General features: G+C 67.0%; 55 protein-coding genes and 3 pseudogenes (2 of these 58 only partly in view). 26 read left to right on the top strand and 32 right to left on the bottom strand.

The genetic code is table 11. The annotated features are described in order from the left end of the window. The 8 genes in view from alc to dctA are tightly spaced (at most 36 nt apart) and all read right to left on the bottom strand, a layout consistent with a single transcriptional unit that may run on beyond the window. Positions 1-147 carry the start of an allantoicase gene (alc, locus tag HGB39_RS09240; RefSeq protein WP_005571369.1) on the bottom strand. It extends 912 nt beyond the left edge of the window, so only the first 147 of its 1,059 coding nucleotides appear in the window; the start codon lies at positions 145-147; the stop codon falls past the left edge of the window. Further along, on the bottom strand, positions 144-1,295 hold the full coding sequence (locus HGB39_RS09235) for a glycerate kinase (protein ID WP_064080206.1): 1,152 nt from the start codon (positions 1,293-1,295) through the stop codon (positions 144-146). The genes alc and HGB39_RS09235 overlap by 4 nt, the downstream gene beginning before the upstream one ends. An 8-nt stretch (positions 1,296-1,303) precedes the next feature. Further along, positions 1,304-3,109: a glyoxylate carboligase gene (gene gcl, locus HGB39_RS09230; RefSeq protein ID WP_005260931.1), complete on the bottom strand. Its 1,806-nt coding sequence runs from the start codon at positions 3,107-3,109 to the stop codon at positions 1,304-1,306. 36 nt (positions 3,110-3,145) lie between these two features. Then, on the bottom strand, positions 3,146-4,030 hold the full coding sequence (locus tag HGB39_RS09225) for a 2-hydroxy-3-oxopropionate reductase (RefSeq protein WP_005565676.1): 885 nt from the start codon (positions 4,028-4,030) through the stop codon (positions 3,146-3,148). 33 nt (positions 4,031-4,063) lie between these two features. Further along, the gene (locus tag HGB39_RS09220) at positions 4,064-4,885 is read right to left on the bottom strand and encodes a hydroxypyruvate isomerase family protein (RefSeq protein ID WP_064080207.1); all 822 of its coding nucleotides are present in this window, start codon (positions 4,883-4,885) and stop codon (positions 4,064-4,066) included. Positions 4,886-4,911: 26 nt separating this feature from the next. Next, positions 4,912-5,319: an allophanate hydrolase-related protein gene (locus tag HGB39_RS09215; protein ID WP_005565678.1), complete on the bottom strand. Its 408-nt coding sequence runs from the start codon at positions 5,317-5,319 to the stop codon at positions 4,912-4,914. Positions 5,320-5,323: 4 nt separating this feature from the next. Then, on the bottom strand, positions 5,324-6,106 hold the full coding sequence (locus HGB39_RS09210) for an MTAP family purine nucleoside phosphorylase (RefSeq protein ID WP_005565679.1): 783 nt from the start codon (positions 6,104-6,106) through the stop codon (positions 5,324-5,326). After that, positions 6,099-7,532, bottom strand: a complete 1,434-nt coding sequence (gene dctA / locus HGB39_RS09205) for a C4-dicarboxylate transporter DctA (protein WP_005260936.1) — start codon at positions 7,530-7,532, stop codon at positions 6,099-6,101. Before dctA ends, HGB39_RS09210 begins: the two co-directional genes overlap by 8 nt. Before the next feature lie 213 nt (positions 7,533-7,745). Here dctA and HGB39_RS09200 point away from each other — a divergent pair, with 213 nt between their 5' ends. From HGB39_RS09200 to HGB39_RS09185, 4 genes are all read left to right on the top strand, one after another. After that, complete coding sequence (locus tag HGB39_RS09200) at positions 7,746-8,516, top strand: IclR family transcriptional regulator (RefSeq protein WP_005260937.1); 771 nt, start codon at positions 7,746-7,748, stop codon at positions 8,514-8,516. A 59-nt stretch (positions 8,517-8,575) separates the two neighbouring features. After that, positions 8,576-8,791: a hypothetical protein gene (locus HGB39_RS09195; RefSeq protein ID WP_005565680.1), complete on the top strand. Its 216-nt coding sequence runs from the start codon at positions 8,576-8,578 to the stop codon at positions 8,789-8,791. Next, a complete protein-coding gene (locus HGB39_RS09190; RefSeq protein WP_005565681.1) occupies positions 8,788-9,279 on the top strand; it encodes a Clp protease N-terminal domain-containing protein in 492 nt (163 codons plus the stop codon). Before HGB39_RS09195 ends, HGB39_RS09190 begins: the two co-directional genes overlap by 4 nt. A 101-nt stretch (positions 9,280-9,380) precedes the next feature. Continuing rightward, the gene (locus tag HGB39_RS09185; RefSeq protein WP_064080208.1) at positions 9,381-10,619 is read left to right on the top strand and encodes a helix-turn-helix transcriptional regulator; all 1,239 of its coding nucleotides are present in this window, start codon (positions 9,381-9,383) and stop codon (positions 10,617-10,619) included. Between the two features lie 79 nt (positions 10,620-10,698). Here HGB39_RS09185 and fdhD read toward each other — a convergent pair whose 3' ends face one another. The 4 genes from fdhD to HGB39_RS09165 are packed head-to-tail and all read right to left on the bottom strand — an operon-like array spanning position 10,699 to position 15,548. Next, the gene (gene fdhD / locus HGB39_RS09180; protein WP_064080209.1) at positions 10,699-11,520 is read right to left on the bottom strand and encodes a formate dehydrogenase accessory sulfurtransferase FdhD; all 822 of its coding nucleotides are present in this window, start codon (positions 11,518-11,520) and stop codon (positions 10,699-10,701) included. Then, entirely contained in the window at positions 11,520-13,829 is a 2,310-nt protein-coding gene (locus tag HGB39_RS09175; RefSeq protein ID WP_064080210.1) for an FdhF/YdeP family oxidoreductase, read from the bottom strand. Before HGB39_RS09175 ends, fdhD begins: the two co-directional genes overlap by 1 nt. A gap of 4 nt (positions 13,830-13,833) precedes the next feature. Beyond that, the gene (locus tag HGB39_RS09170) at positions 13,834-14,466 is read right to left on the bottom strand and encodes an MBL fold metallo-hydrolase (RefSeq protein ID WP_005571857.1); all 633 of its coding nucleotides are present in this window, start codon (positions 14,464-14,466) and stop codon (positions 13,834-13,836) included. After that, a complete protein-coding gene (locus HGB39_RS09165; RefSeq protein WP_005571858.1) occupies positions 14,463-15,548 on the bottom strand; it encodes an S-(hydroxymethyl)mycothiol dehydrogenase in 1,086 nt (361 codons plus the stop codon). The genes HGB39_RS09170 and HGB39_RS09165 overlap by 4 nt, the downstream gene beginning before the upstream one ends. A gap of 256 nt (positions 15,549-15,804) precedes the next feature. Between HGB39_RS09165 and HGB39_RS09160 the strand changes: the two genes are divergently transcribed. The 5 genes from HGB39_RS09160 to HGB39_RS09140 all read left to right on the top strand — a co-directional run bounded on the left by HGB39_RS09160 (position 15,805) and on the right by HGB39_RS09140 (position 20,801). Then, on the top strand, positions 15,805-17,301 hold the full coding sequence (locus HGB39_RS09160; protein ID WP_064080211.1) for an aromatic amino acid ammonia-lyase: 1,497 nt from the start codon (positions 15,805-15,807) through the stop codon (positions 17,299-17,301). 65 nt (positions 17,302-17,366) lie between these two features. Next, positions 17,367-18,482 (top strand): ABC transporter ATP-binding protein, encoded by a 1,116-nt coding sequence (locus HGB39_RS09155; RefSeq protein WP_064080212.1) that lies wholly within the window; start codon positions 17,367-17,369, stop codon positions 18,480-18,482. After that, positions 18,479-19,129: an ABC transporter permease gene (locus HGB39_RS09150; protein WP_005250988.1), complete on the top strand. Its 651-nt coding sequence runs from the start codon at positions 18,479-18,481 to the stop codon at positions 19,127-19,129. Before HGB39_RS09155 ends, HGB39_RS09150 begins: the two co-directional genes overlap by 4 nt. Next, on the top strand, positions 19,126-19,881 hold the full coding sequence (locus tag HGB39_RS09145; protein ID WP_064080213.1) for an ABC transporter permease: 756 nt from the start codon (positions 19,126-19,128) through the stop codon (positions 19,879-19,881). The genes HGB39_RS09150 and HGB39_RS09145 overlap by 4 nt, the downstream gene beginning before the upstream one ends. 11 nt (positions 19,882-19,892) lie before the next feature. After that, positions 19,893-20,801 carry an ABC transporter substrate-binding protein gene (locus HGB39_RS09140; RefSeq protein WP_054247941.1) on the top strand — a complete coding sequence of 303 codons (909 nt, stop codon included), beginning with the start codon at positions 19,893-19,895 and terminating at the stop codon, positions 20,799-20,801. A 20-nt stretch (positions 20,802-20,821) separates the two neighbouring features. Here the strand turns inward: HGB39_RS09140 and HGB39_RS09135 are convergent, their stop codons facing one another. Together HGB39_RS09135 and HGB39_RS09130 are read right to left on the bottom strand one after the other, a co-directional pair. Continuing rightward, positions 20,822-21,961, bottom strand: coding sequence for a serine hydrolase domain-containing protein (locus tag HGB39_RS09135; RefSeq protein WP_064080214.1), 1,140 nt, complete (start codon positions 21,959-21,961; stop codon positions 20,822-20,824). A 133-nt stretch (positions 21,962-22,094) separates the two neighbouring features. Then, positions 22,095-23,873, bottom strand: coding sequence for a CocE/NonD family hydrolase (locus HGB39_RS09130; RefSeq protein WP_081276512.1), 1,779 nt, complete (start codon positions 23,871-23,873; stop codon positions 22,095-22,097). 216 nt (positions 23,874-24,089) lie between these two features. Between HGB39_RS09130 and HGB39_RS40170 the strand changes: the two are divergent. Further along, positions 24,090-24,659 (top strand): annotated as a pseudogene (locus tag HGB39_RS40170) (GntR family transcriptional regulator). 51 nt (positions 24,660-24,710) lie between these two features. After that, a pseudogene (locus HGB39_RS38515) lies at positions 24,711-25,061 on the top strand (dihydrofolate reductase family protein); the annotation flags it as partial. 70 nt (positions 25,062-25,131) lie between these two features. On the opposite strand, the gene HGB39_RS09115 reads toward HGB39_RS38515, so the two are convergent. Continuing rightward, a complete protein-coding gene (locus HGB39_RS09115) occupies positions 25,132-26,319 on the bottom strand; it encodes a serine hydrolase domain-containing protein (protein ID WP_043789842.1) in 1,188 nt (395 codons plus the stop codon). Between the two features lie 225 nt (positions 26,320-26,544). Between HGB39_RS09115 and HGB39_RS09110 the strand changes: the two genes are divergently transcribed. The 5 genes from HGB39_RS09110 (at position 26,545) to HGB39_RS09090 (ending at position 31,091) form a co-directional block, all read left to right on the top strand. Then, positions 26,545-27,060 carry an Arc family DNA-binding protein gene (locus HGB39_RS09110; protein ID WP_064080216.1) on the top strand — a complete coding sequence of 172 codons (516 nt, stop codon included), beginning with the start codon at positions 26,545-26,547 and terminating at the stop codon, positions 27,058-27,060. A gap of 73 nt (positions 27,061-27,133) precedes the next feature. Next, positions 27,134-27,979 (top strand): DUF4097 family beta strand repeat-containing protein, encoded by an 846-nt coding sequence (locus tag HGB39_RS09105; RefSeq protein ID WP_064080217.1) that lies wholly within the window; start codon positions 27,134-27,136, stop codon positions 27,977-27,979. Between the two features lie 30 nt (positions 27,980-28,009). Beyond that, positions 28,010-28,966 (top strand): efflux ABC transporter ATPase subunit, DrrA-related, encoded by a 957-nt coding sequence (locus HGB39_RS09100; protein ID WP_064080218.1) that lies wholly within the window; start codon positions 28,010-28,012, stop codon positions 28,964-28,966. Beyond that, complete coding sequence (locus tag HGB39_RS09095; protein WP_005566633.1) at positions 28,963-29,793, top strand: ABC transporter permease; 831 nt, start codon at positions 28,963-28,965, stop codon at positions 29,791-29,793. The genes HGB39_RS09100 and HGB39_RS09095 overlap by 4 nt, the downstream gene beginning before the upstream one ends. Before the next feature lie 71 nt (positions 29,794-29,864). Then, positions 29,865-31,091, top strand: a complete 1,227-nt coding sequence (locus HGB39_RS09090) for a cytochrome P450 (RefSeq protein WP_064080219.1) — start codon at positions 29,865-29,867, stop codon at positions 31,089-31,091. Here HGB39_RS09090 and HGB39_RS09085 read toward each other — a convergent pair. After that, positions 31,066-31,884 carry an alpha/beta fold hydrolase gene (locus HGB39_RS09085; protein ID WP_005566630.1) on the bottom strand — a complete coding sequence of 273 codons (819 nt, stop codon included), beginning with the start codon at positions 31,882-31,884 and terminating at the stop codon, positions 31,066-31,068. The two genes, HGB39_RS09090 and HGB39_RS09085, sit on opposite strands and share 26 nt — an antisense overlap. A gap of 78 nt (positions 31,885-31,962) precedes the next feature. Between HGB39_RS09085 and HGB39_RS09080 the strand changes: the two genes are divergently transcribed. Next, the gene (locus HGB39_RS09080) at positions 31,963-32,874 is read left to right on the top strand and encodes an amidohydrolase family protein (protein WP_064080220.1); all 912 of its coding nucleotides are present in this window, start codon (positions 31,963-31,965) and stop codon (positions 32,872-32,874) included. A gap of 80 nt (positions 32,875-32,954) precedes the next feature. Further along, positions 32,955-33,845: an alpha/beta fold hydrolase gene (locus tag HGB39_RS09075; RefSeq protein WP_064080221.1), complete on the top strand. Its 891-nt coding sequence runs from the start codon at positions 32,955-32,957 to the stop codon at positions 33,843-33,845. A gap of 9 nt (positions 33,846-33,854) precedes the next feature. Here the strand turns inward: HGB39_RS09075 and HGB39_RS09070 are convergent, their stop codons facing one another. From HGB39_RS09070 to HGB39_RS09055, 4 genes are all read right to left on the bottom strand, one after another. Continuing rightward, positions 33,855-34,310: a hypothetical protein gene (locus tag HGB39_RS09070; protein WP_120660367.1), complete on the bottom strand. Its 456-nt coding sequence runs from the start codon at positions 34,308-34,310 to the stop codon at positions 33,855-33,857. A gap of 5 nt (positions 34,311-34,315) precedes the next feature. Then, positions 34,316-36,262, bottom strand: coding sequence for a primary-amine oxidase (locus HGB39_RS09065; protein WP_005260964.1), 1,947 nt, complete (start codon positions 36,260-36,262; stop codon positions 34,316-34,318). Beyond that, positions 36,259-37,749: an APC family permease gene (locus tag HGB39_RS09060; RefSeq protein WP_005260965.1), complete on the bottom strand. Its 1,491-nt coding sequence runs from the start codon at positions 37,747-37,749 to the stop codon at positions 36,259-36,261. The genes HGB39_RS09065 and HGB39_RS09060 overlap by 4 nt, the downstream gene beginning before the upstream one ends. A 169-nt stretch (positions 37,750-37,918) precedes the next feature. Beyond that, positions 37,919-39,424: an aldehyde dehydrogenase family protein gene (locus HGB39_RS09055; protein WP_064080437.1), complete on the bottom strand. Its 1,506-nt coding sequence runs from the start codon at positions 39,422-39,424 to the stop codon at positions 37,919-37,921. 422 nt (positions 39,425-39,846) lie between these two features. Here HGB39_RS09055 and HGB39_RS09050 point away from each other — a divergent pair, with 422 nt between their 5' ends. Then, positions 39,847-41,301, top strand: a complete 1,455-nt coding sequence (locus tag HGB39_RS09050) for an APC family permease (protein WP_211281130.1) — start codon at positions 39,847-39,849, stop codon at positions 41,299-41,301. Next, positions 41,298-42,053, top strand: coding sequence for an IclR family transcriptional regulator (locus HGB39_RS09045; protein ID WP_005260968.1), 756 nt, complete (start codon positions 41,298-41,300; stop codon positions 42,051-42,053). Before HGB39_RS09050 ends, HGB39_RS09045 begins: the two co-directional genes overlap by 4 nt. A gap of 2 nt (positions 42,054-42,055) precedes the next feature. Here HGB39_RS09045 and HGB39_RS09040 read toward each other — a convergent pair. Further along, positions 42,056-42,478: pseudogene (locus HGB39_RS09040) on the bottom strand (SDR family NAD(P)-dependent oxidoreductase); the annotation flags it as partial. A 204-nt stretch (positions 42,479-42,682) separates the two neighbouring features. Between HGB39_RS09040 and HGB39_RS09035 the strand changes: the two are divergent. The 3 genes from HGB39_RS09035 (at position 42,683) to HGB39_RS09025 (ending at position 44,465) form a co-directional block, all read left to right on the top strand. Then, positions 42,683-43,540 carry an SGNH/GDSL hydrolase family protein gene (locus tag HGB39_RS09035; protein WP_064080436.1) on the top strand — a complete coding sequence of 286 codons (858 nt, stop codon included), beginning with the start codon at positions 42,683-42,685 and terminating at the stop codon, positions 43,538-43,540. A gap of 76 nt (positions 43,541-43,616) precedes the next feature. Then, a complete protein-coding gene (locus HGB39_RS09030) occupies positions 43,617-43,916 on the top strand; it encodes a TroA family protein (RefSeq protein WP_054247699.1) in 300 nt (99 codons plus the stop codon). Positions 43,917-44,159: 243 nt separating this feature from the next. Continuing rightward, a complete protein-coding gene (locus tag HGB39_RS09025) occupies positions 44,160-44,465 on the top strand; it encodes a WhiB family transcriptional regulator (RefSeq protein ID WP_005260971.1) in 306 nt (101 codons plus the stop codon). A gap of 21 nt (positions 44,466-44,486) precedes the next feature. Here HGB39_RS09025 and HGB39_RS09020 read toward each other — a convergent pair whose 3' ends face one another. Beyond that, on the bottom strand, positions 44,487-44,999 hold the full coding sequence (locus HGB39_RS09020) for a PadR family transcriptional regulator (RefSeq protein WP_005260972.1): 513 nt from the start codon (positions 44,997-44,999) through the stop codon (positions 44,487-44,489). On the opposite strand from HGB39_RS09020, the gene HGB39_RS09015 reads away from it, so the two are divergent. After that, a complete protein-coding gene (locus HGB39_RS09015; RefSeq protein ID WP_005260973.1) occupies positions 44,989-45,501 on the top strand; it encodes a peptide deformylase in 513 nt (170 codons plus the stop codon). The genes HGB39_RS09020 and HGB39_RS09015 overlap by 11 nt on opposite strands. A gap of 398 nt (positions 45,502-45,899) precedes the next feature. Here HGB39_RS09015 and HGB39_RS38510 read toward each other — a convergent pair whose 3' ends face one another. Continuing rightward, on the bottom strand, positions 45,900-46,466 hold the full coding sequence (locus HGB39_RS38510; RefSeq protein WP_242322654.1) for a hypothetical protein: 567 nt from the start codon (positions 46,464-46,466) through the stop codon (positions 45,900-45,902). A gap of 52 nt (positions 46,467-46,518) precedes the next feature. Between HGB39_RS38510 and HGB39_RS40500 the strand changes: the two genes are divergently transcribed. After that, positions 46,519-48,153 carry a protein kinase domain-containing protein gene (locus tag HGB39_RS40500; protein WP_005260975.1) on the top strand — a complete coding sequence of 545 codons (1,635 nt, stop codon included), beginning with the start codon at positions 46,519-46,521 and terminating at the stop codon, positions 48,151-48,153. Here HGB39_RS40500 and HGB39_RS09000 read toward each other — a convergent pair. Together HGB39_RS09000 and HGB39_RS08995 are read right to left on the bottom strand one after the other, a co-directional pair. Further along, entirely contained in the window at positions 48,131-48,565 is a 435-nt protein-coding gene (locus HGB39_RS09000) for a LytR/AlgR family response regulator transcription factor (RefSeq protein WP_043787868.1), read from the bottom strand. The genes HGB39_RS40500 and HGB39_RS09000 overlap by 23 nt on opposite strands. A 55-nt stretch (positions 48,566-48,620) precedes the next feature. Continuing rightward, complete coding sequence (locus HGB39_RS08995) at positions 48,621-50,162, bottom strand: GAF domain-containing sensor histidine kinase (protein ID WP_005260977.1); 1,542 nt, start codon at positions 50,160-50,162, stop codon at positions 48,621-48,623. Between the two features lie 257 nt (positions 50,163-50,419). Here HGB39_RS08995 and HGB39_RS08990 point away from each other — a divergent pair, with 257 nt between their 5' ends. Further along, positions 50,420-50,653, top strand: a complete 234-nt coding sequence (locus HGB39_RS08990; RefSeq protein WP_005250954.1) for a hypothetical protein — start codon at positions 50,420-50,422, stop codon at positions 50,651-50,653. On the opposite strand, the gene HGB39_RS08985 is transcribed toward HGB39_RS08990, so the two are convergent. The 7 genes from HGB39_RS08985 to HGB39_RS08955 all read right to left on the bottom strand — a co-directional run. Continuing rightward, a complete protein-coding gene (locus HGB39_RS08985) occupies positions 50,650-51,249 on the bottom strand; it encodes a hypothetical protein (RefSeq protein ID WP_005562747.1) in 600 nt (199 codons plus the stop codon). The two genes, HGB39_RS08990 and HGB39_RS08985, sit on opposite strands and share 4 nt — an antisense overlap. Positions 51,250-51,268: 19 nt before the next feature. Further along, on the bottom strand, positions 51,269-51,931 hold the full coding sequence (locus HGB39_RS08980; protein WP_005562749.1) for a TetR/AcrR family transcriptional regulator: 663 nt from the start codon (positions 51,929-51,931) through the stop codon (positions 51,269-51,271). Between the two features lie 89 nt (positions 51,932-52,020). Beyond that, positions 52,021-53,163 (bottom strand): acyl-CoA dehydrogenase family protein, encoded by a 1,143-nt coding sequence (locus tag HGB39_RS08975; protein ID WP_005260981.1) that lies wholly within the window; start codon positions 53,161-53,163, stop codon positions 52,021-52,023. 11 nt (positions 53,164-53,174) lie between these two features. Beyond that, positions 53,175-54,854 (bottom strand): class I adenylate-forming enzyme family protein, encoded by a 1,680-nt coding sequence (locus tag HGB39_RS08970; RefSeq protein WP_005562751.1) that lies wholly within the window; start codon positions 54,852-54,854, stop codon positions 53,175-53,177. Positions 54,855-54,879: 25 nt separating this feature from the next. Then, positions 54,880-55,614, bottom strand: a complete 735-nt coding sequence (locus tag HGB39_RS08965; protein ID WP_005260983.1) for an SDR family NAD(P)-dependent oxidoreductase — start codon at positions 55,612-55,614, stop codon at positions 54,880-54,882. Positions 55,615-55,643: 29 nt separating this feature from the next. Then, the gene (locus tag HGB39_RS08960) at positions 55,644-56,438 is read right to left on the bottom strand and encodes an enoyl-CoA hydratase-related protein (protein ID WP_005250948.1); all 795 of its coding nucleotides are present in this window, start codon (positions 56,436-56,438) and stop codon (positions 55,644-55,646) included. A gap of 124 nt (positions 56,439-56,562) precedes the next feature. Next, on the bottom strand, positions 56,563-56,897 hold the 3' end of the coding sequence (locus HGB39_RS08955; RefSeq protein WP_005570194.1) for an acyl-CoA dehydrogenase family protein. It continues 817 nt past the right edge of the window; 335 of the gene's 1,152 nt are visible here — the last part of the coding sequence; its start codon lies beyond the right edge, outside the window; its stop codon occupies positions 56,563-56,565.

Genomic DNA, 56,897 nt, shown 5'->3' with positions numbered 1-56,897 from the left:
CCCGAAATCGGACGGGTCGAAGAACGGCGCCTCCGCCTTGATGAGGTTCTCACGCTGGGCGAACAGTTCGTCGTTGGCCGCGGATACGCTTCCGCCGAGGGCGCGTGAGGCGAGGTCGGGTAGTGCGGTGAAGTCGGGTGACGTCATGATTCTCCTCGTGTGCTGAGTGGTGCGAGTTCGGCAGTCGATGCCGCGATCGTGCAGCCGATCCGGCGCAGTAGTTCCGCCGCATCCCTAATCGATCGATGAAGGTCCGGTTCCAGGTCCGCGAGCGCGTATGCCGCGGAAATACCGGCGCTGTGCAATTGAATGTCGCTGAGCAGGTTTCGGCCACATACGGCGAGGACGGGGATTCCGGCCCTGCGCGCCTCGGTCGCGACGCCGATCGGCGCCTTGCCGTGGAGGCTCTGCTCGTCGAGTGACCCCTCACCGGTGATGACGAGGTCCGCCCCCGCGAGTCTTCCGGGAAAGTCGACGAGCCCGAGGACCGTGTCGATGCCGGGCCGGGTGTCGGCCCCCAGCACCGAGATCGCGCCGAACGCCGCGCCTCCCGCAGCGCCCGCCCCCGCGACCCGGCTGTCGTCGCGGCCGGTCGCGGCGCGCACGACCTGCGCCCACCGGGTCATGGCGTCCTCGAGCACGACCAGTTCTTCTGCGGCCGCGCCTTTCTGGCTTGCGTACACGGCGGTGGCCCCGGTCGGGCCGAGGAGCGGATTGTCGACGTCGCAGGCGAGCCGGAAGTGCGCCGCACGCGCCGCCGGGTGGAGACCGGTCAGGTCGACCCGGGCGGCCCGGCGCAGCGCCGCTCCCCCCCGCGCGACCTCGTTGCCGTCGGCGTCGAGGACTCGCACGCCGAGGGCCTGTAACAAGCCGGCACCGCCGTCGGTTGACGCGCTGCCCCCGAGACCGACGGTGATCTCGCGAGCTCCCCCCTCCAGCGCGTGCCTGACGACGGTGCCGAGTCCGAATGTACTGGCACCCAAGGGGTCCGCCACACCGTCCGGGAGCAGCACCAAGCCCACGGCCGAAGCCAGTTCGACGACAGCGGTCGAGCCGCGCACCGCGTAGGACGAGGTGACGGGCCGACCCGTCGGCCCTGTGGTGGCCACCGTGACCGGAGACCACCCTGCGGCGACGGCCGCAGCGACGGTGCCGTCGCCGCCGTCCGCGACCGGGACACGATCGATCACCCAGGACGGATCACCGGCCAGGAGTCCGTCGGCGAGGGCGTCCGCCACTTCCGCGGCCGTGAGAGACCCCTTGAACTTGTCGGGTGCGACCAGTACACGTGTCACGGTGCCCCCTAGTCCAGCAGCATGAGGGCTGTGGGAGCGTGCTCCCAGCTCTCCGCCAGATCCTCGAACTCGGCGACGTTGTCGAGTTCGGTTCCCATCGCGATGTTGGTGACCCGCTCGAGGAAGACCTCGACCACCACCGGCACCTTGTGCTCACCGGCGAGCTCACGGGCCTTCTCGAGGGCGCCGGCGATCTCGCCGGGCTCGGTGACCCGAAGCGCCTTGCAGCCCAGCCCCTCGGCGACCTTGACGTGATCGACGCCGTACCCCTTCGGGACCGCGGGCAGCACGTCGTGTTCGGTTGCTTCCTGGGTGTTGATGTTGTCGAAGCCCAGCTGCACGCAGAAGTCCATGTCGAAGGCGCGCTGCGCCTGACGGATCAGTCCCAGGTAGGAGTTGTTCACCACGACATGGATGTACGGCAGGTTGAACTGGGCGCCCACCGCCAGTTCCTCGATCATGAACTGGAAGTCGTAGTCACCGGACAGCGCCACGACGGGCGTCTCCGGCTCCGCGGCAACCACTCCGAGGGCGGCGGGGATGGTCCAGCCCAGCGGCCCGGCCTGCCCGCAGTTGATCCAGTTACGCGCCTTGTAGACGTGCAGGAACTGGCCGCCGGCGATCTGCGAGAGCCCGATCGTACTGACGTACCGGGTGTTGCGCCCGAAGACGCGGTTCATCTCCTCGTACACCCGCTGCGGTTTGACCGGGACGTCGTCGAAGTGGGTCTTGCGCTGCATGGTCCGCTTCCGGGTGGCACAGTCCTCGACCCAGGTGCTGCGGTCCGCGAGGGTTCCGGCGGCCTTCCGCTCCTTCGCGACGGCGACGAACAGTTCGAGCGCCGCCTTGGCGTCGGACACGATCCCGTAGTCCGGTGCGAACACGCGCCCGATCTGGGTGGGTTCGATGTCGACGTGAACGAACTTGCGCCCCTTGCGGTAGGTGTCGAGACCGCCCGTGTGCCGGTTGGCCCAGCGGTTGCCGATGCCGAGGACGAAGTCCGACGCCAGCATGGTGGCGTTGCCGTACCGGTGGGCGGTCTGCAGACCGACCATGCCCGCGGCGAGGCGGTGGTCGTCCGGGATGGTTCCCCAGCCCATCAGCGTCGGCACCACCGGAACGTCCAGCAGTTCCGCCAGTTCCACGAGCAGATCCGCGGCGTCGGCGTTGATGATGCCGCCCCCGGCGACGATCAGCGGGCGGTCGGCGGCCCCCAGCATGTCGAGGGCCTTCTCCGCCTGCGCCCGGGTCGCGGCCGGCTTGTACACGGGCAGCGGCTGGTAGGTGTCCGGGTCGAAGTCGATCTCCGCCAGTTGCACGTCGATCGGCAGGTCGATGAGAACAGGTCCGGGCCTGCCGGACCGCATCAGGTGAAATGCCTGCGCGAACGCTCCCGGAACCTGGGCGGGCTCGAGCACCGTCATCGCCATCTTCGTGACCGGCCCCGCGATCGCGGCGATGTCGACGGCCTGGAAGTCTTCCTTGTGCAGACGCGCGACCGGGGCCTGCCCGGTGATCGCGAGGATCGGGATCGAGTCCGCCATCGCCGAGTACAGACCGGTGATCATGTCGGTCCCGGCCGGCCCCGACGTCCCGATGCAGACGCCGATGTTCCCGGCCTTGGCGCGGGTGAATCCCTCGGCCATGTGGGATGCGCCCTCGACGTGGCGGGCGAGGACGTGCTTGATCCCACCGTGGTCGCGCATTGCTGCGTAGAACGGGTTGATCGCCGCACCGGGGAGGCCGAAGGCCTGGGTGGCACCTTCGAGTTCCAGAATCTTGACCGCTGCATCAGCGGCGCGCATACGAGGCATATCAGTTCTCCATCGAGGATTACGAGTTGAGGCGGGTCACTGGGAGGGGCGGCCGGACAGCCGCTCCACTCCGCGCAGCAGACCCGAATGATCCAGGCCACCATCACCGTTCGCACGGGCGGAGGCCATCAGCTGGGCGACGACGGCGCCGAGGGGTGTCACGACGCCGGCCTCACGGGCAGCGCTGGTCACGATGCCGAGATCCTTGTGGTGCAGGTCGATACGGAATCCGGGTTCGAACGACCGGTCCAGCATCTTCTGCGCCTTCTGGTTCAGGACGGCCGATCCGGCGAGCCCGCCGCCGAGTACCTCCACCGCGGCCGCGGTGTCGACACCGTAGGCCTCGAGGAAGATGATCGCCTCGGCGAGCAGCTGAATGTTGCCGGCGACGATCAGCTGGTTCGCTGCCTTCACCGTCTGCCCGGATCCGTTCGGGCCCACGTGGACCACCGTCTTCCCGACGACGTCGAGGATCGGCCTGGCCGACTCGAAGTCTTCCGAGGCGCCGCCGACCATGATCGACAGTGCGGCGTTGACCGCCCCGGCCTCGCCACCCGATACCGGGGCGTCGATCAGCCGGAATCCACGCTCGGCCGCCTGCGCGGCGAGTGCGGTGGTGACGTCGGGCCGGATGCTGGAGAAGTCGATGATCAGAGCGCCTGCCGGGGCGTGCTCGAAGACTCCGTCCTCACCGGCGAGTACGGCCTGCACGTCGGGCGAGTCGGGGACCATCACGGCCACGACGTCGGCGCCGGCGACTGCCTTGGCGATGGAGTCCGCTGCGGTGCCGCCGGCTTCGACGAGTGCCGCGGTGCGCTCGGGCGAGCGGTTGTATCCGACCACCCGGTGGCCGGCCTTGGCGAGATGAACGGCCATGGGGCTACCCATGATTCCGAGTCCGATGAATGCGATAGTGCTCACGAGTCTCCTCGATTCCGTCGAAAGTGGTGTGTGTCAGTGGGCGGCGCGGGACGCGCGCTGTTCGCGGGGCAACCAGTCGAAGGTGTCCGGCCGGGTGGACTTGTATTCGAGCCCGACATATCCGCGGTAGCCGTGTCCGGCGAGCCTCTTCAGGTAGCCGTCGATGTCGAGCGTTCCGGTGCCGGGTTCTCCGCGTCCCGGAGCATCCGCGATCTGGACGTGCCCGATGCGGTCGGCGTACGCGTCGATCGCGGCGCCGACGTCGTCGCCGTTGACCTCGAGGTGGTAGAGGTCCGCGAGGAGCCGGAGCGAGTCGACACCGTGCTCGGCCTTCACCCGGTCGATCACGGCGATCGCCTCGGCCGCGCTCTTCAACGGGTACGCCGGCGTGCCGCTGACCGGTTCGACGAGCACGACCGCACCGATGCGGTCCGCCGCCTTGCCCGCCTGGGCGAGGTTCTCGGCGGCCGTGTCGTCCTGAATCTTCGGATCCGTGCCGTCGATACGATTACCGTGCAGGGCGTTGAAAGCTTTGGTGCCCAGTCGTTCTCCGATTCCGATGGTGATGTCGATGTTGTCGCGGAACGCCGAGACCTGCGCCGGGTCGGACAGCAGTCCGCGGTCCCCCGCCGGCATGTCGCCCGCCGCGAAGTTCAACCCGGTGAGCTGCACTCCGGCGTTCCCGATCGCGGCCACGAACGCGTCGACGTCGCTGTCCCGCGGTACGGCGGTGTCGAAGGGCCACCAGAATTCGACGGCGTCGAACCCGGCGTCGCGGGCAGCCTGCGGGCGCTGCAGGAGTGGCACGTCGGTGAGCAGGATCGAGCAGTTCAAAGTGTAGGCCAAGGCATCCATCGGTTGTTCTTTCACTTTCCGGGTGTTCAGGAGACTGTGGTGTTGTCGGGCTCGGGCAGGCCGCGATAGCGTCGCCAGCCGCCGTGATCGGTGATCTCGGTGAGCTCGCCGGCTCTGCTCTCGAGGAGGCCCGGTCGCAGACCTACCGCCAGAACCGAACGGCCGTCGGACAGTTCGATCACGGTGAGCTCGAGTTCCTCGGGCTCCTCGGGGAGGAAGTCGGTGCGAATGTCGCCGATCGGCACGTCGTAGAGCTCGCCCTCGATCGAGGCTCCCCCGGCCTCCGCCAGCAGTAGCGCGGGGAATTCGTCACGTACGGAGAAGAATCGGTACTTCGGTGCGGTCCGGACCGTGCCGAGGAACGTGTGCGCGGACACGTTGTGATGCAGGTTTCCGCCACGCATCGCTCCCCCGTTGCAGAACAATTCGGCCATCGTGTCAGCTCCTTCTTCCGTGGGCAGGTGTCGCCGGTTCGGGCTTGCCTGCCAGTTCGATCGCTACCTGAAGCAGCGCTTCGCGTAGTCGTTTGGTGTTGGCGTCGAGTTCTTCGCGCACCAGGTCCTGGGTGACCGGCCACGGGGTGTCGCTGATGACGTCGTGATCGGTGACCAGGGCGATGCAGGTGTAGGACATGCCCAGTTCACGGGCCAGCGCCGCCTCCGGGTACGGGGTCATGCTGATCAGGTCCCATCCCTGGGCCGCGTACCAGCGTGATTCGGCGCGGGTCGAGTATCGGGGACCGCGGATCGCCACCATCACGCCGCCGTCGTTGACCACCCATCCGCTCCTGCGGAGCGTCGAGACCGCCGCCTGGCGTCCGCGGACGCAGAACGGCTCCGCGAAGGACACGTGGACGTCGTCGTCGTGGAAGGTGTCGTCGGTGCGGCAGGTGCGGTCGACGAGCTGGTCGGGCACGACGACCGAGCCGACGCCGATCGCCGGTCGCAGCGAGCCGGACGGGGTGGGCGCGAGGATCGTGCGCACGCCCAGGCTGTGCAGGGCCCAAATGTTCGCGCGAGCATTGATGCGGTGGGGCGGGATGTCGCGGTGCCGTCCGGTGCGGGTCAGGTAGGCGAGCCGGCGGCCCCCTGACGACCCGAGGACGATGCTGTCCGACGTCGGACCGTACGGGGTGTCGACCCGAACCTGCTCGGCGTCGTCGAGGAGTCCGTAGTAACCCCAGGTGCCGAGCACTGCGACGGTGGGCTGGGTGTCAGGCATGGTGGTTCACCGTTCCTTCCGAGGCCCCGTTCGTGGTCAGCGCTTCGCGCCTCTCGATCGCCGGCCGTGCCGGGCCGTCCTGGAGGTGTTCGTGCCCCGGGTGCGGGTGGATGGTGACGTCGTCCGGGTCGTCGGGTGTGACCTTCCCGTCGAGAACCGCTCGCATCTTGTCCTTGTCGAGCATGCCCTCCCAGTTCGCGACCACGAACGTGGCGAGGCAGTTACCGAGCAGGTTCGTGAATACGCGCATGGAGTCCATGAGCCGGTCGGCGCCGAGCAGCAACGCGACGGCGGCCACGGGGAACGCGCCGATCGCGGCAGCGGTCGCGGACAGGGCGACGAAGGCCGACCCCGGCACACCCGCCATACCTTTGGAGCTGAGAATGAGGATGCCCATGATCGCGAGCTGCTCGCCGAAGCCGAGGTCCACCCCGACCGCCTGCGCCAGGAACATCATCGCCAGCGACAGGTAGATCGCGGCTCCGTCGAGGTTGAACGAGTAGCCGGTAGGGATCACCAGACCGACGACGGCGCGGTCACATCCCGCGTTGTCCAACTTCTTGATGATGCGGGGCATGACCGCCTCGGACGATCCGGTGCCCAGGGCGAGCATGAATTCTTCGCGGCAGTACTTGATGAACTTCCACGCGTTCACTCCGGTGATCAGCTTGACCACGATCGACAGGACGACGATGAAGACCAGTGCAGCGCCGTAGCACGCCAGGATGAGTACTCCGAAGGACTTCAGCGAGCCGGCGCCGTAGTTGCCGACGGTGAAGGCCATCGCACCGAACGCACCGAGCGGTGCCAGGTACATGATGTAGCCGACGATGCGGAAGATGACGTGCAGCGTCTGGTCGATCACATCCATCAGGATCGGCGGAGCCGATTCGCTGAAGGACGCGAGCGCGACACCGAACAGGATCGCGAACAGCAGCACCTGCAGCAGGTTGTTCTGTGCGAACGCATCGAACACGCTGGTCGGGATGATGTGCATGACGAACTCGACGCCACCCGGCAGGTGGCCGCCCTGCGTCTTCTCGTCCAGGGCGCTGGTGTCCAGCGTGGCCGGGTCGATGTTGAGCCCGCTACCCGGCTTGACGAGGTTTCCGACGAGCAGGCCGAGCCCGAGCGCGAAGGTCGTCGCGGCCGTGAACCAGAGCAGCGCCTTGCCGCCGATCTTTCCGAGCGCTTTCATGCTGCCGACTTTGGCGATGCCGGTGACGATCACCAGGAAGATCAGCGGGGACACGACCATTTTGATCAGCTTGATGAAGCCCTCACCCAGCGGCGCCAGGTGATGGGAGAACTCCGGAAACAGGATTCCGGTGGCGATGCCCAGGGCAATTCCGATCAGGACCTGGACGAAAAGTGATCTGTACCAACGCTGCTTTGTGGGTTTCGCAGCGATTTCGACTTCAGACACGGGGCCCTCCCTCGGGGCTTGGTGTTTTCCATATTATGGAAGTTGTATTTCGTATCTCGATATAGTGAACGCCGTCACACCGAGGTTTGTCAACCGATGTAGCGAAGGAATCGTCGCGATCCGCCGCGCCCGCGCTATCGTCATACGGAGCGCCCTTTCCGTCTGACGGAAAGAATGTGGGGGCTCTCGGGCAGTCAGAGGATGGAGACAGACATGACGAACGGTCAGAGTCCGGCCGGCGGCGTGCAGTCGGTCGAGCGCGCATTCGACATACTCGAGATCATGGCGAGCGCCGGCGGGTCCATCGGGGTCAGCGAACTCGCCGACCTGGCCGGACTCCCCCTCCCGACCATCCACCGGCTCATCCGCACACTGATGAACCGCGGATACGTGCGGCAGCTACCGACCCGGCGGTACGCGCTCGGGCCCAAGCTCATTCGCCTCGGCGAGAGCGCCACCCAGCTGATCGGCGCTTGGTCACGGCCGCACCTGTCCGAACTGGTGCGAGGCACCGGCGAGACCGCGAACATGGCCGTCCTCGACGGCACCATGGCCGTCTACGTCGCACAGGTGCCGTCCGAGCACGCGATGCGCATGTTCACCGAGGTCGGCCGACGCGTCTACCCGCACTGCACCGGCGTCGGCAAGGCCATCCTCATGCAACTCTCGAATGACGCCGTGCGCTCACTGGTCGGCCGGACCGGCATGACGACGTACACCGAGAACTCCCTGACCGACCCCGACATGCTGATCGCCGATCTCGAATTGAGCAGAAACCGCGGGTTCGCGATCGACGAGGGCGAGCAGGAGATCGGTGTCCGCTGCTTCTCGGTGCCGGTGCCGAACGCTCCGACCCCCACTGCCATCTCCGTCTCCGGCCCCGCGGCCCGGGTCACCCTCGAGTCGGCCGACCACATCGTGCCGCTACTCAAGCGCGTGGCAAAGGAACTCGGCACCGAGTTCGACAAAAACGCCGCGCTCTGAAGCCGGACGACCCATCAACAAAGGTTGACGGATCCGGATCATCAACTTAAGTTGATAGTGTGAGTGACGATCCGAACCCGGCGACCGCTTTCGCTGCCGTCGTCGCGCTGCGGCGTCAGGCCGATCAGCTCGAGCGTGACGCCGTCGCACACGCACTGTCCGCCGGCTGGACCTGGGCGGACATCGGTCAGGCTCTCGGCGTCTCGGGTCAGGCGGCGCACAAACGCCTCGGCCCCGGACGATCCTCCGACACGAAGACGAGGGGCACACGATGAAGTTCACCCGGGCATGGCGCGACATGCGGACGATGAAGACGCTGTTCTCCGAAACGGAGGCCGAAGCCGACCGGCTGGGCGACCGGGAGCCGGGCCTCGAGCACCTGCTGCTCGCCTCGTTCGCGCTGCCGGACGGTACGGCACGCCGGGTGTTCGAGCATCTCGGATCGAACCGGGACGCACTGCGCGAGGAGGTCATTCGCGTACACGGGGAAGCCCTCGCGGCGGCAGGCATGACGGACGCGCGCGTCGCCACCAGCGCACTGAGCCGCCCCCGCACCGGGCCACTGCGGCTGACCGAACCGGCCCAGGCCGCGTTCCGAAATGCGGTGGCGCTCGCGAAGTCGGAACGGCGACCGATCGTCGGAGCCGACATCGTCGCAGCCGTCGCCACCATCACGCACGGCACCGCGGCGCGGGCACTGGAATCGCTGGGGCTCGTCCGGTCCGACGTCGTCGACGCCGCCCGGGCCGAACCGGCATCGTGAGCGGACGGCCCAGGCCCGGTGTTCGCCGCCTGCGCGGATAGGCTCGACACGTGGTTCTTCCCAGCTCGACTTCTGTGTCCCCTGCAGATGTTCTCGGTTCCATGCGGGACGTCATCGACGGTCCGCTGCCCGACATCGCCGTCCGCTTCTCCAAGTTCCTCGCCGACATCTGGCCGCACACCGCGCTGGTGATCTTCACCCGGGAATGCACGGGACGCCCCCGCAAGGTCAGCGGCGATCCGTCGGTGGTCGAACGCGTCACCATCGCCGAACTGGAGGCGTTGCGCACCCGCCTGACGGAAGGCACCCCGTTCGACGACCAGACCGTGATTGCCGGCGTGAAGCGGAAGGTGTGGGCGCTGCTGGACGCGACGGACACCCTTCTCCTCGTTCTCCCGAAGCCGCGGCAACGCATTCGTGAGGTCCCGCTGGTGGCCGGCGCCTTCGGCGTCGTCGCCGTGTCGATCCGGCATCAGGTGGCGCAGGCGAGCCCCGCGTACCTGGCGGAGTCACGGGCGGCGTCGAGCGAACGGGCCAGGACCATCGTGGAGCTGACGGACCTGCACGCGGCGACGCTCGAATCGATCCTGTCGACGCTGCGATCCAAGGACCTCGACGACCGCCGGTCGCGGATCACGGCGAGCGAGACGGCGTCCGCGGCGCTGGTGACCCTGCGTTCCGCGGGCGAGTCCGACCGCAACCTCGCGGAAGAAGCCGTCACCACCGCGTTCGCCCGGCTGCAGGGCGAACTGCGGCCGCTGCTCCAGCACCGGCCCGTGCGCGTCGACTACGTCGATCCGCCGGTGGACGGTCGCGCGCTGCCCGGCGAGGTCGCGAGCGCGGCGCGGGCCGTCGTGCGGAGCGCCGTCCTGGCGTTCGCGGCGCAGGCCGCCCTGGAGCGAATCCGCATCGCCTGGGACTGCGACGGCGCGAACCTCCTCGTCGAGGTCCGCGACGACGGCGACGGTGGTCTCGACACCGACGCGCTGGTGCGGCAACTCTCCGGCCGGGTGCACACACTCGGTGGCCGGATAGACGTCGAGTCGGTCGACGGGTGGGGCTCCCGGGTGGCCGTCGCGATCCCACTCGACCTACCGATGGCGCGACCGGACGAACAGCAACTCGGCGACCTCAACCCCCGCGAACTCGAGGTCCTGGGTCACCTCGCGACGGGAAAGCGGAACAAGGCGATCGCCGACAGTCTCGGTATCAGCGAGAGCACGGTCAAATTCCATGTCGCGGGTGTGCTGAAGAAGCTCGGGGTGGCGTCCCGAGGCGAGGCGGGCGCGATCGCCCTCGAGGCCGGCATCCGCGCCGACACCACCGGCAGGCACGCATGAGCGTCGAGGCGCTGCCGATCCGGTACTGACCCCCGCACGTGAGTGGCAAAGTGTGCGTGCGCACGATTTGCCACTCACGTCAGGTGATGCGGTCCGGGTGGGTGTAGATGTTCATGGTGGTGCCGCGGAGGAATCCGATGAGGGTGAGCCCGGTGTCGTGGGCGAGGTCGATCGCCAGCGAGGAGGGGGCGGACACGGCGGCGAGGACCGGGATCCCGGCCATCACCGCCTTCTGCGCCAGCTCGAACGACGCCCGGCCGGACACCAGCAGGATGCTGCCCCGCAGCGGGATCCGGTTCTGTTCGGTGGCCCAGCCGATCAGCTTGTCGACGGCGTTGTGCCGCCCCACATCCTCCTTGATCGCGAGCAGTTCCCCGGTCCGGGTGAACAATCCGGCCGCGTGCAAGCCCCCGGTGGTCTCGAACACCTTCTGTGCGGCCCGCAACCGGTCGGGCAACTCCGAGATCGTCGCGGCCGGCACCCGCACCGTGTCGGTGGCCGGGGAGTGCTTCGTCCGCTGCCGGATCGCGTCCAGCGACGCCTTCCCACACACCCCGCACGAGGAGGTGGTGTAGAAGTTGCGTTCGATTCCGGTGTCGGGCAGAAACACCCCGGCCGCGAGATCGACGTCGAGGACGTTGTAGGTGTTGACACCGTTGTCGTCGACGCTGTTGCAGTAGCGGATCGACGCGATGTCCGCGCGGTCGGCGATGATGCCCTCGGTCAGCAGGAAACCCTGCGCCAGTTCGACATCGGAACCGGGGGTGCGCATGGTGACCGCCAGCGGTGTCCCGTTCACCCGGATCTCGAGCGGCTCCTCCACCACCACGGTGTCCGGTCGGGTGGACTGCCGGGTGTCGGTGATCCGGGTGACCGGGGTCCGGGTGGTCACACGCCCCATCAGGGCCGCCGTTCGAGGCGGATGGTGATCGCCTTCGACACCGGGGTGTTCGATGTGCGGGCCACGTGATCGAGCGGGATCAGCGGATTCGTCTCCGGGTAGTAGGCGGCGACGTTCCCCCGCGGCGTCGGGTAGGGCACCAGCCGGAAATCATCGGCGCGGCGCTCCTGCACCGTCCCGTCGGGGGTGGTCCATTCGGAGATCAGGTCCACCCGGTCGCCGTCGGTGTACCCGAGGGCGGCGATGTCCTCGGCGGCGATGAACAGCACCCGGCGGCCGCCCTTGACGCCGCGGTAGCGGTCGTCGAGGCCGTAGATGGTGGTGTTGTACTGATCGTGGGAGCGCATCGTCTGCAGGATCAGCTTTCCCTGCGGGACGGGAAGCCAGTGCAGATCGTTGACGACGAAGTTGGCCTTGCCCGTGTCGGTGACGAACCGGCGTTCGTCCCGCGGTGGGTGCGGCAGTCCGAATCCGTCCGGCCCGCGGACTTTGGTGTTGAAGTCCTCGAACCCGGGAATGACCCGGGCGATGGAATCGCGGATGCGGTCGTAGTCGGCGGCGAAATCCGCCCAGGGCACTGAGTGGTCGGGTCCGAACAGGGCCTGCGCGAGCCCGCAGACGATGGCGACCTCGCTGCGCAGATGGTCGCCGGCGGGTGTGAGGCTGCCGCGGGACAGGTGCACCATCGACATCGAGTCCTCGACCGTGACCTGCTGTTTCTTCCCGGACTGCACGTCCTTGTCGGTGCGGCCGAGCGAGGGCAGGATCAGCGCGGTCCGCCCGGTGACCAGGTGGGAGCGGTTCAGTTTCGTCGACACCTGCACCGTCAGCGCACAGCCCCGCAGCGCGGCCTCGGTGGTGTCGGTGTCCGGGGTCGCCGAGACGAAGTTGCCGCCCATTCCGATGAACACCGACGCCGTCCCGTCCCGCATCGCCCGAATCGAGTCGACCGCGTCGAGGCCGTGCTCGCGCGGTGACCGGATACCGAATTCGGCGTCGAGCGCGGCCAGGAACGATTCGGGCATCTTCTCCCAGATGCCCATCGTCCGGTCGCCTTGGACGTTGGAGTGCCCGCGGACCGGGCACACCCCGGCCCCGGGTTTGCCGATCATCCCGCGCATCAGCAGCAGGGCGACGGCGTCCTGGATGGTCGCGACCCCGTGGGTCTGCTGGGTCAGGCCCATCGCCCAGCAGATGATGGTCTTTGTCGAGGCGATCAACGCCTCCGCGGTCTGCTGGATCTGGGCCAGGGTCAGTCCGGTGGCGGCGATGACGGTGTCCATGTCCACGCTCCGGCGGAGGTGGGCGGCGTAGTCGTCGAACCCGGCGCAGTGCTCGCGCAGGAAGTCGTGGTCGAGGACGGTGCCCGGGGCGGCGTCCTCGGCGTCGAGGACCAGTTTCGCCAGTCCCTGGAACAGGGCCTGGTCGCCGCCGATCCGGATCTGCAGGTACTCGTCCGCGATCTGCACACCGTCGCCGACCACCCCGTGCACCTTCTGCGGGTCCTTGAACCGCAACAGTCCGGCCTCGGGCAGCGGGTTGATCGCGATCACCTTCGCCCCGTTGGCCTTCGCCTTCTCCAGGGTCGAGAGCATCCGCGGGTGGTTGGTGCCGGGGTTCTGCCCGGCGATCAGGATCAGGTCGGCGTTCTCGAGGTCGGGAACCGACACCGACCCCTTCCCGATCCCGATCGTCTCCACCAACGCACTGCCCGACGATTCGTGGCACATGTTCGAGCAGTCCGGCAGGTTGTTCGTCCCGAACGCCCGGATCATCAACTGGTACACGAACGCCGCCTCATTGCTGGTGCGGCCGGACGTGTAGAACACCGCCTCGTGCGGTGACGTCAACGCCCGCAGCTCGCCGGCGATCATCGCGAACGCCGCGTCCCAGCCGATCGGCTCGTAATGCGAGGCCCCCGGCAGAAGCACCATCGGATGCGTCAACCGGCCCTGCTGACCCAACCAGAACTCGGTCCGACCCAGCAGATCCGACACCGAATGCGCGGCGAAGAACTCCGGCGTCACCGTTCGGGTGGTCGCCTCCTCCGCGACCGCCTTCGCCCCGTTCTCACAGAACTCCGCATGCTTGCGGTGCCCCGGAGTCTCCGGCCACGCACACCCCGGACAGTCGAACCCCTCCCGCTGGTTCAACTTCATCAACGTCCGGGCCGTGCGCACCGGACCCATCTGCTCGAGCCCACGACGCAACGACACCAACACCGCAGGAACACCTGCCGCATAGGATTTCTCGTGCGTGACGACGACATCGTCCTCGTCGAAGGTGTACCTGTCGGTGGTGTCGGTCATGGAGTCAGTTTCCTCGTGCAATCCATTCGGCGAGGTGCGGGGCCTCGGTGCCGATCGTGGTTCCGTCACCGTGACCGGTGTGGACGAGTGTTTCTTCGGGAAGAGCGAACAGCCGGTCCCGGATCGACCCGATGATGGTCGGGAAATCCGAGTACGACCGGCCCGTGGCGCCGGGGCCACCCGAGAACAGGGTGTCACCGGAGAACAGTGCCCCGGCCTCGGGCAGGTACAGGCACACCGACCCGGGCGAGTGACCCGGTGAGTGGATCACCTGGATCTCGGTGCCCGCGATCGCGATCCGCTGTTCGTCCTCGAGCTGCCAGTACTTGGCGTCGGGGTGGCTCATCTTCCACAGCACATCGTCCCCGGGGTGCAGCAACACCGGGGCGTGCAGACGCTCGGCCAGTTCGGGGGCGACGGTGACATGGTCGTTGTGACCGTGGGTGCAGATCACGGCGTTCACGTGCCGGCCTCCGACCGCGTCGATGATCGGCTGCGCGGCGTGGGCGGCGTCGACGATCACGACGTCGGTGTCGTCACCGATCAGCCAGATGTTGTTGTCGACGTTCCACTCTCCGCCGTCGAGGGCGAACGTTCCCTCGGTGACGACCCGCTCGATCCGCAGCGCCCCGCTCACAGGACGACCACCGAACGCAGCACCTCACCGGCGTGCATGCGGTGGAATGCCGCCTCCACCTCGTCGATCTTGATGCGCTCGGTGACGAACTTCTCCAGCGGCAGCCGTCCCTGCTGGTACAGGTCGACGAGCATCGGGAAGTCACGCTCGGGCAGGCAGTCGCCGTACCACGAGGACTTCAGGGATCCGCCGCGGGAGAAGAAGTCGATCAGCGGCATCTCGAGGGTCATGTCGGGGGTCGGGACACCGACCAGCACGACGGTGCCGGCGAGGTCGCGGGCGTAGAACGCCTGCTTCCACGTCTCGGGGCGGCCGACCGCATCGATCACGACGTCGGCGCCGAAACCGCCGGTGAGTTCCTGGACGGCCTCGACGGCGTCCACCTGGCCGCCGTTGATCGTGTGCGTCGCGCCCAGGTCCTTCGCCCATTCGAGCTTCTTGTCGTCCCGGTCGATCGCGATGATCTTCACGGCACCTGCCAGGCGGGCGCCCATGATCGCGGCGTCGCCGACACCACCGCAGCCGATGACGGCGACGGTGTCACCGCGGGAGACGTTGCCGGTGTTCACGGCGGCACCGAGGCCGGCCATCACGCCGCAGCCGAGCAGTCCGACGACTGCCGGGTCGGCGGAGGGATCCACCTTGGTGCACTGTCCGGCGTGGACGAGCGTCTTGTCGGCGAACGCGCCGATCCCCAGGGCGGGCGTGAGTTCGGTGCCGTCCTCGAGCGTCATCTTCTGCGCAGCGTTGTGTGTGTCGAAGCAGTACTGCGGGCGACCACGCTTACAGGCGCGGCACTGACCGCAGACGGCGCGCCAGTTCAGGACGACGAAATCACCGACCGCCACCGACGTCACACCCTCACCGACACTCTCGACGATCCCCGACGCCTCGTGGCCGAGCAGGAACGGGAACTCGTCGTTGATCCCGCCGTCGCGATAGGTGAGGTCCGTGTGGCACACACCGCACGCCGCGATATCGACCACCACCTCACCCGGACCGGGATCCGGAATGTTGACGGTCGCGATCTCGACGGGGGCACCCTTGGAGCGGGCGATGACGCCTCGTACCTGCTGCGGCATTGGACTCATTCCTTCGGTCGATCAGTCATAGCGGGATCGATGCATGGCCATATATGCACCTCTCCCGAGACCCTACGTTCTGGAACATCACGGAGGGACTGATCGAAGTGAGAGGTTGACCTAGCCGGAATGCCAGCCGCTCGCGGCGGTATTGCGATAGAGGTCATGGCGGGAAACTGACGGTTGACACGTCGCGGTATATACAGGACTATACATCTCGAAGAGTGAGGCACACCACATCGATCACGGAGTTCTGATGACCCGGAGAGATTCCAGCTCGACCGAGGAACCGCACCCGCCCCTTCCGGTGGTGCTCGACGGCGCCCAGCTCACCGTCGACCAACTCACGGCGCTCGCCCGGGAGCCCATCGTGATCGAGCCCGACCCCGCAGCGCTCGACCACACACGCCGTTCGTGGGAGACAGCCGTGCGCATCGCCGAACGGCAGCCCATCTACGGACGCACCACGGGCGTCGGGGGCAACCGGGACACCTCCGTCTCCGACGGCGTCGACCAGGACCTTCGACTTCTCCGCAGCCACGCCACCGGCTCGGGCCCCTCACTGCCGGATCACGTCGTCCGAGCCGCCATGATCATTCGCGTCAATCAGATTCTCAACGGCGGATCCGGTCTGCACCCCGACATCGTGACCGCGCTGATCGCTGCCGTCGCGGCGGACGAACAGCCCACCGTGCACGCTCGCGGGGCGATAGGCACCGGCGACCTCAGCGCGTTCTCCGAGATCGCGCTCGGGTTGATGGGCGAGGCACCTCTGCGGGACGGTCGATTCGTCAGCCGGTGGACCGCACACCAGGGTGACGCACTCCCGCTGATCTCGACCAACGCGATGACGGTCGCGCTCGCGGCCTCGGCCACCGACAGCGTCGCGAACTGGCTGGAGCACTCCCTGATCGTCGGTGTGCTGTCGCTGTTGGCGACGCGCAGTTCCGTCGAGCCGTTCGCGGCACGGGTGCAGGCTGCCCGCAGGCACCTCGGCCAGGAGGAGGTGGCCGGCCGGGTCCGGGAACTCCTCGCGGGCCACCGCTTACAGGCTGCCCGCGTGCAGGATTCCTACGGGTTCCGCGCCCTGCCGCAGATCCTCGGGGCGACCTGGCAGGCGCTGCAGCGGTTGCGAGGCACGCTCGCGATCGAGATGAACTCGTCCTCCGAGAACCCCCTCATCTCCGTCGAGGACGACGCCGTGTTCCACAACGGGAACTTCCACGGAATGCCGATCGCCCTCGCCGTGGACGAGGCGAAACTCGCGCTGTCGAGCGCAGCGCTGTTGTCGCAGTGCAGGCTTGCCAATCTCTCGGATCCGGTGGTCACCGGACTCCGGCCGTTCCTGGCCGACGGTCCGGCCGGCAGCAGCGGCACCATGCTGCTGGAGTACACGACGTCCGCGGCCATCGCCGAGATCCGGATGGCCGCGGCGCCGGGGTCTCTCGGACACACCGTGATCTCCCGCGGAACCGAGGACCACGCGAGCTTCGCCTCGCAGGCCGCCACCCAGCTCACCGACATCCTCGCCCAGTCCCGCATCGTGCTCGCGTGCGAACTGATCTCGGCGGTACGCGCCCTCGGCCAACAGAACCACGAACTCGACACCACAACCGAACTCGGCGCGTACCTGGACCGGGCGCGCAGGTGCCTGGACCCGCGGACGACCGACCGTCCTCTGAGCGACGACCTGAAAGCAGCGGTGAAGTTTCTGGAACAGATGCCGAATCCGGAGAAAGACGTTACTCGGTAAAGCAATCCCACGAGACCGAACTTCCGAGTGTGTCACCACTCGGATTACACGAAAGTAGCACGCGAATGATCACATTCGACAAAGTCACCAAGGCGTACCCGGACGGCACGACAGCGGTGAACGAACTGGACCTCGAGTGCCCGAGCGGGAAGATCACAGCACTCGTCGGGCCGTCGGGATGCGGCAAGACTACGTCGCTTCGCATGATCAACAGACTGATCGAACCGACGTCCGGAACCATCTCCCTCGACGGCGAATCCACGGCGGACATGGATCCCGCGCTGTTGCGCAGGCGGATCGGGTACGTCATCCAGCATGCCGGACTGTTCCCGCACCGCACCATCGTGGACAACGTCGCGACGATGCCGAAATTGCTGGGAAAGACGAAGAAGGAGGCCCGAACCCGGGCGATGGAGCTGCTCGAGACGGTCGGTCTCGCGGCGAACTTCGCGGACCGGTATCCCTGGCAGCTCTCGGGTGGCCAGCAGCAGCGAGTGGGCGTCGCGCGCGCCCTCGCCGCGGACCCGGCCTTCATGCTGATGGACGAACCCTTCAGCGCTGTCGACCCGGTGGTCCGGAGCCAGCTCCAGGACGAATTCCTGAGACTGCAGAAGGACATCGGCAAGACGATCATCATCGTCACGCACGACATCGACGAGGCACTCAAGCTCGGCGATCAGGTCGTCGTGTTGCGAACCGGCGGGATCCTGGCCCAGTCGGCGACGCCACTGGAGTTGCTGACCGAACCCGCCGACGAGTTCGTCGCCGACTTCGTCGGACGCGACCGCGGCTACCGTTCGCTGGGTTTCTCGAACCTCGACGGCCGCGTGGAGACGGTCGCCGAACCCGTTGCTCGTCTGGGTGATTCGTCATCCGACGCCCGCACGCGGACCACGGACGACTGGTTACTCGTCGTCGACCCGGCGAACAAGCCGATCGGCTGGGTGCAACCGGCGACGGTCGTCGACCGCATTCGCCCGGACGACGTGAATCTCAGTGGCACGGTCGCCGATGCGCACGGGACGATGCGGGCCCTGCTCGACGCCGCCCTGTCCGCACCCAGCAAACGCGGTGTCGTCGTCGACGGCGACGGTGTGCTCGTGGGAACCGTGACGGCACACGCGGCGGTGGCGGCGATCGAGTCGGCGGATCTCGTGGCCGCGGAGGCGATGGCCCGATGAACATCGAATGGCTCGGCCGCCAGTCCGATCGCATCGCCGAACTGGTCGGCTGGCACATCCTGCTCTCGCTCGTGCCGCTCGTCGTCGGCGTGATCGTCGCGTTGCCGATCGGCTGGCTGGCGCATCGCAGTCGCCGGATCAACCCCTATGTGGTGGGCACGGCCGGCCTGCTCTACACGATCCCGTCGCTGGCACTGTTCGTCCTGCTCCCGCCGATCCTCGGAACGAAGATCCTCGATCCGATGAACATCGTCGTCGCGCTGACGATCTACACCGTCGCCCTGCTCGTCCGCGTCATCGCCGACGCCCTGGATTCGGTGCCGCAGGAGACGGTGCTCGCCGCCACGGCGATGGGCTACCGGCCCTACCAGACTCTGCTGAAAGTCCAGCTGCCGGTGGGCGTTCCCGTCATCTGCGCCGGACTGCGCGTCGCGGTCGTGTCGAACGTCAGCCTCGTTTCTCTCGCCGCGCTGCTCGGGATCCCGCAGATCGGGTCACTGTTCACCCAGGGCTTCCAGTTGCGTTTCTACACACCCATCATCACCGGTATCGCGCTGTGCCTGCTGCTGGCGCTTGTTCTCGACCTGCTCATCGTGCTCGCCAATCGGTTACTCACACCGTGGACCCCGAAGGTGGTCGCATCATGATCGACTTTCTGCTCGACGGTGCTCATTGGACCGGGCCCGAAGGCATTCCCGCTCTCCTCCTCCAGCACCTGATGTACACGTTCCTCGCCCTGTTCGCGGCGGCGCTGATCGCGGTTCCGCTCGGTCTGTACATCGGGCACACCGGTCGCGGCGCGGTCGTCGTCGCGGGCCTGGCCAACTCGCTGCGCGCCCTTCCCACCATCGGCTTGCTGATCCTGCTGGTGCTCGTCCTCGCGCCGTCGTTCTCGACCAAGCTGGCCTACCTGATTCCGAGCCTGATCGTGCTGGTCTTGTTGGCCATCCCGCCGATTCTCACCAACACGTACGCGGGCATTCGCTCGGTCGACCCGGCCGCCGTGGACGCTGCGCGGGGCATGGGGTTCCGGTCGATGCGGATCCTCACCGAGGTGGAGATGCCGTGCGCGCTGCCGCTGATGCTGTCAGGTGTGCGCAGCGCCGTGCTGCAGATCGTCTCGACCGCGACCGTCGCCGCCTACATCTCGCTGGGCGGACTGGGACGTCTCCTCATCGACGGCAAGGCGCAGAGCGACTACGCGCAGATGGCCGCCGGAGCGGTCCTCGTGTCGCTCCTCGCGCTCGCATTCGACCTGGCGATCGGATTCCTCACGGTTCGGGTCGTCTCACCCGGTCTGACGCGACGCGTCCGGAGCGGCGCGACGAAGCGATCCGGTTCCGACGACACCGCAGTCGCGGCCCGACCCACATCCGCTCCCGAGCCCTCGCTGATCTGAAGGACATCATCATGAAGAAGGCATTGATCGTCGCGCTGACCGGCGCCACCCTGATGTCGTTGACGGCATGCGGGATCGGCAAGGACCCGTTGGCGTCCGACGACGGCGGAAGCAGTGACGGCGCCATCGTCGTCGGCTCCGCGGACTTCCCCGAAAGCCAGCTGATCGCGACGATCTACGCGGAGGCGCTGCGCGCGAACGGCATCGACGTCACCGAGAAGCTCAACATCGGGAGCCGGGAGGTGTACGTCCCGGCCATCCGGGACGGCTCCATCGACCTGCTGCCCGAATACTCGGGTGCGTTGCTCCAATACCTCGACAGCGCCACCACCGCGACCGCCTCGGACGAGGTGACCGCGGAGATCAAGGCCAAGCTGCCCGCCGGGCTCGTCGCACTGGAACCGTCCCCTGCCGAGGACAAGGACGTTCTCGCGGTGCGGCAGGAGACCGCGGACGAGTACTCGCTCGAGACGATCGAGGACCTCGTGCCCCACGCCGACGAACTGACCCTCGGCGGCCCGCCCGAGTGGAAGACCCGGGAGAACGGCGTCGCAGGCCTGAGGGACAAGTACGGCCTGACGTTCAAGGAGTTCCTGGCACTGGACGCGGGCGGTCCCCTGACGCTCAACGCTCTGCTGAGCGGTCAGATCGAAGTGGCGGACGTGTTCAGCACCGACCCGGCGATGCGTTCGGAGAACCTCGTGGCACTCGAGGACACCAAGCACCTGTTCCTGGCGGAGAACATCACCCCGATCATCAACGAGAACAAGGCAGGCGACGACGTCCGCGGCGTCCTGGCCGACGTGTCGGCCGCATTGACGACCGAGGATCTCATCGAGATGAACCAGCGGGTGGCCGACCTCGAGGACATGGGCGACATCGCCCGGGAATGGCTGGAGGACAAGGGGCTGGCGTCCTGATCACGCCCCGGGCGGGCACGTCAGCTCAGCGCATCGAACGTCGCCGTCGCATATTGGGCGGTCCGGTCGGAGCCGAGAAGTCCCGGACCCATCTTGTTCATCACGTACGTCATGGTCATCCGTCGTTCGGTGTCGACGACGACCTGCGAGCCGCCCCAGCCACCCCAGAAGCAGATGCGGCCCTCGGGGACGAACGGCACGGACACGGGCGTCGGCAGTCCGTAACCGATGCCGAATCGAATCGGTTGCCCGAGAGCCAGATCCACACCGTTCGACTGCTCGTCGAAGATCAGGGAGATGGTGTCCGGCGACAGCAGACGGACGCCGTCGAGCTCGCCCCCGCAGGCCACGACGGACTGGATCCGGGCGAGCGACCGGGCGTTGCCCTGGCCACCGGCCGCACCGTTCTCCGCCTTGCGCCACTCGTCGGACCACGACGCGGACGCGTCCGGTCCGGGGCCGGTGAACGTCCTGACGATGACACTGGCGGGGTCGAGGGAGGCCAGGTCGATCGGCAGCGGAGGCGGCGGGACCACGTTCGACACCCGGCCGAACTCCGACGGGTCCAGTCCGATGTGGAAGTCGGCACCCAGCGGTCCGGCGATCTCCTCCGCGACGAAACGGCCGAGCGTGCGCCCGTCGATTCGGCGGACGACCTCGCCGATCAAATGGCCGTAGTTCAGCGCGTGATATCCGGACGCCGTGCCCGGCTCCCACCACGGCGACTGTGCGGCAAGTCGTTTCGTCGACCCGGCGAGGTCGAACGTGTCCTCGACCGTGATCGGCTGATCCCATCCCGAGACACCCGACGTGTGCGAGAGGAGATGGCGGACCTCGACGCGTTCCTTGCCTGCCGCGGCGAATTCCGGCCAATACTTCGCGACGGGCGCGTAGACATCCAGCAGTCCGCGATCGACGAGCATCAGTGCGGCGAGCGCGGTGACCGTCTTGGTGCACGACCACACGTTGGTGATGGTGTCGCGCTCCCATTCGGTGGCGTGATCGGTGTCGGACCATCCGCCCCACATGTCGACCACCGGATCTCCGTCGAGGGTCACGACGATCGACGCGCCGAGTTCCTCACCGGAGTCGAGATTGTCCTTCAGGGCCTCCTGCAACGCCGTGAAGCGCTTGTCGCACACTCCTCCGAGCTTGGTCACCTGCGGTTCCTCTCCACCAGCCGATGCAATTGATCTTGACATCGGGTTCAATTGAGGGTTCCAGTGTGAGCCCGCTCCTCGTGTGATGTCAATCACTCGTTCGTGACGACTCGCGTCCGGACGGGGCCCGACCTCAGCCGGTCACGGGCAGCATCAGCGCCTGACCCGGATCACCCGAGGCGATGGTGACCTGGTGCGGCACGAGACTTCCACGGAAGCTCGGGTCTCCCCCGGATACCACGAGGCGTACGCGGTGGCCCTCATCGAAGCGGTGGACGATGGCCGGCATCGTGACGCGGACGGGCTCACCGGGTGCCACGATGCGCACCGGCGCGACCTGTCCGTTGATCAGCGTTTCCGTGCCGTCGGGAGCCACGTCGTACAGCTTCGCGAAGACCACGACCGAATCCTCGACACCGGCGACCGCGGGTGCGGCCGTGACGCGGACGTCGAGCGTCGGGGCTCCGACCACGTCCACCGGGGCGCCGAGGATGACGGACGACCATTCGGCCTGGGTGCCGGGGACCACGCCCTGCGGGACCTGATTCTCCGGCCGGGTGTCCGGCGCTTCCCGGTCGGTGGGGAGGCCGACCGGCAGCGTGTTCAGCGTCTGTGCACCGGGAACGATGCCGTCGAGGCGGTCGGTGAGTGCGCCGTCGCCGGAGAGGTAGAGCGAATAGTCCTGGCCCACCGAGACATCCGAGGATTCGGCGTACGCGGGTGCGGCGTTGCCGGTGTAGTCGACCCAGTTGCGGAAGTAGCTGAACACCGGCCCGGTGTCGACCTCGCTGTCCTTCAGATAGTGGTCGAACCAGTCGACCATCCGGCCCGTCTCGTACTGGGTGTCGGGGTTCGGATTCTTCATGCTGATCTCCCCCTCGGCGGGAGTGAGATCGGAATGACCCCAGCTGTGCCAGATCATCTTCACGTCGTTGCCCTGCGCCTGCAGGGTCTCGAACGTGGCCGTCGATTCGTTGAGGTCGAACAGGGTGTCCTGCTGTCCCTGCATGATCAACACCGGGATCTTCACCCGGTCCGCGTACGACACCACGGACGACTGGCGCAGGAACTCGACGGACCCCGGGTCCGGGTAGCCCTGCACCGCGGACTGCGCCAGTGCGGGGCACGCGGGGTCGGCGAAATTGGGGCAACCGAAGGCCCGCGCGGGGTCCTGCGCGTAGCCCTCCGCCCGGGGGTTGGTCGCGCCGATGGCCCCGAACATGAGCGACCACACCACCTTCGACGCCCCGGGAATCGACGTGCTGACCCCGGTCGTCTGGTCGGTGCCGTTGGGCGCGAGCGAGTAGCTGAGGTCGTTCCAGGTGATCATCGGGATGATCGTGTCGATCCGGGGGTCCACCGAGGCCGCGGCGAACTGCACGGCCCCACCGTAGGAGCCGCCGACCATGCCGACCCGCGGATCGTGCGCCTCGGCGGCGCCGTGGTGCGCGGTCGCGTCCTGCACCACGTAGTCGAGACCGGGGACGGGGACGGTGTGCGCGGTATCGACGAACGCCATCCCGTCGCGTCCACCGAGGAAGCTCACCAGTTCACTCGCCGCTCGCCCGTCGTGCTCGGGATTGTCCATGTGGATCTTGCAGCCGGAACCGCCGAAGCCCAGCCCGGAGTACGCGAGCACCGCGTAACCGCGGGACGCGAGGAACGAGGCGATACCGGCCTGGTCATTCTTGGAACCGCCGAAGCCGTTGGTGGTGAGGACGGCGGGCACCCGATTCGACGCCGACGCCGAATCGGGCTTGTACACGTCGCCGATCACGTCGCACGGCTCGTCTCGGTTCGGTCCGACGAGAACCTGGAAATGGAGCGTGGTCTTCGTGAAACCGAGCGGATCGGCTGTCGCCGGAGCCGCCGCCGCGATCGGTGTCAGTACCGCGGCCGCCGCCGTCACCACCGCCAGAGTCGATCTACGCGCCCTGTGTTTCACAGCCCACCCGCCGTCCGTCACTCCGCCCCGAGCACCTCTGACGAGCGTAAACGCTCTGGACGCACGACCAACTCAGGCTGCCGGTGTGTCGCGGGCATCGGTGTGGACCGCGGCTCGCAGACTCGCGCAGGTCGTCTGGCACACGGCTGCGCCCCTCGTGCGGTTTATATGTGAGCTGTGGTAGTGACCAAGCGCGCCGAAACGTCCCTGTTGACCGACCAGGTCTACGAGACGATCCGACGGCTCGAGGAAGCCGGTCTGGCCGAGCGTGTCCCCCACAAGGGCGCGGTCGTGAAAGGCCTGACCCTGGCCGAACTGGTGCATGTCTACGACGTCCGCCGGTTGCTCGAGGTGGAGGCCCACGATTGGGCGCCCAGCAGATCGGCCCCGCCGACGTCGACCGGATGCAGACCGAGTACGAACTCATGCGGGCCGCCATCGCCGAACGGCGGGTGGTGGCGCTTCTCGATCACGACGAGGCACTGTTGACCATTCTCTACGAGGCGGCAGCGAACCCCGTGCTCGTCGATTCCATCCGTTCCCTGTGGCAGCACTGCCGCGCCTACAAGATCGTCGGCGCGCAGGGCACCCTGGACACGGCGGGAGACGACTCGTTGTGGAGGTACCAGGAACGTCTCGTCGAGGCCGCCCGCAAGGGTGACGCCGACGCCGCGGTCGCCGTCAACAATGAATCGTTGATCGATGACGTCGCGGATCAGGATTCAACTCGCCGCTCAACAGGATGCCGGTTAGCGCCAGCGACAACGGATCTCACCGATCATCGAGAGCGCAGGAGGACACACCGACCCTGGGAAAATGTTCGCCTGGGCCGGTGCCACGGCGAGCTGGCCCATGCGAACCGACCCCGGCGGAAGCCGCGGCCTCGACGACTACTTCACGCGGGACTTCACCCGCAACATCGGCGCCGAGTTCATGGGCCGCAACAAATTCGGCCCGCAGCGCGGTCCCTGGCACGACCACGGCTGGCGCGGCTGGTGGGGTGACGAGCCTCCGTTCCACACTCCGGTGTTCGTGTTGACCCACCACACCCGTCCGTCGTTCACCCTCGGCGACACCACGTTCCACTTCGTCGACGCCGATCCCGCAACGGTCCTCGATCAGGCGCGGGATGCGGCCCAGGGCAAGGACGTCCGGCCACAATCTGTTCTGGCGAAAGTCGCACTAGACCACGAACGGTCCGGCGACCACGCCGGTGCCGGTTCGATCAGGGCACCTTCGGCGGGTTGTCAGGGAAGAGGAGTGCACCGATCTCCTTGCCGATCGGCACAGTGTTATTGGCGTTGGCATTGGCCGTCGGTCCGAGCGTGGCGTAGACGACGATCGTGGTCTTCGACTCCGTTTCGTAGAGGGCGATGCCGTTGTAGCCCCCGAATGCCGGGTTCATGAGCAGCCAACTGCCCAGGTGAACGGTTCCGAATGCGAAGTACTTGTCCGCAGTCAGCGGGCCCAGCCCGGCGGTCTTGTCCGCCATCATCTCCGTGAACGCCGTGTCGGACAGGAGTTCGCCGGTGCCGAGCGCACGAACCCACCGCGCGACTTCGGCCACCGTCGAGTTCATGTTGCCGCTGTTGAGGAACGCCGTGGGATTCCAGAACGTGGAGTCCTCGAAGACGCCACGTTCGTTGGTATAGCCGTGCAGGATCGGTTCACTCATCTGGGGTGTCAGCACCACGCTGCTCGCGTCCATCCCCAGCGGCGTGAAGATCCGCTCCTTCAGGAGGTCGCCCAACGGCTTTCCCGCCGCCTTCTCGAGTACCACACCGAGCAGGCACAGGTCGCTGTGCGCGTAGGCAAAGCTGGTTCCCGGTTCGAACAGCGGCGGGCGGGCGTTCGCCAAGTCGAAGATCTCCTGAGACGTAAAGCCTTTGATCGGATTTGCGTAGAAGATCTTCAGGAAATCGGGGTTGGTCACGTAGTCCGAAATGCCGGTGGTGCTGTTGGCGAGCATCCGCGGGGTGATCTTGTCGGCTCGCGGAAAGTCGGGCACCCACTTGGCGATCGGCTCGTCCAGGCTCAGCGTTCCGGCCTCGCCCAGCTGCAGCAGAATTGTCGACAGCATCGGTTCCATCGGCTGGCCGACTCGCAATTGCATGTCACGCGTCGCGGGAACGCCGAGCGGAGACTCCCCCACCGCCCCGGCGGCGATCTCCTCGTCGCCGCGCCACACGCCGAATACGGCGCCGCTGAGATCGAGCTCCGTCAGCTTGTCGCGAACGATAGCGACGATCTTGTCGGCGTTGGGATCATCGGTGTGCGCGACGTCGGGACCGTTTTCCGCTGATTGCTGTTCGCCGCTGCGACCGTCCGATCCGCACGAAACGGTGGCGAGGGCAAGAACGATGCTGAGCGCGGTGGCCGTTCGACGCAGCCGGCTACGAGTCGACAAGCTCATGGGGTCGATCCCTTCGTACGCAGAGGTCGAGTGGGAGTCGCTGCTCACTGGGATTCTAGGCGCAGACCGTCGTTGCCCAGGGAGGTTCCGGCCGTTATCCGATCGGCTGGTCGAGCGGCAACAACCAGCACTTTTCATCCCAGAACGGCCAGGTGATGCCATGTGGCACCACATTTGAGCCACTTAACCCTTGTGGTGATGCCATTGTTGTGCCACGATGGCACCATGGATTTGACACCGTATGTGAGCAACCTCGGACGTGAATTCGCCACCCTCGCCGAAGCCGGCGGTGACGAATCCCGTGCGTTGGTCGAGCGCCTGACCGGGTCGCTCGAGTCTGCGATCCGGATGACGTTGCTGGACGCACTGTCCGCCGCCACGGACGAGATCACCCAAGATCTGGCCCCGGGATCGGTGGAGCTGCGCCTGCGCGGACGCGACCCGAACTTCGTCGTGACCGCACGGCCCGCCGAGCCGATCGAGGAAGCGGCCGAGGACGATGCGGCACCGGCCGACGGCGGCACACCGATCGCCGAGGACGGCCCGACCGCGCGGATCAACGTGCGCCTCCCCGAACAGCTCAAGGCCGCGGTCGAGGAGGCCGCAGCCAACGAGGGCCGCTCGGTCAACGCCTGGCTGGTCCGCGCGGCCTCGACCGCGCTGCAGCAACCGGACCGCGTCCAGCACGCCCAGCAGCGCGGCAAACAGACCAAGCAGAGCCTCACCGGCTGGGTGCGCTAGCCACACCGCCCACCACCACACCACGTCCCCGACCTGCGGGGATGTTTCACCAACTCATCCCGAGGGGACAGCTATGCCCAATTTCGATACACCCGAACCGATTTCCGTCACGCTCGAACTCGGCGTCGGCAATGTGCGGATCACCGCGAGCGACCGCACCGACACCACCGTCGACGTGCGCCCGAGCGACGAATCCGATGAGTCGGACGTGCAGGCCGCCCAGCGGGTCCGCGTCGACTACGCGAACGGCGTGCTCCAGGTCATGGGACCGAAAGCGCGCGTACTCGACTTCTCCCGCAAGTCCAGGTCGGTGGAGGTGTCCATCGACCTGCCCAGCGGTTCGCAGGTTTCCGGCGAGGTGCAGGTAGGAGACCTCAGCGGCACGGGCCGGCTCGGGCAGTGCCGGTTCAAGACCTCCACCGGGAACGTCCGGCTCGAGCAGACCGGTCCGTTGCGTGTGGACACCGCGGCCGGTCACGTCACCGCGGACGGCGTCGCGGGCAACGCCGAGATCCGCACCGGCTCCGGGAAGGTCCGCATCGGCGAGATCGAAGGCTCCGCAATCGTCAAGAACTCCAACGGTGACACCGCGATCGCCGCGGTCACCGGCGACGTCCATGTGCGCTCGGCGAACGGCGACATCTCCGTCGACCGGGCCGGCGCGAGTGTCGAGTCGAAGACGTCCAACGGCAGCATTCGCCTCGGCGAAGTGGCCCGCGGTTCGGTCGAGCTCGGGACCGCGATGGGCGACCTGGAGATCGGCATCGCCGAGGGCACCGCCGCCTGGCTCGAGGTGAACACCAAGTTCGGGCAGGTACGCAACCTGCTGGACAACACCACCCGGCCCGAGGCGTCCGACGAGACCGTCGAGGTCCGCGCGCACACCTCTTTCGGCGGCATCACGATCCGTCGTTCCTGATCCACTTCTGGACCTCGAGAAAGGGAAACCATGACCACCAGGCAATCTCAGCCGGCCATCGCGGTGACCGGGTTGCGCAAGTCGTTCGGCGACCACGTCGTGCTCGACGGCATCGATCTGACCGTCCCGCAGGGAACGGTCTTCTCCCTGCTCGGCGCGAACGGCGCCGGGAAGACCACCACGGTCAACATCCTGTCCACCTTGATCAGCGCCGACGCCGGTGACGCCCGCGTCGCCGGCCACGACCTCACCCGCGAATCCGACGCGGTGCGCGCCGCAATCGGTGTCACCGGCCAGTTCTCCGCGGTGGACAACCTGCTCACCGGCAGGGAGAACCTGCTGCTGATGGCGGATCTGCACCACCTCGCCCGCAGCGACGGCCGGCGGCGCGTCGCCCAGCTGCTCGAACAGTTCGACCTGGTCGATGCGGCCTCGAAGCCGGTCTCGACATACTCCGGAGGCATGCGGCGGCGGCTCGACCTCGCGATGACCCTGGTCGGCAGCCCGCGCGTGATCTTCCTCGACGAGCCGACCACCGGCCTGGACCCACGCAGCCGCCGGGCCATGTGGCAGATCGTCCGGGACCTGGTGGCAACCGGCGTCACCATCTTCCTGACCACCCAGTACCTGGAGGAGGCCGACGAACTGTCCGACCGGATCGCGGTCCTCGACCACGGCCGCCTGGTCGCCGAGGGAACCGCGGACGAGCTCAAGCGCCGCATCCCCGGGAGCCACGTCCGCCTGCAGTTCGCCGACCCGCGCGGCCTCGAAGCGGCCGAGCGGGTCCTCGACCAGGTCGCGCGCGACCCCGACGCGCTCGCCCTCCGTGTGCCCAGCGACGGCAGCCTCCGCTCGCTCAAGACTCTGATCGACCGGCTCGACGACGAGGCCATCGAGGTCGACGAGCTGTCCGTGCACACCCCCGATCTCGACGACGTCTTCCTCGCCCTCACCGGCAACCCCCACAACGAGAAGGTGACCTCATGAGCGCCCCCGCCCCCACTCTCGCCGGGCCGGCCCCGGCGGACCTCCGGTTCCACCCGCTGCGCGACTCGGCAACGATGCTGCGCCGCAACCTCAATCACATGCTGCGGTACCCGTCGATGACCGTGACTCTCGTCGGAATGCCGGTCGTCTTCCTGCTGCTGTTCGTCTACGTGTTCGGCGGCACGTTGGGCGCAGGGCTCGGCGGGGTGTCCGGCGGGCGCGCCGAGTACGTCAACTACGTCGTGCCCGCGATCATCCTGATGACCGTGACGGCCGCGGTGCAAGGGACAGCGATCTCGGTCGCGATGGACATGACCGAGGGCATCATCGCCCGGTTCCGCACCATGCACATCGCCCGCGTCTCGGTGCTGACCGGACACGTGCTGGGCAGCGTGATCCAGGCGATGCTCAGCGTCGCGATCGTGATCGGCGTGGCGCTGCTGGTCGGCTTCCGGCCCACCGCGGGGGTGGGCGCGTGGCTGGCCACCGCCGGGTTCCTGGTGGTGGTGACGTTCGCGCTCGTCTGGCTCTCCGTCGCGCTCGGCCAGGTGAGCAAGACCGTCGAGGCCGCGAGCAATGTGGGTATGCCGCTGGTCCTGCTGCCCTTCCTCGGCAGCGGGTTCGTCCCCACCGACTCCATGCCTGCCGGGCTGCGCTGGTTCGCCGAGTACCAGCCGTTCACCCCGATCATCGAAACCCTGCGCGGCCTGCTCATGGGTACCCCGATCGGGAACAACGCATGGATCGCGCTCGGCTGGTGCGCCCTCATCACCCTCGGCGGATACCTCTGGTCGAAAAAGCTCTTCAACCGCGAGTACTCGCGGTAGCGGCACGGCCCCGAGCCAAACCGGTCTGCAGCACCGCCGTCGACAGACCAACCGTCACGAAAGGAAATCCGATGAGTAGAACGGTCGCCATCCCGTACGGCCTCCCGATGGAGCGCGATGCGGGACCCTTCGACCCGCCCCAGCAGATCACCCGGCTGCGCGAGTCTCGCCCGGTCAGTCCCATGATCTTCCCCGACGGTCACGAGGGCTGGCTCGTCACCGGCTACGACGCGGTCCGCCGGCTCATGGCCGACACCCGGTTCAGCTCCCGCCAGGACATCGGTATTCTCCACGTGCCGTACGAGACTCCCGGCATGCCCGTCGCCACCGAGCCGTCGCCGCAGGTGCCGGGCCTGTTCATCGCCATGGACCCGCCGGACCACACCCGGCTGCGGCGCACACTCACCGGCGCCTTCACCGTCAAACGCATGAAGCAGCTCGAAGACCACATCATCGACGTGGCCGAGCGGCAGCTGGACGAGATGGCGCGCCTGACCCCGCCGGTCGACCTGGTCAAAGAGTTCGCGCTGCCGGTGCCCTCGCTGGTGATCTGCGAACTGCTCGGTGTCCCCTACGCGGACCGGGACACCTTCCAGGTCAACTCCGCCAAGTTCCTGATCAAGGACCAGCCGCTCGACGAGAAGATGGGCGCGTACATCGCACTGACCACGTACCTTTCCGAACTGGTCACGCGCAAACGCGCCGCCCCCGGCGACGACATCCTGTCCGATCTGGCCCGCGACGACGACCTCACCATCGAGGAGCTGACCGGTGCCGCCTTCCTGTTGCTGCTCGCCGGCCACGAGACCACCGCCAACATGCTGGCGCTGGGCACCTTCGCGCTCCTGGAGAACCCCGAGCAGCTGGCGGAACTACGCGCCGACCCGGACCTGCTCCCCGACGCCGTCGAGGAACTCCTGCGCTACCTGTCCGTTGCCGACATCTTCTATCGCTACGCCACCGAGGACATCGAACTCGGCGGTGAAACGATCCGGAAGGGATCGACGGTAGTCGTCTCGTTGCTGGCCGCCAACCGCGACCCCCAGCGCTTCGACAACCCCGACACCCTCGACATCCGCCGCAAGGCCCGCGGTCACCTGTCCCTCGGCCACGGCGTCCATCTGTGCCTGGGCCAGCAGCTGGCCCGCGTCGAGATGCGCGCCGGCTTCGAGGGATTGCTGCGCCGCTTTCCGACCCTGGAGCTCGCCGTCCCCGCCGGCGACGTGAAACTCAGGACCGACATGAACATCTACGGCGTCCACGAACTGCCGGTCACCTGGACGGAAACGGCCCGGTAGAACCGTCGGCCGAGCGCGTCAGCCGATCCAACCAGTCACCGAACAGGGCGGCGAGCAGTTCTGGCCGCTCGTGCATCAGCGCATGGCCGACGTCGTCGACGACTGCCAGGGTGGCGTGCGGGTAGCGCTCGAGCAATTCGGCCGCGTCCGCGTACCCGACGATCGAATCACGACGGCCGGCCACGATCAACGTCGGCCCGGAGAACGCGCTCGACCCGACGTCGACCGTCCACCCGGCGAAGATACGTCCGAGCGCATCCTCGTCGACGAGCGTCGTACCCGGCACCACCTGGTCGCGGTAGCGGCGCGCAGTGGACGGCGTGCGCACGACGAAGTACTCGTCGAACCCCGCCCACTGTGCACGTTCGAGTTCGTCGTAGGCATCGGCGTCCTGGCGAACCACGGCGTGGTCGGGCACGTGTCGTGACTGCTCGGTGACCGGGCACATCAACGCCAGGCCGAGCACCGTGTCCGGTCGCTGTGCGGCCACCCCACGTGCCAGATAGGCGCCGTAGGAATGTCCGACCAGCAACACCGGGCCCACGCCCAGGCTGTGGATGAAGTCGCCGAGCAGCGTCACCACATCGTCGTTGCTGGTCAGCCCGTCGGTTGTCGAGAGGCCCATCCCCGGCAGGTCCGGATAGATCCGCCGGTAGCCCGTGCCGGGAACGATGGCCTCGATCGCTGCCTCGATCTCACGATGATCCACACCGGCGCCGTGCAGAGCCACGAGCGGCACGCCGCCGCCGTGCTCGACGTAATGGACCAGGGCTTCGTCGATCCGGCGCTCCATGTCAACACCTTAACGATCCACGCCGACCACACGAGCCGCGCTCAACCAATTGCCCGGTCCCCCGTCGACAACTGAAATATGCTGCGTGAGGTGGACATTGTCGATGCTCATCATCATTTCATCAACCTGCCCGACCTCGAGTACCCGTGGATCGACAGTCGCCCACCCGCGCTCACCGCCTTGCTCCCGAACTACTACGACGCTGCGCACCGGTACCTGCCGCACGACTATCGGGCACAGGTCGAGGGGGCGCCCGTCACGGCCTCCGTCGCGTGCGAATTCGGTGCAGCAGACAGTGTCGCGGAGGCCGTCTGGATTCAGCACTGCGCCGACCGTGTCGGTGTTCCGAACGCCTTCATCGCGGCCGTTCAGCTCGATTCAGACGATCGCGCAAGCGTTCTCGCGCGATATCGGGATCTCCCCGTGGTCCGGGCGGTGCGCCAGCCGCTGTACTGGGCGGCCGACCCGATCAAGCGCCTGGGTGCGCGCGGCGACTACCTGTCGGACCCGGCCTGGTTGCGTGGATTCGAGCAGGTCGCCGATGCGGGGCTGGTGTGGGATCTGCTCGTATACGACGAGCAGCTACCCGCCACTCACGAGCTCATCGCCGCGTTTCCCGAGACCACCTTCGTGCTGGAGGCGGTCGGGTGGCCGGTCGACCTCACTGCCGAGGGCTTCTCCCGTTGGGAAGAACGCCTCACTGCGGTGAGTCGGTTTCCGAATGTCGTCCTCAAGTTGCAGGGAATCGCCCTCATTTTCGGAACATCCCTGGAGGGGATCGGTCAGTGGATCCGGACGGCGCTCAGCATCTTCGGCGCCGGGCGATGTATGTTCGCCTCTCATTACCCGATCGACCATCTGCTGTGGGATACCGAAACCATGGTGTCCACCGTCCAGGCAGCCCTCGGCGACTTGTCGTCGACAGAACAAGCGCACTTCTTCGGCGAAACCGCACGACGGGTGTATCGCCTGCCCGCCGGTGACGCCTAATATGAGGGAGATCGGAGTACCTGCAGTTTCGACGCCGCCAATCCAGTTTCGGGTTCCGGTCCACACTGTGAGGAGTCCACGTGACGCGAGAGGGAAGTATCCGGGTCGGCGACCGGACCATCACGTATCTCGAAGCCGGTGACCCGGGCGGGCCACTCGTGCTGCACAACCACGGGGGACCCTCGAGCCGACTGGAGGCCGAACTGTTCGACCCGTATGCGAAGGCCAACGGACTGAGATTCGTGTGCGCGGACCGGCCCGGCATGGGCGGGTCAGACCTTCAGCCGGGCCGCACCTTCGAAGGCTGGACCGATGACCTCCTGCTGCTGGCCGACTCCTTCGGCGAACAGCGATTCGCGGTAACCGGCTGGTCCGAGGGTGGACCGTGGGCCCTGGCGGCCGCCGCGTATCTGGACCCCGCACGCCTGGTCGATGTCGCGTGCATCGCCGGTGGCAATTACGGAACGTTCGGATCGAACTGGGCCGCGAAGTATCTCAGTAGCGTCGACGCGCTGGGCGGCCGCCTGGCGCTTCACTTCCATCCCGGCTTCACACTCATGTACGACGTGCTCGGTATCAGTGCCACACATTTCGCGGATCGCTACGCGAAGGCGATCACACAGTCGGCGTGCACCGCGGATCGGGAGGTGCTGGCTGACGAGAAGGTCCTCGACGCGTTTCTGAGGGCAGGACGCGAATGCTTTCGACATGGCGCGGACGGACTCGTCGCCGACGCCACGATGCTCTACAAGGCCTGGCCGTTCGACATGACGAAAGTGACGCGCCCCGTACACTTCTGGCAGGGAAGCGCCGACACCCTGGTGCCTGAGATCATCAACAAGACAGTAGCGGACAAGACCCCGGGCGCCGTCTGGCACCCGATCAGTGGTGGTGGTCATTTCATTGCCGTCAGTCACGCGGACGACATGCTCGCGTTGGTAGCGAATCATCTTGCGCCAGCCGAACACTGACGCTCTTCGTCAGGCCGGGACGTCTCGGGCGTCGAACCGAGTCTGGTAGAACAGCACCGTCACGGCGATCACCGCTTCGAGTGCGGCCGTCGCGAGCGCCGCCACCATCGGCGTCGACATCGAATGACCCATCGGAGCCGGCGCCGCCGCATGCATCGCGTGCCCGTGGTGGCCGCCGCCACCGGAACCGGGACTCATCACGGTGACGTGCAACGCGATCATGCCGACGTTCATCAGCGCGACGAGACCCCAATCCCGGTGCGAACCACGCATCCACAGGTGCCGTGCGCAGTACAGGCATCCGAAGATCATCGCAACGGTCACCACGGCGACCAGCGGCGACGACGTCGCATGCTCACCGAGCGACGCGGCGTGGAGCCCGGCCGCAGCGACCGCGAGGGCCGCGGCCGCCCGCCGCAACCAGTGGCTGGTGCGGCGGGCGATCGAAGAAAAGACGGCGGACACGACTTCTAGCCTTCGCAGCAGTGCTTCGCGGTGCTCGCCGGCACGTCGAGCGCGGGGTTGCGGTCGAAGAATCCGACCGGCTTCAGCGTGAACCCGGCATAGTCGACCGGCATGACCGGCCAATCCTCGGGCCGCGGGAAGTGCGTCAGCCCGAACGTGTGCCACAGCACCAGGTCTTGCCCCTCGATGTCCCGGTTGCCCGCCACGAACGTCGGCAGACCGGCCTGGCCCGGGTGCTGGTTGACGAAGTCGCCTGCGGGATAACGCTCGGACTCGTCGTATTGCGTGACCCACAGGTGTTTGGTCGCGAACGCGGCACGGGAGGCAATCGAACTCGACGGGTCGGCCAGGAGCACCGGCTGACCTTCGGGGTGCAGCGCGTACCCGACATCCTGCCCCAGCCGGTTCTGCTTGGTGGGATTGGTTATGTGCCAGACCCGGGCCTTGAGGTTGTCGGCGGTGCGTTGCCCCTCGGATTCGGTGGTCAGCTTGGTTTTCTGGCAGCGGAAGGCATTGCCCCACGGGTTCTCCGGGCCCATGGGGACGGGCACGGCATCCACTTCCTCGACGGTGTTCACATTGCCGTCGACGGCCATGTCGAGCCGGGCGGAGAAGAGGTGCTGGTGGAACGGGGCGCCGAGGCCGGGCGCCATCTGTGTGGAGAATCCGTCGGCACCGCGGTAGGCGGAGGTGAAGACGATTCCGGTGGCCTTTGCCTCGAGTTCGATGGTGCCGTCGAGGTAGAGGTACCAGTAGAACCCGTAGTCGTAGTTACCGATGGTGAGGAAGAACGAGATGACGAGGCGGCGCGAGCGGCGGGTCTCGGTCATGCCGTTGAACATGTCCGTGTGCTTCCACAGGACGCCGTAATCCTCCTCGTGGAGACAGATCGCGTTCTTCATGACGCGCGGGTCACCGGACTCGTCAGCGATCGTGACGTCGAAGTACTGGATCTCACCGAGACAGTCGCAGCCGAGTTCGAGCGAGTTGGTGTACCGGCCGAACAGGTACTCGCCCTGGTCGAAGTAGTTCTGCCAGTATCGAACCGGGGACGGATCGGCGTAGGGAACCACCATCTCGGCGATCGAGGCACGATAGATCACGGGACGTTCCACTCCCCCGTCGTCGAACGAGAGCTGGTGCAGCGTCAGGCCCTCGCGCACATCGAAACCGAAGCGGAACTTCCAGTCGGCCCAGGTGATCTCGTTGCCGTCGACGGAGAAGCTGGCACCTTCGGGTTGAGTGATCTCGATGGGTTTGAGGTCGGTGCGGGTGGGTGTGGCGTGCGGTTCGGCGTTCCATTCGCCGCGCTCGGCTGGGACGGGAAGCTCGATCTCGTCGACCACCTTCACGACGCGACGCTCGGTGAGGTCGACGTAGGCCACGACCCCGTCGATCGGGTGCGCCCACGGCAGGTCCGCCTTGTCCTCCTGGTGGAAGGCGAGGACGCGGACGATGCGGTGCCCGACCTCGTCCTCGTGGCCGAACACGCCGGCCGACAGGGGAACCGCCCGGACCTTCGACGGTTCGATGCCGCGCTTGGCCATCGCCGCGAGCCAGTCGGAGCTGCCGAGCAGGAACGCTTCGATGTCCTCGAACTCCTCGTCGAGGATCGGCACGTGGCCGTCGGTGGCGGAATCGACGGTGGCCCTGCTGATCACGCGGTTCTCCGTCACCGACACGACGAGGTCGGTGCCGATGCCGGTGGAGCGATCGAGCAGCAGGATCCGGGCGCGCCGCTCGATCGGGTCGCCCGGCGTGAACGCGAGGACCGTGGACTTGTGCGGCTCGGCGAGTGCGACGAAGACGAAGCGCACGTGCTCGCCGATCAGTCCCTCGTCGGTGAGGAGTGCTTTCGCCGACCGGATCTCGTCCGCCGACAACGGAGTGAGCGGATGGTCCGGGGCGGCGGAACCGATGGCGGCCGGGGTCTCGGTGGTGGCGGTACTCATCGTGCGATCTCCTTGTCGATGATGGTGTCGTTCGTGTCGTGCTGCGGTAGAGCGGTGTCGTGGCGTGCGGCGTGGGGTCGGAGCACGGCGACGGCCGCTCCACCGGCGAACGTTCCTATGAGCAGAACCCCGATGACGGCGGCGAGAGTGCTGGACCCGCCGACGAGAAGGGGAAGGTTGGCGACGGTCATGATCAGAAGCCCGGCCAGGCCGACGAGCCCGAGCAGTGGTGCGATCACGGTGTTCCACACCCGCCGGTCCACCCGGGTCCGGCCGAAGTAGACGAGGACGGCGACGGAGGTCAGGGTCATCAGTGCGACGATGCCGACCGAGGACACACCGGCGAACCACGCGAACACCTCGGTCACCGGATCGAGTCCGGCAACAGCGGACGCGACGATCAGGACGAGAGCGGACGCCGTCTGCACAACCGACGCGATGTACGGCGACGCGTGCTTGACGTGCGAGCGACCGCATCCCGCCGGCAGGGCCGCGCTGTTCCCGAGGGAGAAGATGTACCGGGAGAGCACGTTGTGGAAGGACAGCAGGGCGGCGAACAGGCTCGTGATCAGGAAGATCTGGACGAGGTCGCCGGCGATCGCACCCACGTAGCGGGTGGCGGTCTCGGTGATCATCCCTTCCGGATTCTCGGTCGCGACGGCCACGGCACCCTCGTCGCCCCACGCGCTGACCATCGCCCAGCTCGACAGTGCGTAGAAGCCGCCGATCACCAGCAACGCCAGGTAGGTGGCCCGGGGAATGGTGCGGCCCGGGTCGCGGGCCTCGTCCCGGAAGACGGCGGTGGCCTCGAAGCCGATGTACCCGGCGATGGCGAAGATCAGTGCGATGCCGGGTGCTCCGGAGAAGAACTCGGCGGGGTGGAACGCCGCCGTCGAGAATCCCTCGTCGCCGCCGCCCCGGACGATGACGGCGGCGTCGACGACGAGGACGATCCCGACCTCGCAGACGAGCAGTACGCCGAGCACCTTGCCGGACAGGTCGATGTGCCGGTATCCGAGGATCGCGACCACGGCCGTCACGGCCAGGGCCCACACGTACCAGGGAAGTTCGGGGCCGCCGTGAGCGGTGACGAAATCGTTGACGGCGGCTCCGATGTATCCGTACACCGCGCCCTGGACTGCCGTGTAGGACAGCAACGCGAGGAATGCGGAGCCGAGACCGGCATGCCGGCCCAGGCCCTGCGTGATATAGGTGTAGAACGCGCCGGCGCCGGGGAGGTGCTTGGCCATCGCCGTGAATCCGACGGCGAAGAACAGCAGTACCACCGTGCAGACGATGTAGGACGCGGGGTAGGCGGCGCCGTTGCCCGCTGCGATGCCCAGAGGGACGGTTCCGGCGATCACGGTCAACGGGGCCGCCGCTGCGACGACCATGAACACGATGGCACCCGGACCGAGGGTGCCTGCCAGTCTGCGAGGGGTGCCGTCGCTGACCGCACTCGAGTGCGTGGGGGCGTTGGTTGTCATGGTTTCCTTCGACTTTCACGAGGAGAGGGTCTGCGTGGATGCTCCGCGGTGAGCTCTGGGACGAGCATGCGACTGCGGGTTGTCGGCGCAGTTGCCGAAGCGTCACAGTCCGTCGACAGCAAATGAGAACGCACGCAGGACGATTCTCATTCGGGTCCGGTCGAGGTATCTAGAGGGCGATGTTGACGGACTTGCTCTGGGTGTACTCGGCGATGGCACCTTCACCGAGTTCGCGTCCCCAACCGGACTGCTTGTAGCCGCCGAACGGAAGCGCCGTGTCGAAGGCATTGTGGCAGTTCACCCACACCGTGCCCGCCTTGATCTCGGCGGCCACCTCGTGGGCGCGGGACACGTCCCGGGTCCACACGCTGGCGGCGAGGCCGTAGGGGGTGTCGTTGGCGGCCGCGCGGACGCCGTCTTCCCGGTTGAACGGCACCGCCACCGCGACCGGGCCGAAGATCTCCTCCTGGTACACGCTGAAGTCACGGTTCACGTCGACCAGCAGGGTGGGCTCCACGTAGAAGCCGGTGTCGCCGTGCCGCTGCCCACCGGAGAGCGCGCGGGCACCGTCGGCGAGTCCGGCGTCGATGTATCCGGTGACCTTGCCCAACTGCTCCTCGGAGATCAGCGGGCCGATGTCGTTGGTGGGGTCGAGTCCGGGTCCGATCTTCTGCGCCTTCGCGAAATCAGCGACACCGGACGTGAATTCGTCGAAGATCCGGTCTTCGACGAGCAGACGCGTTCCGGCCGTGCAGGCCTGGCCGTGGTTGAACAGGAACCCGCCGGCGACGCCCGGGATCGCAGCCTCGAGGTCGGCGTCGGAGAAGATCACCTGCGGGCTCTTGCCACCGAGTTCGAGGGACACCTTCTTCAGGTTCCCCGACGCGGCATTGACGATCTTCTTTCCGACCTCGGTCGAACCGGTGAACGCGACCTTGTCGACGTCGTCGTGACTCGACAGCGCCGCGCCGATGTCGCCGAAACCGGTGAGCACGTTGAACACGCCGTCGGGGACGCCGGCCTCGGCGATCACCTCGGCGAGGAGCAGCGCGGTGAGCGGTGTCTGCTCGGCAGGCTTGAGGATCATGGTGTTCGAGCAGGTCAGCGCGGGTGCCACCTTGAACGCGGCCATCACCAGCGGGAAGTTCCACGGGATGATCTGTGCGCACACACCGACCGGTTCACGGGTGGTGAACGCGTGGAATCGGGCTCCGGGCGCCCACGGCACCGACACGGGGATGGTGCGGCCTTCGATCTTGGTGGCCCAGCCGGCGTAGTAGAAGAAGATCTCCGCCGCCCACGTCACGTCGACGGCCTTCGCCACCGCCACGGACTTGCCGTTGTCGATCGACTCGAGCTGCGCGAACTGATCGGCCCGGGCCAGAATCCCCTCGCCGATCTTCCAGAGGATCCGCTGACGTTCCGCGGGGGTGAGCGAGCGCCACGGCCCGGACTCGAAGGCCCGCCGGGCCGCCGCTACCGCCCGGTCCACGTCTTCGATTCCGGCGTGCGGCACCGTCGTGATCACCTGTCCGGTGGCGGGATCGACCGTCTCGAACGTCCTGCCCGACGCGGAGTCCACCCATCGGCCGTCGACGAACATGCGCTTCGGCGACGAAACGAAGTCGACGACCCGGGGGTCGAGTCCGGCGGGGGTGTGAACGACTGCAGTCATCATGTCCTCTTCGATGGAGTGAATGAATCTGTGAATGAATCCGGCTTCTGCAGAACACTTTTGGCGGAATATTTCGCCTCGTCGTGCTGCGGCCTGAACCCACGATAAACCCCGAATGTGTCGCCGGTCACTACTAAATCCGGATGGGAATCAGCGACTGCGGCATTCTCATTCGACTTTTCCGGCCACGACGGCGCCGATTCTCATTCCGGCTTTTCGGGTCGGTGCAGCTGATCCGCCGTGTGCGCCGGCGCAGGCTCCGGAATCGGGAACGCATTCTCCGGCCATTCTCATTCGAGGTGATCGAAAATTAATTCCGATCGGCGCATCGCGCTCGTCTCCTGCGCTAGCGTGCAACTCATGCAGCCCCGGGTTGATCACTCGCGCGGGGCCGGCCGGAGAGTGTGGAGAGCAGGTGCGTGGTGTCCGGTACACCGAGAATCAGAAGTAGATCACCGGTCGCCGGTCTCGAGCGGGCGCGTCTGAGTTTCGTCCAGGTGCTCGGGCAGTCCGTTTCCGCGGTCGCACCGTCGGCCGTGATGGTCACGCTGCCTGCTCTCGTCATACCCGACGCGGGCCGGGCGACCATTGCGGTGTTCGTCGCGGCGGCGATTCTGATGACGGCGGTCGGCTACTGCATCGGACAATTCGCCACCCGGATGGTGGCCGTCAGCGGTCTCTACAGCTACATCGTGAAGGGACTCGGGGCGGTGCCCGGCTTCGGCGGGGGCTGGTCGCTGCTCGTCGGTTACGCGGCCGCGGCCATGGCGAGCACGCTCGGTGCCGCGAGTTACCTCGCCGCGCTGCTCGGCCGAGTCGGGCTTCCGGCGGGGTCGCCCCTCATCGCGGTCCTCGCGGCGATCGTCGGACTGCTGGCCCTTCTCCTCATGGTCCGGGGCGTGCAATTGTCGGCGCGGATCATGCTCGCCATCGAGGTCTTCGCGATCGTGGCCGCCTCCGCCGCGCTGGTGGTCGCGTTCGTGCAATCGGTCCGCGAGGGCGCGACCCCGGCCGCGGGCGGCGCGAAGTCAGGATCCGCGGTCGGGTTCGCCGTACTGCTCGCGATCACGTCGTTCGTCGGATTCGAGAGCGCGGGCACGGTGGCGCGGGAGGCCCGCAACCCGTTCGTCGCCGTCCCGCGCGCCATCCGGTGGACCCCCATCGCGCTGGGCGTTCTGTACGTGTTCGCGGCCGCCCTGCAGTTGCCGGAGCCGGTGCGGCAGGGAGTCGACTCGCTACCGATCGTCCTCACGTTGCCCGACTCGTCCGGCGCAGGTTCGTCGGCGCTGTCGATCGTCATGGAACTCGGCATCACCGCCTCCTGGTTCGCGTGCGTCCTCGGTTCGACGACGGCGCTGTCGCGCACCCTGTTCGCGATGGGCCGCGAAGGGGTGGTTCCGAGTGTGTTCGGCCGGACGCACCACCGGTTCCACACTCCGCATGTGGCGTTGACGGCCGCGATGCCGGTCGTCGTCGCGGTGCCCGTCCTTTGTCTGTTCGTCAGCGGTTCGAGCCGCGACGTCCTGATCGGACTCCTCGCCGTGTCCGCCCACGGCTACGTCCTGGCGTACGTCCTGTTGTGCGTCGCGACGCCGGCGTTCCTCCGGCGGATCGGCGAACTCACTCGACTTCCCGTGCTCGTCGGCGTGCTGACGGCGACCGCGATGGTGGCACTGGTCGGGTGGGCGGCGTTCTCGCGGACGTATGTCGCGGGCGCGGCGACCGCCGTCTACGTGCTTCTGATGCTTGTCGGCGCCGCGGTCTTCGCGATCCGCGCGCGGCGATCCCCCGGAATCGGAGAACGGATGGGTGTGTACGACGAGGCCGTGGCCGAAGACCTGCTCGGCCGGTACCGACCGTGGGAGGTCCGCCGGTGAGCGCCGACGACAGAGCCCTGTCGGGGCGTCAGCCCAAGGCCGTCACCAGCGCCCTGCGGGTGCTCGAGGAGGTGGCCCGGGCCGGCTCGGGTGTCACAGCGAAAGACATCGCGGCCCGCCTGTCGATGCCGTCGGCGACCACGTATCGACTGCTCAACATTCTCGTCGGCGAAGGCTATGTGGTGCGGCTCCCCGATCTGTCCGGGTTCGCGCTGGGCCAGAAGATCGGGATCCTCGTCGACGCCGCCGTCGTGCCCACCGTGTGTGCGGCGGCGCGTGAGGTTCTCGCCGAACTGCGACTGTCGGTGCGCTTCGGGGTCCACCTGTTCTTCTACACCAACGTCGCCGTCCGCACGGCCGACGCGGACCCCGAATACCCGCCGCCGGAGGACGAGTCGTTTCTCAACCAGCACCTCTACGCGTGTGCGGTCGGCAAGCTCCTTCTCGCGGAGAAGTCGGAACTCGAATCCGTGATTCCCCGTTGGGAGCCACGGGCGCTGACGGCCCGCACCATCGTCGTAAGGAGCGAGCTGCTCGCGAATCTGGACCTGATCCGGAGCCAGGGCTTCGCCACCCAACTCGCGGAACTCCAGGACGCGTCGGCCTGCGTGGCCGTTCCCGTCCGGTCCGGAACGGGCGCCCTCGTCGGCAGTCTGGCACTGTCGGGACATGTCGATCACGAACACCTCATGCTGCGCCACGTCCCGTCGCTGCGGGAGCATGCGGAGCGGCTGGCACCGCTGATGGCGTAGCGCTACGGCGTCCGCGACTGGCGGGCGAGCCGGCGGTCGTAGTCGGCGCGCCCGACGGGGTCGACGGCAGTGAGCGCCCGCCGGTCGTCGATCAGACGGCGGCCGAGATCGAGGAGACGCTCCGGGACCACGGCGTCGATCAGATCCCACCCGGCGAGGTACCGGGGCACGGCGGTTTCGGCGCGACGATGGTCCAGCGTCCGGACGATGGCGTCCGCGACGTCTTCCGGGTCGACGGTCGGCATCCCGCCGCCCAGCGGCACACCCGACGACAGTCCGGTGCGCACCGCGCTGGGAAGTACGGTGCTCACACTGACGCCGGCGGGAGCGAACTCCGCCCGGACGGAGGCGGAGAGCCCCACCGCCCCGAACTTGCTGGCGTTGTAGACGGCCATGCCGGGCACGGGCAGCTTGCCGGCCATGGAGCGCCGTCCAGGTCGATCACGGGATAGTTCCGGCCGCCGAAGATGCTCATATTTCGGAGACTAGTAGTATCTGAGTTACGTCGGTAGGCCGAATTTTCCTCCGAGTCCGTCGAAGCCAGGCGATATCCGGTGCGCGGAAATAAGATGAGTGATGACGAAAAACGCGCCGGCCCGACACCATCCGGTCGTCCTCGAAGCCCTCCCGTGAAGTCGACTCTGTCGTCGATCCTCGTCGGGTGCGTGGTGGCGCTCGCACTCCCGTGGGCGCATCTCGCGGTGGCCGACGCCGCGCCCGACTCCGCCATCCGGTATGTCGCGTTGGGTGATTCGCGAGCCACCGGGTCGCTACACGATCCGTTGTCGATCCGAGACGGGTGCTTCCGCACAGCCGACGCGTACCCGCAGATCGTCGCCGACACCCTGCGCGCGGAATCGTACGTCAGCAGGGCGTGCGCGGCAGCAAAGACCGAAAACATCACGGAAAAAACACAATTCACCATCACCGGACCTCAACCACCGCAGATCGGGGCACTCCGGCCGGACACGACGCTCGTCACCGTCAGCATCGGGGGAAACGACATCGCGTGGTCGTCGTTGGTGGAGCCCTGCTACACGCTCGCCCCGGGGCTCGACGCGAACTGTCGCTCCGACGCCACCACCGCCCAGCGCATGAACGACGCTCTCACCGTGCTCGGCCCGAAGGTGTCCACCACCCTGGCTGCGATCACCGAGAAGGCCCCCGCTGCGACCGTGCTCCTGGTGGGGCACGGCGGCATCTTCGGCGACCGCGGTTGCTGGCCCTACATCCCCACCAGCGATGCCGACGCCGCCTTCGTGGTGCAGTTCTTCGTGAGAATGAACAGCGCTCTCGCCGACGCGGCACGGAGTAACGGCGCGTACTTCGTCGACGTGGCCGCCGCCGCGGTAGGGCACGATGCATGCGCCGGATCCGATCTCCGGTGGTTCGAAGGCCTCGTCCCCCGATCGTTCACGATGCCCCTGCACCCCACGCACGAAGGGCTGAGGGCAATGGCGGCACTCGTCGTCGCGACCCGTCCATGATCGGCCTGGTTGCGCCATTCCCTACGTCGTCAATTCGACCGACGACGCCGGAGCGAAGTTCCTCGACCAACCGGGGTTGACACTGATCCCGTTCGCCACGGCACAACCTGTCAGCAACATCCCCGGGCGTGCCCAGATCAGCACTGAACTACTCGCCGACACCGATGCCGATCTCATCCTGGCAACGAGTTCCAACGGCGCATTGGAGAGTCTGGAACAGCAGCCGGCATTCCAATCGCTCGGCGCCGTCGAACGCGGCGCATACGTGCCGCTGGCACCGACGCTGGCGCAGTCCATCGCCTTCCCCTCACCGCCCAGCCTCGATTGGGCACTGGGACAGGTGGTTCCACTCCTCGACTCCGCCGTGCAACGTTAACGACCGCGGAAGCCACTCCCGACACACTCGTCAATCCATCCGTAAACACGTCGATGCACCGCCGCACTACTGGACATCCGACCCAGTGGCGCAGGCGTGTGGTCGTCCGGTATATCTTTAAACAGGCCGTCCGGTTTGTTAACGGGAACGCTCGTAACCGATACCGGCGCTCACACGAAGAACATCGATATCTGTTTCCCGACACGTGGTTCTGTTCCACGCGCCGGGAACGGAAGGACCGCAGTGCTGTTGGCAGAAACGTCACGAACACCGGCCCCCGCGGCCGCGCCCCACCCCGAGGATTGGCGCGAGCTGGCCTCATGCCGCGGAGTCGCATCGTCGGTGTTCTTCTCCCCCGACGGCGAACGCGGTCATGCCCGCGCCCGTCGCGAAGCGAACGCCCAGCAGATCTGCCAGGACTGTCCCGTACTCGCCCAGTGCCGCGACCACGCCCTGGCCGAGGACGAACCGTACGGAATCTGGGGCGGGATGACCGAAGCCGACCGCCGACGGCACGCCCGCCGACTCCGTTCCGGCAGCCGCCGCTGACCGGCGCCTATTCCCCGCGGATCACCGTGCCTCCAGCTTGTCGATGTCGGCGAGGACTTTCTTGTGCCAGGCGATCTCGGTCTGGATGCGCATCTTGGCGTGGGCGACGATGAGATCGTCGGCAGTACTCTGGTCGGGCCATCGGCGATCGAGCTGGTGATCGAACTGCAGCTCGCGTGCCGCGAGGACGGCGATGCGGTCCTCGACGTAGCCGCGGAGCACCTCCCGGTCGAGATCTGCGCTCACAGCCAGGGCGAGGTCGACGGGGTCCGGTTTGAGTTCGAACTCGGTGAACGCCTCGTCGCGGAGCGCTCGGAGTTCCCTGGTTCCTTCCGCCGTGATCTCGTACACGGTTCTGGCGGGCAATGCTCCGTCCCGCTCTGTCCGCAACGGGCGGATCAGACCCTCGTCTTCGAGCCGATGCAACGCACCGTAGAGCGACCCGGGTTTCACCTGTGACCACAATTCGGCTCGATCCAGACGCGCGTCGCGTGCCGGAGACACCAGACTGACCACACCAGCGGTGACGGTCACCGCGTTCGACAGCGAACTCGCCGCCTTCGTCGACGACCTCTACGAGACCAACACCGCAGCTCACGGAGCCGGCCTGGCCGCCAACCAAGTCGGAGACCCGAGGGCGATCTTCGTGTACGACCTGGTCGAGGACACCCGGCGACATCGAGGGCACGTCATCAATCCGATGCTCGAGACTTCGCCGCTGCCCGAGACCATGCCCGACCCGGACGAACTCGAAGGATGCCTCTCCGTTCCGGGCGAGCGTTACCCTACGGGCCGAGCCGACTGGGCGAGGGTGGTCGGCGTGGACATCGACAACAACCCGATCTCCGTCGAGGGCACCGGTTATCTGGCCCGCTGCCTGCAGCACGAAACCGATCATCTCGCCGGGCATCTCTACCTCGACCGGCTCGTCGGACGCAATCACCGCGCCGCGCGCAAGATGATCAAACGGCGTCAGTGGACCGACCCCGGCAATACGTGGGTACCCGGAGCGGACCGTGACCCGTTCGGTTGGTGAGAGGCATGACGTCGGTTCCCTGCTCGGTGTAATAGATCTCGGTGCCATCAGCAGTGGCGACGTACGGCATGACTAATGCTCCTCGTGTGGGTGGTCGGTGACGGGTCGAAGTACTCGGGTCAGACGGCGGCGTCGACCGGATCGGTCCGCGCCACGGACGGGAGGTGCGCATCAATCGAACGACGATGCAGCCAAGTCGAATACATTGCCGAGCACCGCATCGCTCATCGCAGTGAAGCGTTGCGGTCGGCGTGATACATTTGGGTTCACGGATTGCGCTCGGGGCGAAGGTGATTCGCTTGATCGCCGGGACGTTCCTGCCCTTTTCTTCCATTCGGCTGTGCCCGCTCTCGGGCACAGCCGATCAGGGGTGGAGCACCCGAAACCGACGTCCGCGGCTAGAACCCACCGTGTCCACCGAAGCCGCCGAAGTGGCCGAAGTGCCCGAAACCTCCGAAGCCGCCGAACCCCCCGTGGAAGGGCCCGACATCCTGTCGTCCGGGTCCGAACGGCCCCGTCGCTCCCGGCCAGCCCCAGGGGAAACCGGAATCCGGGAGGTCCGTCACGGGCCCCGCATCCGGCACGACACGAGCAGCGGGTGTAACCACATCGGGTACTGTTGCGGCGGAAGCAGTTCCGGCACCGAGAGCGAGCAGGGGTGCGATTGCCGCCGCGGCGACCGCCGTGCGGATTGCGAACTTGTTCATTGTCCTCACCTTCATTTTCTTTCTGTGCTGCGCCGACTTGTGCGGTGCTTGCGATGGGTTGATGATCGAACGACCATTGATATAAATCGTCGCGGAAACGGAACCCCGCGTCGTCACTGCCAGCAGGAGCTTGCGGATGCAACCAGCCGCAATCTCGGTCTTCCAGGTAGCTGCAATGCCATGATTGTTCGTTGTGTGCGAGACGGCGTCATGGCGTGTCGGGCCGGGCGCCGATGAAGTATTCTCGAAGTCGGTCACTTTCACGGTGATCGGGCGCTTTTCTCATGGACGGGGAAACTCGGGGTCGACGATGGCCGAATTCCATCCTCCGGCGACGCGGTCCGATCCGCTCGGGGCGATTGCGGTAGAGCTGGCCGCGGCCGGCTTCGACGATGCCCACGAAGTCGGACGCGGCGGTTTCGGAGCGGTCTACTGCTGCTGGCAGCGCTCGCTCGAACGCACTGTTGCCATCAAGGTGCTGACTGCCGCTGCCGCGCTCGACTCGGACAATCTCGACCGGTTCCTCCGCGAGCAGCACGCCATGGGCAAACTGTCCGGGCATCCCAATATCGTCAGCATCTTCCAGAGCGGTACCACGGAATCGGGCATGCCCTACATCGTGATGCAGTACCACCCACGCAACTCCCTCGACGCACTGATCCGCGAGGCAGGCCCTCTGAGCTGGCAGGACTGTCTGCATATCGGGGTCAAGATCGCCGGGGCGCTCGAGACGGCACACCGGCGAGGCACCCTCCACCGCGACATCAAGCCCGCGAACATCCTGCTCACCGAGTACGCGGAGCCTCAACTGACCGACTTCGGCATCGCACGAATCGCGGGTGGCTTCGAGACCGCCACCGGCCTCATCTCCGGTTCCCCCGCGTTCACCGCACCCGAGGTACTCCAGGGACAGACCCCCACACCGGCGTCGGATCTCTACAGCCTCGGCGCCACGCTCCTGTGTGCGCTCAACGGTCACGCGGGCATCGAACGCCCCCGAGCCGAGCAGACGGCCACCCAGGTGCCGCAGACCCCCGACGGAACGATGTCCAATGCGACGCAGACCGACATTCCCGCCGACGTGCGCTCCGCCATCAACCATGTGATGGCGGGCAACATCGAGGATCGTCCCGCGAGCGCCGCCGAGTTCGGGGAGGAGTTGCGGCGGATTCAGCGCCGCCACGGCCTGACCGTCGACGACATGGCGGTGCCCACCGACCTCGGCGACCCCCACGACCGCGACCATCCGCAATCGGCTCGGGCCCGGGCAAGCTCGGAGAGCAGGCCGGTGACGACACGTCTGCGGGTGATCCTGGCCGAAGACGACGTCCTGCTCCGCGAGGGGTTGGCGAGCCTGCTCACGCGCTCCGGCTTCGACGTGCTGGAACAGGCCGGCGACGCAACCACACTCCTCGAACTGGTCCGTGAGCGAGCCCCCGACCTGGTGATGGTCGATATCCGAATGCCCCCGACCCACACCACCGAAGGGCTCGACGCGGCCCGGGCGATCCGCGACGAATTCCCCGAAGTCGGCATCCTGGTCCTGTCCGCGCACGCCGACGTCGAACACGCGATGGAGCTACTCGCCAGCGGCCGCGGAATCGGCTACCTACTCAAGAGCCGCATCACCGACGTGGACGATTTCATCGACACCCTCCAGCGCATCGCCGCGGGGGCCTCCGTCGTCGACCCCGCGCTGGTTCAGGAGTTGGTCTCCGCCCGCAGGCGCAACGACCCGCTCGCCGCACTCAGCGCGCGGGAGCGGGAGGTACTGGCCCTCATGGCGGAGGGACGTTCCAACGCCGGCATCGCCCGCCGACTCTGGGTCACCGAGGGCACCGTCGAGAAACACGTACGCAGCATCCTCACCAAACTGAACCTCCCCGAGACCGGCGACGATCACCGTCGAGTTCTCGCGGTCGTCACCTTCCTCGAGGCCCGCTGACCGGAGCCACCGGCTCCCCTTCGGTTCCGTCACCGGCACCGAGCAGATCCCGGATCGCCTCGGACGACAGCTCGGACTTCGACACGAAACCCACCGCGGGGCTCCCGGCGATCAAGTCCGCCAGGTCCTGCTCGGCGTGGGTGGAAATCAAGATCACCGCAGCCGGGAACGCGTCCTCGTCGAGCCGCTCCGCGAGTTCGAATCCACTCTCCGCGCCGAGTTCGACGTCGACCAGGATGACATCGGGCTGCAACTCCGCGGCCGACCGGACCGCGTCGGCGGTGTTCGACGCAATGCCGACCACCGTGATGCCCTGCCGCTCGAGCAGTCGCCGAGCAGTATCCGAAAAACGTGGGCTGTCATCGACGATCAGGCACCGTAGACGACCGAATTGCAACACCATGTCTTCCATGGTTGACCTGATACTCCCGGGTACGCATTCCCGCTAGCAGGTAAATCCCGTTCGGTCACTCGTCGGCGACCGGGATGGTGATGTCCAGCATGGTCCCGTGACCGGGGGGACTCGTGATCAGCATGTGGCCGCCAAGGGCCTCCACACGGTCCTGTAGTCCGATGAGGCCGGAGCCCGCACCGGACGAGGCGCCGCCGACGCCGTCGTCCCCGATCACCAGGTGCAGAGTGCCGTCCTCCGCCCGCAGGGACACATCCACCTCGGAGGCGTGGGCGTGTTTGGCGGCGTTGGTGAGCGCCTCGGCGACCACATAGTAGGCGGCTACCTCGACCGATTCGGAGAACCGGCCCTCGATCGCGACGTCGAGAGCAACGGGGACTGCGGAACGACGAGCCAGCGTCCGCACCGCCGATCCCAGCCCGCCCTTCGACAGGATCGCCGGATGGATCCCGTGCGAGAGTTCCCGCAGATCCTCCGACACACCCGTGAGCCCCGAGGCGATGGCCGACAACTGCTCGCGCACGTCCCCCCACTCGGCCGGCACCGACGCCTCCGCCATCCGCACCTCCAGTCCCAGCGACACCAGCCGCTGCTGGGCCCCGTCGTGCAGGTCACGTTCCAGGCGACGCCGGGCCTCGTCGGTTGCCGTGATGATCCTGGCCCGCGAGGCGATCAGTTCGGCACGGGTCGCCGCATTGGCGATCGCGGTCGCGACGAGATCGGCGAAGTCACCGAGTCGGACCTCGGTGTCCGCGGGCAGCGGCTCGGTGCGCCGCGATCCGACGATCGCCGCGCCCCACACCCGTTTGTCCACGACGATCGGGACTCCCACGATCGACCCGAAGCCCTCGGCACGAATGCGGGTAGCAACTGCCCCACCGACATCTTCGTGGTTGTCGATCCTGGCGCCGTGGCCGGTGCGCAAGACGATCGCCCCGACGTCGTCGCCCTCCGTCGAGATCCTGTCTCCGGTGACGGGCATCCGAGTTTCCCCCGGCTCGTATCGAACGGCGACCAACGTCCCTGTGCCGTCTCCCTCGTAGCGAAGCAACACGGCGTCGACCACATGCAGCCAGAGCGCGAGTTCTTCGGCCACCGCCGTGAACACCTCCGAGGGGCTCACCCCACGCGCCGTCAACGTCGCCACCCGACGTAGTGCGGCTTGGTGTTCGGCGAGGATCGCGAGCTCGTCCCGGCTCGCCTCCGCCTCCCGGCGGCGCAGAACCGCTTCCGCGGTACGCAATCTGGCCTGGCCCGCCATGAGGTTGGCCACCAGAGCGACCGGCAGGAAGACCACGATGGCCACCCAGTCGCCGGCTTTGGCCGGAAGCAGGGTCCCCGCCACCTGAAGGTGAAAGTAGACGTAGACGAACGCGCTCACCAGAGTCGTCATTACCGACAGCGCAAATCCCCACCGAGCCGAGACCACCAGAACTCCGAGCAGGAACACCGCACCGAATGCATTTTGCGGCGCTACCTTGTCCAGCTGATGCACCACAACGGTTTCCACGGTGATCACGGTGGCGGCGACCACGATCCCCAACCACAACGGCGGGGTCGTCGGACGCACCAGCAGCGATATCAGACGCGCAGGCATCTGGTGCGCGTCCGCGTCGAAAGCCGCCCAGGGGGCCTCCGCGCCGCGCCGCGACAGGGCTCCATGTGACCGCCGTGACCACTTTCGCGTCATCGTGCATGCTCGGATCAGTCGTGGAGTACTCGGACAGACCTCGATGAGCATCATATCGAGCTGCCGGTCCGGTCTCATCCGACCGAGTTCCCGTCACTCGGCTGACACCCGCCGATGTCGCTACGCTGGGCACAGGCCGATGCAGTAAACCTTGGGAGGAAGCGGTGGTAGCCGTACAGATACAGGTGGGTGATCTGGTGCAGGCGTCCGGTCACGCCGGTCCCTGGCTGGTGGTCGAGCTCAGCAAGGGCATGGCCTCGCTGCAGCATCCCGACGGCCATCGGCTCTCGGTCCGGACGACGGCCCTGTCCGTGGTGCACAAGGCGACGAGCCCGGCCGGCGAGGTCGAACCGGCCGACCGCGAACAGCCGGGAGAGGCCCCCACCCTCTTCGACTAGTCGACGATCGTGGTGACGATCGACGTGGCAGCCGGGGTCCGCGGGGTCGAGCCGAACCCGAATCGGACGGGCGGATCCACCGGCTGCAGCGCGCCGAGGTCCCGGCCGCGCCAGGATGCGGACATTCCCACCACCCGCCGCTGATCGACGGCGCCGTAGTACTCTCGGCGCCCGTTGCCTGCGGTGCCGCGGGTACGCACACCACAGAGAACGACACGGGCGATCGGGTCGCTGACCACACAGAACCACGGTGCACTCGCGAGCGCCCGCGGGATCAGGTTCAGCAATCGTCCGAGCGTGGTGCGGGCGCCGAGCTCGAAACTCACGCGCAGGTCCCCGCCCTCGACGGTCCGGCTGCCGCCGGACCGCGAGCACCGGACGGACGCGATCACGGTCTCGTCGAAGACGTACGTCGCGGTGACGAAGTCGCGGACCACCTCCGACGGGGCGAGCAGCACGCGGTGACCGTCCGCGAGTTCGACCATGACATCCGTGAACTCACCGAGCGGTGATCGCGACCAGTGTCCGACGACGATGCGCACGCCCGAGCCGGTGCCCAGGCCCGTGATCTCCCCGTCGAACCGCCATCTGGTCATTTGGTCAGCGTATGCGCGGTCACTCCGTCAGGTGTCGGTACTTCGCGCCGCTCCGGTCCGACAGCACGGTGCGGAGAATGAATCGTGTTTGCGCCGTGATGTATTGGTCCACCGTGTAGCGGGACGCGAAATGCCAGTGCTTGAGCGCCCACCCGTGCGCGAGCATCATCATGTCGAACGTCGTCAGATCGACGTCGAGATCGCTCGCGATGCCCGCGGCGATCGCGGCGTCGAGGGCGTCGTGGAGCGGCTTGGACGTCGCCACCTCGAGTTCCTTGATCCGCTCACGCCCGTCCTGGTCGAGCGTCCGGCTCTCCCGATACGTCAGCACGACGGCATCCAGATTCTCGTCGACGATCTCGACATAGCGCCGGAACCCGGCCACCAGCCGCTCGACGGGGTCGGTTCCCGCTGCGTCCATCGCGGGCTCGAGCTGATCGCGGAAGGCGTCGAGGATGTCGACGATCGTGGCGAGGAGGATGTCCTCCTTGCCGCCGAAGTATTTGTAGATCAGCCCGACGCTCACCTGTGCCTCGTCGGCCAGCGCCTGCATGGACATCTGGTGGAAGCCGGTCCGCTGCATCACCGTGACCGCGGCGTCGAGCACCTGACGTCGCCGCGAGCTGACACGGACGGCGCGGACGGCTTCGTCGAGTGGAAGGGCGGACGTGTCCTTCGCCATGACAGATGACCTCTCCTTGCTGGCAGAACCTGCGGTGAACGAGTATTCACAGTATCCCGCGCGGGGCCGGAACCGCAGTCCGGCCCGCGTCAGATCCCGAGATCCTTCGCGACGATGGTCTTCATGATCTCGGTGGTACCGCCGTAGATCGTCTGGATCCGAGCGTCCACGAACGCACGCGCCACCGCATATTCACGCATGTATCCGTACCCGCCGTGCAGTTGCAGGCACCGGTCGGCCACGCGAACCTGCAGTTCGGTGGTCCACCACTTGAGCCGCGCCGCACGGGCCGGGGTCAGTTCTCCGCGGACGTGCTGCCGGATGCAGTCGTCGAGATAGGTCCGGGCCAGATCGAGTTCCGTGGCCAGCTCCGCGAGAACGAACTGGGTGTTCTGGAGACCGGCGATCGGCTTTCCGAAGGCGCTGCGTTCCTTCACATATTCCAGGGTCTGCTCGAGCACTCCCTCGGCGGCCGCGACCGCGCCGACGGACAGCGAGAGGCGTTCCTGCGGCAGATTGTGGACGAGTTGATAGAAACCCTGCCCCTCCTCGCCGAGGAGGTTGGCCACCGGCACGCGCATGTCGGCGAACGTCAGCTCGCTCGTGTCCTGGGCGTGCAGCCCGATCTTCTCCAGATTGCGGCCCCGGGAGAATCCCGGCGTGCCGGATTCGACGACGAGCAGCGACAGCCCCTTGTGCTTGTCTGCCGACATGCGCACGGCGACGACGAAGAGCGTGCCGTTCTGACCGTTGGAGATGAACGTCTTGCTGCCGTTCACCACGTAATGGTCGCCGTCGCGCACTGCCGTGGTGCGGATCCCGGTGAGGTCACTGCCGGTGCCCGGCTCCGTCATCGCGATGCCGAGAATCGTCTCACCGGTGACGGTTCCGGGAAGCCAGCGCGCCTTCTGCTCCTCGGTCGTCATGTCCGTCAGGTACGGCAGCACGACGTCGTTCTGCAGAGAGAATGCGATGCCCGCGGCGGCGGCACCCGCCCGATTGACCTCGTCGACGACGATCGCGTTGTAGCGGAAGTCCTCGACGCCGGGGCCGCCGTAGGCTTCGGGAACCGGGAAGCCGAGCAGCCCCTGCTTACCCGCGTCGGTGAACAGTGCCGGGTCGAGGCAGCTTTCGCTCTCCCACTGCTCGTGCCTCGGGACGATCCGCTCGCGCACGAAGCTGCGGACACTGTCCCGGAACTGGTGGTGCTCGGACTCGAATTCGATGGTCATCACGGTGTCCTTTACGAGCCGGTGGTGTGGGATCCGCGGGCACTCGGAACGACGAACGCCCCGCTCTCGAACTCCCGGCGCGCGGTGCCGGTGGCCTTGTAGTGCACCTTCTTTCCCGTCGCCGACACGGGGAGTGACTCCACGAAACGGTAGGCCCGGGGGCGCTTGAACTGCGAGAGCATCGGGTGTCTGCGGCAGAAGTCGTCCAGATCGTCCGCGGACGGGACCGGTGCGGTGGTGACGACGTAGGCGACGACGATCTGCCCCCACTTGTCGTCGGGAACCCCGACCACCAGCGAATCCGTGACCGACGGGTGCCCGCCCAGTGCTTCCTCGATCTGCACGGGGTGCACGTTCTCGCCGCCGGACAGGAGCATGTCGTCCTTGCGGCCGACGATCGTCACGAACTCCTCGTCGTCCCACGTGGCCAGATCACCGATGTGGAGCCAGCCGTTCCGGAACTTCCGTTTCTCCTGCTCCGGGGCATCGAAGTAGGCGTTGGCGCCTTTCGGTGAGCGGACGATGACCTCACCGATCTCGGTTCCGTCCTTGGCGACCGTCTCGTGAGCGTCGGCGAGGCGGTCGTCGAACAGCCGGACCACGGCGACGTCGTCGTCGATGCAGGCCCGCCCGGCGGTCCCGGCCATCTCCGGCAGATCGATGGGCCGGAGGAAGGTGTTCCAGAACCCTTCGGTGCTGCCGTACCCGTTGAAGATGCGAGGATTCAGCACCTTCTGATAGTGCAGTGCCGCTTCCCGTTCGAGTGGCGCACCCATCGTCACGATGCCGTTGAGGGTCGACAGGTCCCGGGGCTTCTCCTCCTGTGCGCGAGCGAGCACCGCCAGGTTGGTCGGGGCACCGATCAGGAACGTCAGCCCGTATTCCTCGACGTAGTCGAGGGTGACCTCGGCGTCGAAGCTGCGCTGCGCCACCAGCGAGGCACCGAGATAGAACGTGGGATTCGGCCCGGCACAGTACAGCCCGCCGCGGTGGAACCACGGAGTCATGTTCAGTGTCTTGTCTTCCGCTGTCAGCGGGAAGTGCATGATCACGTCGTGGGCGCTGAAGATCTCGATCATGCTGTTCAGCGGAACACCCTTGGGCATGCCGGTGGTTCCGGACGTGAACAGCCGTGTGGTTTCGTCCCACACCGTGCGACTCACGTCCGGCGGTGAGGCCGACTCGGCCACAAGTTCGTCGAAGCGAATCACCTCGAAACCGTTTCCCGGCAGTGGTTCTCCGGGTCCGACGGCAACGACGAGCGCGGGCTTGTGTGTGGAGCGCGACAAGGCATCCCGCACCATCTCGCCGATCTCGGTGTCGTAGACGAACACCATGGGGCGGTTCGCGTCGAGGATGACCGCCGTCTCCCCGGACGCGAGCCGGAAGTTCATCGGCGCTCCGACCGCGCCGCAGGCCTGCCCGGCCAGGTACAGCTGGGCGAATTCGGAACCGTTGAACAACTGGTAGGCCACGACATCGCCTGGTGCGACGCCGGCGCGGGCAAGCCCGGTGGCGAGCCGGTCGACGCGATCGCCGAGTTCGGCGTACGTCCAGCTCTCGCCGGTCGACGGGGACTGCATCGCGAGTCGATCGGCGTACCGGTGGGTGTTGCGCCGGAAGCCGTTCAGATAGGTGAAATCGTGCTCGAAGTACTGACGATAGGCGTGGGCGTCGTATGTGTACGTCATGATGAGTCCTCCGTCTCGGTGCCGGTCAGCCGGCCATGGTGAGGCCACCGCTGACGCTGATCACCTGGCCCGTGATGAACGACGCGGATTCGGACGCGAAGAACAGGACCGGCGCCGCCACTTCCTCCGGGCGGGCGAGCCGCCGGAACGGAATGGCCTTCACCAGAGACTCTTTGAGCTTCTCCGGCTGCGCCTGGAACAGCGGGGTGTCGGTCGGGCCCGGGCACACGCAGTTGACGTTGATCCCGTACCGGGCCATCTCACGGGCGAGCGACTTCGACAGCGCGATCACACCCCCCTTCGCACCGGCGTAGATGCTCTCCCCCGCACTGCCGACACGGCCCGCATCGCTCGCGAGATTGATGACGCGCCCGCCGTTACCCGCCTCCACCATGCCGGGAAGGAATGCACTGCACATGTGCACGGGCCCGAGATAGTTGATGGCGACGACCTTCTCGGCGAATTCGGTAGTGGCATTGAGGAACTGATCGGTGCGGTCCCACCCCGCCGCGTTGACGAGGACGTTCGCGACGCCTACCTCGGCCGTCACCCGGTCGCGCAGGGCGTCGACCTGCGCCCGGTCGGCGACGTCGACGGTCATCGGAATGAGCCGGTCGGGCCGTTCGGCTGCCGTCTTCTCCGCGGCCTGCGGGTCGAGGTCGGCGACGACCACCGTGTCGCCGTGCTCGGCGAGCGCGAGGGCGATGGCCCGGCCGATGCCGGATCCTGCGCCGGTGACCACTGCGATGTTGTTGCTCATGCTTTTTCCCACTTCCCGTGCTGTCGGACTCAGGCGTTCACGAATTTGTTGAAATCGGGCTTGCGCTTCTCCGCGAACGCCGCCGCCCCCTCGAGGCCCTCCGGTGAGTGCGTGAACAGGTCCAGCGCGGACATCGCGAGGTTGCTCAGTCCGGCCTGGTGATCGGTGTCGGCGTTGAACGACTGCTTCAGGAAACGCAGGGTGGTGGGGCTCTTCTCGGCGATCTCCGCGGCGACGGCCTTGGCCTCGTCGAGCAGTCGGTCGGCGGGGACCACCCAGTTGACCAGGCCCCAGCGTTCGGCGGTGACCGCGTCGTACTGGCGGCAGAGGTACCAGATTTCCCGGGCGCGTTTCTCGCCGACGACTCGCGCCAGGAAGGCGGACCCGAAGCCCGCGTCGAAGGAGCCGACGCGGGGACCTGCCTGGCCGAACTTCGCGGTCTCGGAGGCGATGGTGAGGTCGCAGAGAACGTGGAGGACGTGGCCGCCGCCGACAGCGATGCCGTTCACCGCGGCGATGACGGGCTTGGGGACGTCGCGTATCAGCTTGTGCAGGTTGCCGATTTCGAACATTCCACTCTCGGTCGGGCCGTAGTCGCCGGTCTCCGCGCGCTGCTTGACGTCGCCTCCGGTGCAGAACGCCTTCTCCCCCGCACCGGTGAGGATGATCGCCTGCACCGCGTCGTCGGCCCACGCCGAGCGGAAGGCCTTGATCAGCTCCTCGACGGTCTTGCCACGAAAGGCGTTGTAGCGCGCGGGGCGGTTGATCGTCACGACCGCAGCCGGGCCGTCGACCTCGTAGGTGATGTCTTCGTAGTCGGTCACGGTGATTCCTCTCTCGGGAGTCTGCAATGAGCTGGTGTTCACAATTTGTGAAGCGTCATTCTCTGTGAATGAACGTATATTCACATCATGGAGTGTGTCAAGGGTCACCCGGCGCTCGGTGGTGCTAGAGGAAGGCGCCGACCCCGGTCTCCGCTCGTCCGATCAGCAGCTTCTGGATCTGACTGGTGCCCTCGTAGAGCGTCATCACCCGCGCGTCGCGCATGTATTTGGCGACGGGATATTCGTCGACGTACCCGTACCCACCGAAGATCTGTACTGCGTTGTTGGCGGCGCGAACCGCGGCCTCACTACAGAAGTACTTCGCCTTCGACGCGGCCGTCCCGAACGGTTCACCGCGCTCGATCAGGTCGGCGGCCCGCCAGGTGAGCAACCGCCCCGCGTCGGCGTCGACGGACATGTCGGCGATCAGGTCCTGCACGAGTTGGAACGAGGCGAGCG

This window comes from Rhodococcus opacus (assembly GCF_012396235.1).
Lineage (GTDB): Bacteria > Actinomycetota > Actinomycetes > Mycobacteriales > Mycobacteriaceae > Rhodococcus_F > Rhodococcus_F opacus.
This window is presented reverse-complemented; position numbering and strand designations above follow the sequence as displayed.

What these genes read in the sequence shown, in the direction of transcription:
- HGB39_RS08980 (WP_005562749.1), bottom strand. Translation starts at nt 51,931, where the DNA reads ATGGCGAAGGACACGTCCGCCCTTCCACTCGACGAAGCCGTCCGCGCC.
- HGB39_RS08985 (WP_005562747.1), bottom strand. Translation starts at nt 51,249, where the DNA reads ATGACCAGATGGCGGTTCGACGGGGAGATCACGGGCCTGGGCACCGGC.
- HGB39_RS09220 (WP_064080207.1), bottom strand. Translation starts at nt 4,885, where the DNA reads ATGGATGCCTTGGCCTACACTTTGAACTGCTCGATCCTGCTCACCGAC.
- HGB39_RS09145 (WP_064080213.1), top strand. Translation starts at nt 19,126, where the DNA reads ATGATCGACTTTCTGCTCGACGGTGCTCATTGGACCGGGCCCGAAGGC.
- HGB39_RS40500 (WP_005260975.1), top strand. Translation starts at nt 46,519, where the DNA reads ATGGCCGAATTCCATCCTCCGGCGACGCGGTCCGATCCGCTCGGGGCG.
- HGB39_RS09165 (WP_005571858.1), bottom strand. Translation starts at nt 15,548, where the DNA reads ATGCCGCAGCAGGTACGAGGCGTCATCGCCCGCTCCAAGGGTGCCCCC.
- HGB39_RS08975 (WP_005260981.1), bottom strand. Translation starts at nt 53,163, where the DNA reads ATGACCATCGAATTCGAGTCCGAGCACCACCAGTTCCGGGACAGTGTC.
- fdhD (WP_064080209.1), bottom strand. Translation starts at nt 11,520, where the DNA reads ATGGGGCGTGTGACCACCCGGACCCCGGTCACCCGGATCACCGACACC.
- HGB39_RS09115 (WP_043789842.1), bottom strand. Translation starts at nt 26,319, where the DNA reads ATGAGCTTGTCGACTCGTAGCCGGCTGCGTCGAACGGCCACCGCGCTC.
- HGB39_RS09190 (WP_005565681.1), top strand. Translation starts at nt 8,788, where the DNA reads ATGAAGTTCACCCGGGCATGGCGCGACATGCGGACGATGAAGACGCTG.
- HGB39_RS08995 (WP_005260977.1), bottom strand. Translation starts at nt 50,162, where the DNA reads ATGCCTGCGCGTCTGATATCGCTGCTGGTGCGTCCGACGACCCCGCCG.
- HGB39_RS09095 (WP_005566633.1), top strand. Translation starts at nt 28,963, where the DNA reads ATGAGCGCCCCCGCCCCCACTCTCGCCGGGCCGGCCCCGGCGGACCTC.
- HGB39_RS09100 (WP_064080218.1), top strand. Translation starts at nt 28,010, where the DNA reads ATGACCACCAGGCAATCTCAGCCGGCCATCGCGGTGACCGGGTTGCGC.
- HGB39_RS09090 (WP_064080219.1), top strand. Translation starts at nt 29,865, where the DNA reads ATGAGTAGAACGGTCGCCATCCCGTACGGCCTCCCGATGGAGCGCGAT.
- HGB39_RS09060 (WP_005260965.1), bottom strand. Translation starts at nt 37,749, where the DNA reads ATGACAACCAACGCCCCCACGCACTCGAGTGCGGTCAGCGACGGCACC.
- HGB39_RS09155 (WP_064080212.1), top strand. Translation starts at nt 17,367, where the DNA reads ATGATCACATTCGACAAAGTCACCAAGGCGTACCCGGACGGCACGACA.
- HGB39_RS09065 (WP_005260964.1), bottom strand. Translation starts at nt 36,262, where the DNA reads ATGAGTACCGCCACCACCGAGACCCCGGCCGCCATCGGTTCCGCCGCC.
- HGB39_RS09160 (WP_064080211.1), top strand. Translation starts at nt 15,805, where the DNA reads ATGACCCGGAGAGATTCCAGCTCGACCGAGGAACCGCACCCGCCCCTT.
- HGB39_RS09215 (WP_005565678.1), bottom strand. Translation starts at nt 5,319, where the DNA reads ATGGCCGAATTGTTCTGCAACGGGGGAGCGATGCGTGGCGGAAACCTG.
- HGB39_RS08970 (WP_005562751.1), bottom strand. Translation starts at nt 54,854, where the DNA reads ATGACGTACACATACGACGCCCACGCCTATCGTCAGTACTTCGAGCAC.
- HGB39_RS09210 (WP_005565679.1), bottom strand. Translation starts at nt 6,106, where the DNA reads ATGCCTGACACCCAGCCCACCGTCGCAGTGCTCGGCACCTGGGGTTAC.
- HGB39_RS09140 (WP_054247941.1), top strand. Translation starts at nt 19,893, where the DNA reads ATGAAGAAGGCATTGATCGTCGCGCTGACCGGCGCCACCCTGATGTCG.
- HGB39_RS09000 (WP_043787868.1), bottom strand. Translation starts at nt 48,565, where the DNA reads ATGGAAGACATGGTGTTGCAATTCGGTCGTCTACGGTGCCTGATCGTC.
- HGB39_RS09085 (WP_005566630.1), bottom strand. Translation starts at nt 31,884, where the DNA reads ATGGAGCGCCGGATCGACGAAGCCCTGGTCCATTACGTCGAGCACGGC.
- HGB39_RS09055 (WP_064080437.1), bottom strand. Translation starts at nt 39,424, where the DNA reads ATGACTGCAGTCGTTCACACCCCCGCCGGACTCGACCCCCGGGTCGTC.
- HGB39_RS08965 (WP_005260983.1), bottom strand. Translation starts at nt 55,614, where the DNA reads ATGAGCAACAACATCGCAGTGGTCACCGGCGCAGGATCCGGCATCGGC.
- HGB39_RS09200 (WP_005260937.1), top strand. Translation starts at nt 7,746, where the DNA reads ATGACGAACGGTCAGAGTCCGGCCGGCGGCGTGCAGTCGGTCGAGCGC.
- HGB39_RS09080 (WP_064080220.1), top strand. Translation starts at nt 31,963, where the DNA reads ATGCTGCGTGAGGTGGACATTGTCGATGCTCATCATCATTTCATCAAC.
- HGB39_RS09175 (WP_064080210.1), bottom strand. Translation starts at nt 13,829, where the DNA reads ATGACCGACACCACCGACAGGTACACCTTCGACGAGGACGATGTCGTC.
- HGB39_RS09105 (WP_064080217.1), top strand. Translation starts at nt 27,134, where the DNA reads ATGCCCAATTTCGATACACCCGAACCGATTTCCGTCACGCTCGAACTC.
- gcl (WP_005260931.1), bottom strand. Translation starts at nt 3,109, where the DNA reads ATGCCTCGTATGCGCGCCGCTGATGCAGCGGTCAAGATTCTGGAACTC.
- HGB39_RS09150 (WP_005250988.1), top strand. Translation starts at nt 18,479, where the DNA reads ATGAACATCGAATGGCTCGGCCGCCAGTCCGATCGCATCGCCGAACTG.
- HGB39_RS09110 (WP_064080216.1), top strand. Translation starts at nt 26,545, where the DNA reads ATGGATTTGACACCGTATGTGAGCAACCTCGGACGTGAATTCGCCACC.
- HGB39_RS09185 (WP_064080208.1), top strand. Translation starts at nt 9,381, where the DNA reads ATGCGGGACGTCATCGACGGTCCGCTGCCCGACATCGCCGTCCGCTTC.